This window comes from Pseudomonas oryziphila (assembly GCF_003940825.1).
Lineage (GTDB): Bacteria > Pseudomonadota > Gammaproteobacteria > Pseudomonadales > Pseudomonadaceae > Aquipseudomonas > Aquipseudomonas sichuanensis.
On record NZ_CP034338.1, the window covers coordinates 5,677,931 to 5,734,368 of the forward strand.

The 56,438-nt window shown below is 65.7% G+C and carries 55 protein-coding genes (2 of these 55 running past the window's edge); 36 read left to right on the forward strand and 19 right to left on the reverse strand.

Features of this window, described 5'->3' with window-relative positions:
* Both selO and trxC read left to right on the forward strand, forming a co-directional pair.
* Positions 1–374, forward strand: the 3' portion of a protein-coding gene (gene selO, locus EJA05_RS26365; RefSeq protein WP_125860835.1) for a protein adenylyltransferase SelO. 1,087 nt of this gene lie to the left of the window's left edge; 374 of the gene's 1,461 nt are visible here — the last part of the coding sequence; its start codon lies off the left edge, out of view; it ends in the stop codon at positions 372–374.
* A 110-nt stretch (positions 375–484) separates the two neighbouring features.
* Positions 485–919: a thioredoxin TrxC gene (gene trxC, locus EJA05_RS26370; RefSeq protein ID WP_125860837.1), complete on the forward strand. Its 435-nt coding sequence runs from the start codon at positions 485–487 to the stop codon at positions 917–919.
* 347 nt (positions 920–1,266) lie between these two features.
* On the opposite strand, the gene EJA05_RS26375 is transcribed toward trxC, so the two are convergent.
* On the reverse strand, positions 1,267–2,040 hold the full coding sequence (locus tag EJA05_RS26375) for a ParA family protein (RefSeq protein ID WP_110995334.1): 774 nt from the start codon (positions 2,038–2,040) through the stop codon (positions 1,267–1,269).
* A 314-nt stretch (positions 2,041–2,354) separates the two neighbouring features.
* Between EJA05_RS26375 and EJA05_RS26380 the strand changes: the two genes are divergently transcribed.
* The 19 genes from EJA05_RS26380 (at position 2,355) to EJA05_RS26470 (ending at position 18,854) form a co-directional block, all read left to right on the forward strand.
* A complete protein-coding gene (locus tag EJA05_RS26380; protein WP_125860839.1) occupies positions 2,355–3,071 on the forward strand; it encodes a beta-ketoacyl synthase chain length factor in 717 nt (238 codons plus the stop codon).
* Positions 3,047–3,865, forward strand: coding sequence for a lysophospholipid acyltransferase family protein (locus EJA05_RS26385; protein ID WP_125860841.1), 819 nt, complete (start codon positions 3,047–3,049; stop codon positions 3,863–3,865). The genes EJA05_RS26380 and EJA05_RS26385 overlap by 25 nt, the downstream gene beginning before the upstream one ends.
* Positions 3,834–4,106, forward strand: a complete 273-nt coding sequence (locus EJA05_RS26390) for a phosphopantetheine-binding protein (RefSeq protein ID WP_125860843.1) — start codon at positions 3,834–3,836, stop codon at positions 4,104–4,106. Before EJA05_RS26385 ends, EJA05_RS26390 begins: the two co-directional genes overlap by 32 nt.
* A 9-nt stretch (positions 4,107–4,115) precedes the next feature.
* The gene (locus EJA05_RS26395) at positions 4,116–4,370 is read left to right on the forward strand and encodes an acyl carrier protein (protein WP_110995337.1); all 255 of its coding nucleotides are present in this window, start codon (positions 4,116–4,118) and stop codon (positions 4,368–4,370) included.
* A complete protein-coding gene (locus EJA05_RS26400; protein ID WP_125860845.1) occupies positions 4,367–4,912 on the forward strand; it encodes a COG4648 family protein in 546 nt (181 codons plus the stop codon). Before EJA05_RS26395 ends, EJA05_RS26400 begins: the two co-directional genes overlap by 4 nt.
* Positions 4,909–6,588: an AMP-binding protein gene (locus EJA05_RS26405; protein ID WP_125860847.1), complete on the forward strand. Its 1,680-nt coding sequence runs from the start codon at positions 4,909–4,911 to the stop codon at positions 6,586–6,588. The genes EJA05_RS26400 and EJA05_RS26405 overlap by 4 nt, the downstream gene beginning before the upstream one ends.
* A complete protein-coding gene (locus EJA05_RS26410) occupies positions 6,581–7,315 on the forward strand; it encodes a glycosyltransferase family 2 protein (protein WP_125860849.1) in 735 nt (244 codons plus the stop codon). Before EJA05_RS26405 ends, EJA05_RS26410 begins: the two co-directional genes overlap by 8 nt.
* On the forward strand, positions 7,312–8,244 hold the full coding sequence (locus EJA05_RS26415; RefSeq protein WP_125860851.1) for an LpxL/LpxP family acyltransferase: 933 nt from the start codon (positions 7,312–7,314) through the stop codon (positions 8,242–8,244). The genes EJA05_RS26410 and EJA05_RS26415 overlap by 4 nt, the downstream gene beginning before the upstream one ends.
* On the forward strand, positions 8,225–9,769 hold the full coding sequence (locus EJA05_RS26420) for an HAL/PAL/TAL family ammonia-lyase (protein ID WP_125860853.1): 1,545 nt from the start codon (positions 8,225–8,227) through the stop codon (positions 9,767–9,769). The genes EJA05_RS26415 and EJA05_RS26420 overlap by 20 nt, the downstream gene beginning before the upstream one ends.
* Positions 9,762–10,187, forward strand: a complete 426-nt coding sequence (locus EJA05_RS26425; protein WP_125860855.1) for an acyl-CoA thioesterase — start codon at positions 9,762–9,764, stop codon at positions 10,185–10,187. The genes EJA05_RS26420 and EJA05_RS26425 overlap by 8 nt, the downstream gene beginning before the upstream one ends.
* Before the next feature lie 98 nt (positions 10,188–10,285).
* Entirely contained in the window at positions 10,286–10,891 is a 606-nt protein-coding gene (locus tag EJA05_RS26430; protein ID WP_125860857.1) for an outer membrane lipoprotein carrier protein LolA, read from the forward strand.
* Positions 10,881–13,202, forward strand: a complete 2,322-nt coding sequence (locus EJA05_RS26435) for an MMPL family transporter (protein WP_190306023.1) — start codon at positions 10,881–10,883, stop codon at positions 13,200–13,202. Before EJA05_RS26430 ends, EJA05_RS26435 begins: the two co-directional genes overlap by 11 nt.
* Positions 13,199–13,939, forward strand: a complete 741-nt coding sequence (locus EJA05_RS26440) for a class I SAM-dependent methyltransferase (RefSeq protein ID WP_125860859.1) — start codon at positions 13,199–13,201, stop codon at positions 13,937–13,939. Before EJA05_RS26435 ends, EJA05_RS26440 begins: the two co-directional genes overlap by 4 nt.
* The gene (locus tag EJA05_RS26445; protein WP_125860861.1) at positions 13,936–14,421 is read left to right on the forward strand and encodes a DUF3261 domain-containing protein; all 486 of its coding nucleotides are present in this window, start codon (positions 13,936–13,938) and stop codon (positions 14,419–14,421) included. Before EJA05_RS26440 ends, EJA05_RS26445 begins: the two co-directional genes overlap by 4 nt.
* On the forward strand, positions 14,418–15,611 hold the full coding sequence (locus EJA05_RS26450; RefSeq protein ID WP_125860863.1) for a beta-ketoacyl-[acyl-carrier-protein] synthase family protein: 1,194 nt from the start codon (positions 14,418–14,420) through the stop codon (positions 15,609–15,611). The genes EJA05_RS26445 and EJA05_RS26450 overlap by 4 nt, the downstream gene beginning before the upstream one ends.
* The gene (locus EJA05_RS26455; RefSeq protein WP_125465900.1) at positions 15,608–16,078 is read left to right on the forward strand and encodes a hotdog family protein; all 471 of its coding nucleotides are present in this window, start codon (positions 15,608–15,610) and stop codon (positions 16,076–16,078) included. The genes EJA05_RS26450 and EJA05_RS26455 overlap by 4 nt, the downstream gene beginning before the upstream one ends.
* Positions 16,071–16,799 carry a 3-oxoacyl-ACP reductase FabG gene (gene fabG / locus EJA05_RS26460; RefSeq protein WP_110995349.1) on the forward strand — a complete coding sequence of 243 codons (729 nt, stop codon included), beginning with the start codon at positions 16,071–16,073 and terminating at the stop codon, positions 16,797–16,799. The genes EJA05_RS26455 and fabG overlap by 8 nt, the downstream gene beginning before the upstream one ends.
* On the forward strand, positions 16,799–18,025 hold the full coding sequence (locus EJA05_RS26465; protein WP_125860865.1) for a beta-ketoacyl-ACP synthase: 1,227 nt from the start codon (positions 16,799–16,801) through the stop codon (positions 18,023–18,025). Before fabG ends, EJA05_RS26465 begins: the two co-directional genes overlap by 1 nt.
* A 25-nt stretch (positions 18,026–18,050) precedes the next feature.
* Positions 18,051–18,854 carry a hypothetical protein gene (locus EJA05_RS26470; RefSeq protein WP_125860867.1) on the forward strand — a complete coding sequence of 268 codons (804 nt, stop codon included), beginning with the start codon at positions 18,051–18,053 and terminating at the stop codon, positions 18,852–18,854.
* 5 nt (positions 18,855–18,859) lie between these two features.
* Here the strand turns inward: EJA05_RS26470 and EJA05_RS26475 are convergent, their stop codons facing one another.
* Positions 18,860–19,762, reverse strand: coding sequence for a LysR family transcriptional regulator (locus EJA05_RS26475; protein ID WP_125860869.1), 903 nt, complete (start codon positions 19,760–19,762; stop codon positions 18,860–18,862).
* Positions 19,763–19,873: 111 nt separating this feature from the next.
* Between EJA05_RS26475 and EJA05_RS26480 the strand changes: the two genes are divergently transcribed.
* Positions 19,874–21,115: an MFS transporter gene (locus EJA05_RS26480; RefSeq protein WP_125860871.1), complete on the forward strand. Its 1,242-nt coding sequence runs from the start codon at positions 19,874–19,876 to the stop codon at positions 21,113–21,115.
* Positions 21,116–21,213: 98 nt separating this feature from the next.
* Here EJA05_RS26480 and EJA05_RS26485 read toward each other — a convergent pair whose 3' ends face one another.
* From EJA05_RS26485 to pilM, 11 genes are all read right to left on the reverse strand, one after another.
* Positions 21,214–21,561, reverse strand: coding sequence for a YgiW/YdeI family stress tolerance OB fold protein (locus EJA05_RS26485; RefSeq protein WP_110995354.1), 348 nt, complete (start codon positions 21,559–21,561; stop codon positions 21,214–21,216).
* Positions 21,562–21,710: 149 nt separating this feature from the next.
* A complete protein-coding gene (gene hemE / locus EJA05_RS26490; RefSeq protein WP_110996390.1) occupies positions 21,711–22,775 on the reverse strand; it encodes a uroporphyrinogen decarboxylase in 1,065 nt (354 codons plus the stop codon).
* A 224-nt stretch (positions 22,776–22,999) separates the two neighbouring features.
* Positions 23,000–24,418, reverse strand: coding sequence for an FAD-dependent oxidoreductase (locus tag EJA05_RS26495; RefSeq protein WP_125860873.1), 1,419 nt, complete (start codon positions 24,416–24,418; stop codon positions 23,000–23,002).
* 123 nt (positions 24,419–24,541) lie between these two features.
* Positions 24,542–28,987, reverse strand: a complete 4,446-nt coding sequence (gltB, locus tag EJA05_RS26500; protein ID WP_125860875.1) for a glutamate synthase large subunit — start codon at positions 28,985–28,987, stop codon at positions 24,542–24,544.
* Between the two features lie 377 nt (positions 28,988–29,364).
* Positions 29,365–30,969, reverse strand: a complete 1,605-nt coding sequence (locus EJA05_RS26505; protein ID WP_125465908.1) for an AAA family ATPase — start codon at positions 30,967–30,969, stop codon at positions 29,365–29,367.
* A gap of 15 nt (positions 30,970–30,984) precedes the next feature.
* The gene (aroB, locus tag EJA05_RS26510; RefSeq protein WP_125465909.1) at positions 30,985–32,082 is read right to left on the reverse strand and encodes a 3-dehydroquinate synthase; all 1,098 of its coding nucleotides are present in this window, start codon (positions 32,080–32,082) and stop codon (positions 30,985–30,987) included.
* 98 nt (positions 32,083–32,180) lie between these two features.
* Positions 32,181–32,699, reverse strand: coding sequence for a shikimate kinase AroK (aroK, locus tag EJA05_RS26515; RefSeq protein ID WP_110996384.1), 519 nt, complete (start codon positions 32,697–32,699; stop codon positions 32,181–32,183).
* A 4-nt stretch (positions 32,700–32,703) separates the two neighbouring features.
* On the reverse strand, positions 32,704–33,945 hold the full coding sequence (locus EJA05_RS26520; RefSeq protein WP_407692110.1) for a type IV pilus secretin PilQ: 1,242 nt from the start codon (positions 33,943–33,945) through the stop codon (positions 32,704–32,706).
* Entirely contained in the window at positions 33,902–34,912 is a 1,011-nt protein-coding gene (locus EJA05_RS26525; RefSeq protein ID WP_125860877.1) for a pilus assembly protein PilP, read from the reverse strand. Before EJA05_RS26525 ends, EJA05_RS26520 begins: the two co-directional genes overlap by 44 nt.
* Complete coding sequence (locus EJA05_RS26530) at positions 34,909–35,445, reverse strand: PilN domain-containing protein (RefSeq protein WP_125860879.1); 537 nt, start codon at positions 35,443–35,445, stop codon at positions 34,909–34,911. The genes EJA05_RS26525 and EJA05_RS26530 overlap by 4 nt, the downstream gene beginning before the upstream one ends.
* Complete coding sequence (gene pilM, locus EJA05_RS26535) at positions 35,445–36,335, reverse strand: type IV pilus biogenesis protein PilM (RefSeq protein ID WP_125860881.1); 891 nt, start codon at positions 36,333–36,335, stop codon at positions 35,445–35,447. The genes EJA05_RS26530 and pilM overlap by 1 nt, the downstream gene beginning before the upstream one ends.
* A 168-nt stretch (positions 36,336–36,503) precedes the next feature.
* On the opposite strand from pilM, the gene EJA05_RS26540 reads away from it, so the two are divergent.
* Positions 36,504–38,954 carry a penicillin-binding protein 1A gene (locus EJA05_RS26540; RefSeq protein WP_407692111.1) on the forward strand — a complete coding sequence of 817 codons (2,451 nt, stop codon included), beginning with the start codon at positions 36,504–36,506 and terminating at the stop codon, positions 38,952–38,954.
* A gap of 386 nt (positions 38,955–39,340) precedes the next feature.
* Here the strand turns inward: EJA05_RS26540 and EJA05_RS26545 are convergent, their stop codons facing one another.
* The 3 genes from EJA05_RS26545 to rpmE form a co-directional block, all read right to left on the reverse strand.
* Positions 39,341–40,609: a malic enzyme-like NAD(P)-binding protein gene (locus EJA05_RS26545; protein WP_110996568.1), complete on the reverse strand. Its 1,269-nt coding sequence runs from the start codon at positions 40,607–40,609 to the stop codon at positions 39,341–39,343.
* A gap of 179 nt (positions 40,610–40,788) precedes the next feature.
* Complete coding sequence (locus EJA05_RS26550) at positions 40,789–41,610, reverse strand: thermonuclease family protein (RefSeq protein WP_125860884.1); 822 nt, start codon at positions 41,608–41,610, stop codon at positions 40,789–40,791.
* A gap of 1 nt (position 41,611) precedes the next feature.
* Positions 41,612–41,827 carry a 50S ribosomal protein L31 gene (rpmE, locus tag EJA05_RS26555; RefSeq protein ID WP_125465915.1) on the reverse strand — a complete coding sequence of 72 codons (216 nt, stop codon included), beginning with the start codon at positions 41,825–41,827 and terminating at the stop codon, positions 41,612–41,614.
* A 169-nt stretch (positions 41,828–41,996) separates the two neighbouring features.
* Here rpmE and EJA05_RS26560 point away from each other — a divergent pair, with 169 nt between their 5' ends.
* From EJA05_RS26560 to EJA05_RS26570, 3 genes are all read left to right on the forward strand, one after another.
* Positions 41,997–44,216, forward strand: a complete 2,220-nt coding sequence (locus EJA05_RS26560) for a primosomal protein N' (protein WP_125860886.1) — start codon at positions 41,997–41,999, stop codon at positions 44,214–44,216.
* 192 nt (positions 44,217–44,408) lie between these two features.
* Positions 44,409–46,145 (forward strand): arginine--tRNA ligase, encoded by a 1,737-nt coding sequence (gene argS, locus EJA05_RS26565; RefSeq protein WP_125860888.1) that lies wholly within the window; start codon positions 44,409–44,411, stop codon positions 46,143–46,145.
* Between the two features lies 1 nt (position 46,146).
* The gene (locus EJA05_RS26570; RefSeq protein ID WP_125465918.1) at positions 46,147–46,842 is read left to right on the forward strand and encodes an SPOR domain-containing protein; all 696 of its coding nucleotides are present in this window, start codon (positions 46,147–46,149) and stop codon (positions 46,840–46,842) included.
* A gap of 39 nt (positions 46,843–46,881) precedes the next feature.
* On the opposite strand, the gene EJA05_RS26575 is transcribed toward EJA05_RS26570, so the two are convergent.
* A complete protein-coding gene (locus EJA05_RS26575) occupies positions 46,882–47,307 on the reverse strand; it encodes an NINE protein (protein ID WP_110996002.1) in 426 nt (141 codons plus the stop codon).
* A gap of 158 nt (positions 47,308–47,465) precedes the next feature.
* Here EJA05_RS26575 and EJA05_RS26580 point away from each other — a divergent pair, with 158 nt between their 5' ends.
* Positions 47,466–48,107 (forward strand): C40 family peptidase, encoded by a 642-nt coding sequence (locus EJA05_RS26580; RefSeq protein ID WP_125465920.1) that lies wholly within the window; start codon positions 47,466–47,468, stop codon positions 48,105–48,107.
* Between the two features lie 244 nt (positions 48,108–48,351).
* Here EJA05_RS26580 and EJA05_RS26590 read toward each other — a convergent pair whose 3' ends face one another.
* The gene (locus tag EJA05_RS26590; protein ID WP_125860890.1) at positions 48,352–49,344 is read right to left on the reverse strand and encodes a type IV pilus twitching motility protein PilT; all 993 of its coding nucleotides are present in this window, start codon (positions 49,342–49,344) and stop codon (positions 48,352–48,354) included.
* 65 nt (positions 49,345–49,409) lie between these two features.
* On the opposite strand from EJA05_RS26590, the gene EJA05_RS26595 reads away from it, so the two are divergent.
* From EJA05_RS26595 to EJA05_RS26635, 9 genes are all read left to right on the forward strand, one after another.
* The gene (locus EJA05_RS26595) at positions 49,410–50,096 is read left to right on the forward strand and encodes a YggS family pyridoxal phosphate-dependent enzyme (RefSeq protein WP_125860892.1); all 687 of its coding nucleotides are present in this window, start codon (positions 49,410–49,412) and stop codon (positions 50,094–50,096) included.
* A 39-nt stretch (positions 50,097–50,135) separates the two neighbouring features.
* Positions 50,136–50,954, forward strand: coding sequence for a pyrroline-5-carboxylate reductase (gene proC, locus EJA05_RS26600; protein WP_125860894.1), 819 nt, complete (start codon positions 50,136–50,138; stop codon positions 50,952–50,954).
* A 13-nt stretch (positions 50,955–50,967) separates the two neighbouring features.
* Complete coding sequence (locus EJA05_RS26605) at positions 50,968–51,558, forward strand: YggT family protein (protein ID WP_110996007.1); 591 nt, start codon at positions 50,968–50,970, stop codon at positions 51,556–51,558.
* Positions 51,559–51,646: 88 nt separating this feature from the next.
* Positions 51,647–52,786, forward strand: coding sequence for a homoserine O-succinyltransferase MetX (gene metX / locus EJA05_RS26610; protein ID WP_110996008.1), 1,140 nt, complete (start codon positions 51,647–51,649; stop codon positions 52,784–52,786).
* Positions 52,787–52,793: 7 nt separating this feature from the next.
* Positions 52,794–53,414 carry a methionine biosynthesis protein MetW gene (gene metW, locus EJA05_RS26615; protein ID WP_125465924.1) on the forward strand — a complete coding sequence of 207 codons (621 nt, stop codon included), beginning with the start codon at positions 52,794–52,796 and terminating at the stop codon, positions 53,412–53,414.
* Between the two features lie 25 nt (positions 53,415–53,439).
* Complete coding sequence (locus tag EJA05_RS26620) at positions 53,440–53,874, forward strand: DUF4426 domain-containing protein (protein ID WP_125465925.1); 435 nt, start codon at positions 53,440–53,442, stop codon at positions 53,872–53,874.
* The gene (gene rdgB, locus EJA05_RS26625; RefSeq protein ID WP_125860896.1) at positions 53,871–54,467 is read left to right on the forward strand and encodes an RdgB/HAM1 family non-canonical purine NTP pyrophosphatase; all 597 of its coding nucleotides are present in this window, start codon (positions 53,871–53,873) and stop codon (positions 54,465–54,467) included. Before EJA05_RS26620 ends, rdgB begins: the two co-directional genes overlap by 4 nt.
* Positions 54,464–55,642: a radical SAM family heme chaperone HemW gene (gene hemW, locus EJA05_RS26630; RefSeq protein WP_125860898.1), complete on the forward strand. Its 1,179-nt coding sequence runs from the start codon at positions 54,464–54,466 to the stop codon at positions 55,640–55,642. Before rdgB ends, hemW begins: the two co-directional genes overlap by 4 nt.
* 9 nt (positions 55,643–55,651) lie before the next feature.
* Positions 55,652–55,978 (forward strand): DUF3392 family protein, encoded by a 327-nt coding sequence (locus EJA05_RS26635; RefSeq protein WP_011531731.1) that lies wholly within the window; start codon positions 55,652–55,654, stop codon positions 55,976–55,978.
* 54 nt (positions 55,979–56,032) lie between these two features.
* Here EJA05_RS26635 and EJA05_RS26640 read toward each other — a convergent pair whose 3' ends face one another.
* Positions 56,033–56,438 carry the final stretch of a hypothetical protein gene (locus EJA05_RS26640; RefSeq protein ID WP_125860900.1) on the reverse strand. It continues 986 nt past the right edge of the window, so the window shows 406 of its 1,392 coding nt (coding positions 987–1,392); the start codon falls outside the window, past its right edge; the stop codon is at positions 56,033–56,035.

The following is a 56,438-nucleotide window of genomic DNA, read 5'->3' on the forward strand; positions in this document are numbered from 1 at the left end:
GCGTGGACTACACCTTGTTCTTCCGCAAGCTCGGCGAGCGGCCTGTAGCCGAAGCCCTGCAAGTGGTACGCGACGATTTCATCGACCTGGCCGGTTTCGACGCCTGGGGCGCCGAGTACCTGGCGCGCTGCCAACGCGAGCCGGGTAACGCCGAGGGGCGGCGTGAGCGGATGCATGCGGTCAATCCGTTGTATGTGCTGCGCAATTACCTGGCGCAGAAGGCCATCGAAGCGGCTGAGGCGGGTGACTACAGTGAGGTGCGGCGGCTGCATCAGGTGTTGAGCAAGCCATTCGAGGAGCAGGCTGGAATGCAGGCTTATGCCGAGCGGCCGCCGGAGTGGGGCAAGCATCTGGAGATCAGTTGCTCATCCTGACCTGTGGGAGCGGGCTTGCCCCGCGATAGCGTCAGCCGCTACAACAACACTGCCTGATCTGACGCCATCGCGGGGCAAGCCCGCTCCCACGATGGCCAAAGGAGTTATACATGAGTGCACCCTTGGTAATCCCCTGCCCCCACTGCAACGGCCTCAACCGCATCCCCGCCGACCGCCTGGGTGACAGCCCGAAATGCGGCCGCTGCAAACAGGATGTGCTGTTGAGCACCCCGTTCGAGCTGAGCGAAAGCAATTACGCCGCCCAGATCAAGGGCGACCTGCCGCTGCTGCTGGATGTCTGGGCCGACTGGTGTGGCCCGTGCAAGAGCTTCGCCCCCACCTTCGAACAGGCCGCCCGCCAGCTGGCTGGCCGTTGCCGCCTGGCCAAGCTCGACAGCGAAGCCAACCGTAACCTCGCCGGGCAACTGGGTATCCGGTCGATTCCCAGTTTGATTCTGTTCAGGAATGGGCGCGAAGTGGCGCGCCAGGCTGGGGCGTTTCCGTTGCAGTCGCTGCTGGAATGGTTGCGCGGGCAAGGGGTTTGAGGGGATTGCGTCAGGGCTGACAGGGGTTCGACGAAAGATTTGCAGCGCCTATGAGATCGAGCGCCGCCCGCGCGGCGCTTCGCGGGTAAACCCGCTCCCACAGTTTGTTTCGGGCCAGTCTCTCCTGTGCCATCACCTGGTCCGCCTTGTTGGCACGACGCGGTTTCAGTGTGGGCGTTGCCGCCGCCCCACATGGCTCAAGACATGCACCAAGGCAGGCGCCGATACTTTCACAGGAATAATTGGCCCGAAACAAACTGTGGGAGCGGGTTTACCCGCGAAGCGCCGCGCGGGCGGCGCTCGATCTCATAGGCGCTGAAGAACTATCGGCGAACCCCTGTAAGCCCTCACGCACTCCGCTCCAGCAAATCATGCAACTCAACAAACTGCTGAGTCAGCTTGTGCCGTGGCTCCAGGTGAATCAGCGGCAAACTGGCATGGTGGGACTCACGCATCTTCACCGAGCTGCTCAAATACACCGGCAGCACCGGCAGCCCCTCGGCCAGCAGTTCGTCGAGCATCTGCTGCGGCAGGCTGGCGCGTGACTGGAACTGGTTGACCACGATGCCTTCGACCACCAGCTCGTCGTTGTGGTCTTCCTTCAAGTCGTCGATCTCGGCCAGCAGGCCATACAGGGCCTGGCGCGAGAAGCTGTCGCAGTCAAAGGGGATCAATACGCGATCAGCGGCGATCAGCGCGGAAACAGCGTAAAAATTGAGGGCCGGCGGGGTATCGATGTAAATACGCTCGTAGTCCTCGTCCAGCTCTTCGAGCAGTTTGCGCAGCTTGTTGATCTTGTGCTTGGCCTCGAGCTTGGGCTGCAGGTCGGCCAGCTCTGCCGTGGCGGTGACCACATGCAGGTTGTCGAACGGTGTTTCGTAGATATCGACCTTGTTCTTCTTGGCGAACGGGCCGCTGGACAGCGACTGCTTGAAGAAGTCGGCGATGCCCATGGGGATGTCGTCGCCGGTCAGGCCGGTCAGGTACTGGGTCGAGTTGGCCTGGGCATCCAGGTCGATCAGCAGGGTCCGGTAGCCTTCGCTGGCACTCACGGCCGCGAGATTGCAGGCAATGCTCGATTTGCCCACGCCACCTTTCTGATTGAACACCACGCGCCGCATGTCAGACCTCCGTGTATCAACGAATGCCCGAGTATGTGGCGACACTGCGCCATTGGCCAGCGTTGTTCGCTCAAGTTGACGGCAAGCAGCCCGACAACCTGCGAGTAACCGATTGTCGGAAACTGTGCCGCCGCGCAAGAGGACATGACGCATATGCGTGTGGATGTTGTCCGATAGCCATCATGTGGATTGATACAGGCCCCGTGCACCGGGATAATGCGCGCCACCTTCCCGTGCGCCAAGCCCGCACGGCGCGTGCTCCGAGTCATTCCCACGGACAGGAACTCCCTCAGGGCGGTAACGTCACACTCATCATGATCACCTTCGATATCAGCCAATGGCGTGCCTGGGCCCCGGGCCTGCAGAGCCCTGCCGACTGGCAGGCCTGGGCGGACGGCGCCGAACACGAGCCCTGTGCCGAGCAGGCGCCGGACGTGGCGTTCCTGCCGGCGTTGCAGCGCCGCCGCCTGAGCCATATGGCACGCATGGCCTTTGCCGTCGGCTGGCCGCTGGCCGAAGGTCACGCCAACCTGCCACTGGTGTTCGTCTCGCGACATGGTGAAACTCCACGCACCTTCTCGATTCTCAGCGAACTGGCCAGCCAGCAGCCCTTGTCGCCCACCCAGTTCAGCCTGTCGGTGCACAACGCGATGATCGGCCTGTGGTCGATCATGCGCGGGCAAACCTGCGAGATGACCGCCCTGGCCGCCGCCGGCGACGGCTTCGAGCAAGGCGCCGTGGAAGCCGCTGCGCTGCTCGCCGAAGGCGCACCGGCGGTGCTGCTGATCGTCACCGAAGAACAACCCCCGGCCGCCTACGCGCCCTGCATCAGCGATGTGCCGTTCGCCTACGCCGTGGCGCTGCTGCTCACCCCCGGCCAGCAATGGCAGTTGTCCCTTGGGCCGGCACAAACGGCGCCAGCCCCCAAGCTGCCCCATGCCCTGGCCTGGCTGCACGCCTCGCTCAACGGCCAGAACGCCTTTTCCCACACCTGGAGCCGTCGCACATGGAACTGGCAACGTCAGCCATGAACCGCCCCCGCGACGCCTACCTGTGGCGCCTGGCGGCCACCGCCCTGAGCTTCCTGCTGTTCGGCCTGGGCGGGCTGTGCCTGCGCCTGCTGGTGTTCCCGCTGCTGGCCTGCCTGCCGGGCAGTGGCGAACAGCATCGCCAACGCGCCCGGCGCACCATCGGCTGGCTGTTCTGGCGGTTCATCCTGATCATGCGCGGCCTCGGTGTGCTCACCTTCGAGATCAGCGGCGCCGAACGCTTGGGCCGGCGCGGGCAGATGATCATCGCCAACCACCCTTCATTGATCGACGTGGTGTTCCTGCTCGGGCGGGTGCGCGACGCCAACTGCGTGGTCAAGCACAGCCTGTTCGGCAACCCCTTCACCCGTGGGCCGGTGCGCGAGGCGCAGTACATCGGCAACGACGGTAGCCTGGACATGCTCGACAGCGCCGCCGCCTCGCTGCAGCAAGGCCAGCCGCTGGTGATCTTCCCCGAAGGCACCCGCACCCCGCCCGGCCAGGCCCCGGCCTTCCATCGTGGCGCCGCCGCGATCGCCCTGCGCGGTGCGAAAATCATCACACCGGTGATCATCCAGGTCAGCCCCACCACCCTGACCAAGCACGAGCCCTGGTACCGCATCCCCCGACGGCGCGTGCACTTCAGCCTGCGCGTCGGCGCCGACATCGACCCCCAGGCCTTCGCCAGCCTTGGCCCGGCGCCCCTGGCGTCGCGCAAACTCAATGATTACCTGCACCAGTACTACAACAAGGAGCTCGCCACCGATGAGCGATGCACAACACGACCTGAACCGTGACATCAAGCAACTGATCATCGACGCCCTGGGCCTGGAAGACATCAGCGTGCAGGACATCGACGACGCGCAGACACTGTTCGGCGAAGGCCTGGGCCTGGACTCGGTGGACGCCCTCGAACTGGGCCTGGCGATCCAGAAGCGCTACGGCATCAAGATCGACGCCGATGCCAAGGACACCCGCAACCATTTCACCAACGTCGCCACCCTCGCGGCGTTCATCACCGCCCGCCAGGCCGCCTGAGACCGCACCATGCAAACCCGCGAAGACATCTTCAACACCCTCCGTGACGCCCTGGTCGAGCTGTTCGAGCTCGAGCCCGAGCGCATCAGCCTGCAATCGCACCTGTACCAGGACCTGGAAATCGACAGCATCGACGCCATCGACCTGCTCGACCACATCAAGCGCAAGACCGGCAAGAAGATCAGCGCCGAGGACTTCAAGTCGGTACGCACCGTCAACGATGTGGTCGAAGCGGTTCATCGCCTGGTAAACAGCGCGGCATGAAACGCCTGGTCGGCCTCGGCCTGCTGCTGGCCGGCGTGCTGTATCCGTTTGCCGTGCACTACGGCCTGGGCCACTTCGCCCCGTGGCAGTTCGCCCTGCTGCTCGGCGGCCTGTGGCTGGCCCGCGCACTGAGCGCGCCACAACGCCCCGGTGGCCTGTGGATGGCCCTGGCGGCGCTGGGCTTCTGCGCGCTGCTGGCGCTGTCCGACAGCGCGCAACTGCTGCGCTGGTACCCGGTGCTGATCAGCAGCTTCATGCTCGCCCTGTTCGGCGCCAGCCTGCTGCAGGGCATGCCGATGGCCGAGCGCCTGGCCCGGCTGCGCGAACCCGAACTGCCACCGGCAGCGGTGCGCTACACACGGCGGGTGACCCAGGCCTGGTGCCTGTTCTTCCTGGTCAACGGCCTGATCGCCGCCGGCCTGACCCTGTGGGCGCCACTGGCCTGGTGGACCCTGTACAACGGCCTGATCGCCTACGCCGCGATGGGCCTGCTGTTCGCCGTGGAATGGCTGATACGTCAACGTGTGCGAGGACGCTCATGAACTGGATCAACCTCGAACACCTGCTGCGCCCGCTGGCCACTCCGCGCCCGGTGACCGAAGCGCCGGCCCTGGACCACGCCGCGCTATGCTTGCAAGCCCTGCGTCTGGCCGGCGGCCTGCAAGCCCGCGGCGTGCGCCGCCTGGCGGTACATGTGGACGACGCCGCGACGCTGGCCATCGCCCTGCTCGGCGCCTGGCGCGCCGGGGCGCAGGTGCTGTTGACCGCCGACCTGCAAGCGCAGACCCGCGCCCGCTGGCAGGCCCAGGTCGACCTGTGGCTCAGCGACCAGCCGGGCGACCCACAGCTCGACGACCTGCTGGGCGAGCCACTGGCCAGCGCCGACCTCGACCCCGAGCAGTGCCGCATCAGCCTGTGCACCTCGGGCTCCAGCGGCGAGCCCAAGCGCATCGACAAATGCCTGCGCCAACTGGGCAACGAAGTCATCGCCCTGGAGCAGTTGTGGGGCGCATCCTTGGGCGATGCGCACATCCTCGGCAGCGTCGCCACCCAGCACATCTACGGCCTGCTGTTCCGTGTGCTGTGGCCGCTGTGCGCCGGGCGCGGCTTCGCCCGCAGGGCCCAGCCGTTCCCCGAAGACCTGCAACGCGCCAGCCGCGAACACCCGGCGTTCGCCTGGGTGGCCAGCCCGGCGCTGCTCAAGCGCATGGGCGACAACCTCGACTGGCCTGGGCTGAGCGCAGTGCGGCGGGTATTCTCCTCGGGCGGCGAACTGCCCGCCGAAGCCGCCGAACGCCTGCACCAGCGCCTCGGCCAGTGGCCGACGGAAATCCTCGGCAGCTCCGAAACCGGTGGCATCGCCTGGCGCCAGGGTGAAGCCCTGTGGCAGCCGTTCGCCGACGTGGTACTCAGCCAGGATGCCGACGGCGCCCTGCGCATCGCCTCGCCCTACCTGCCCGCCGGCCACGTCGAGCAAAGCGCCGATGCCGCCGAGTTCGCCAGCGACGGGCGCTTCCGCCTGCTCGGCCGCCTCGACCGCACCGTCAAGCTGGAAGAAAAACGCATTTCCCTACCCATGCTCGAACAGGCCCTGTGCACCCACGCCTGGGTCGCCGAGGCGCGCCTGGGGGTGATCGAAGAAGGCCGCGCCTTCCTCGGTGCCCTGCTGGTGCCAAGCGCCGAAGGCCTGCATGTGCTGCGCAACCAGGGGCGCCGCGCACTGCTGGAGGGCCTGCGTGCGCACCTGGCCGAACACTGCGAGGCCATCGCCCTGCCCCGGCGCTGGCGCCTGCTGCGCCAGCTGCCATGCAACGCCCAGGGCAAGCTGCCCCAGGCCGAGGTCTCGGCGTTGCTGCTGGCCGCTCGCAGCCAGGCCCCCGAGGTGCTGGAACAGGCCCGTGAAGACAACCAGCTGCAACTGCGCCTGGCCGTGCCACTGGACTTGCCCTGCTTCACCGGGCATTTCCCGCAGACCCCGGTATTGCCCGGCGTGGTCCAGCTCGACTGGGCCATCGCCCTCGCTGCACCACTGCTGGCCGCCAACCTGCGCTTCGCCGGCATGGAAGTGCTGAAGTTCCAGCAACTGGTGCGCCCCGGCGACGCGCTGCAGCTGGACCTGCGCTTCGAGCCGGAGCGCGGCAAGCTGTACTTCAGCTACAGCCGCGCCGGCCAAGCCTGCGCCAGCGGCCGCATCCTGCTGGAGGCCGTCGGTGCATAAGCCCTGCGCGGTGATCCCGGTGTACAACCACGAACAGGCCGTGCCCAAGGTGGTCGACGACCTGCTGCGCGCCGGCCTGCCCTGTGTGCTGGTGGATGACGCCAGCCATGCCCCGTGCGCCGAGGTGCTGCGCCAGCTGGCCGAGCGCGCGGATGTGCACCTGGTGCAACTGGCGGTCAACCAGGGCAAGGGCGGCGCGGTGATGGCCGGCCTGCGCGAGGCCGCGCGGCTGGGCTTCAGCCACGCCCTGCAGGTGGACGCCGACGGCCAGCACGACCTGGCCGATGTCGACCATTTCCTGGCCCAGTCGCAGGTTTATCCACAGGCGCTGGTGTGCGGTTATCCCCAGTACGACGACAGCGTGCCCAAGGGGCGCCTGTATGCCCGCTACCTCACCCACGTGTGGGTGTGGATCAACAGCCTGTCACTGGCCATCCCCGACTCCATGTGCGGTTTTCGTGTCTACCCGCTGCCGCCCACCCTGGCGCTGATCGACAGCGTCAAGCTGGGCCGGCGCATGGACTTCGACCCCGAGATCCTGGTGCGCCTGGCTTGGCGCAACCAGCCGATGCGCTGGCTGCCGACCCGGGTGCACTACCCGCAGGACGGCCTGTCGCACTTTCGCCTGGTGCACGACAACGCGCTGATCTCGAAGATGCACGCCAAGCTGTTCTTCGGCATGCTCCTGCGCAGCCCACTGATTCTCTGGCGGCGGTGGCGGCGATGAGCGAGCAGCACTGGGCCGCGCAACGCGAGCGCGGCAGCTTTCGGCTGATGCAGCTGACCGCGCTGCTGGCACGCCTGCTCGGGCGCCGGCTGCTCAGCCCGCTGATCCATGTGATCGTCGCCTACTTCTTCCTGTTTGGCCGGCGCGCCCGGCGCAGCGCCTGGCAGTACCAGCAGCGCCTGCACCAGTGGAGCGCCGGGCAGACGCCAGCGCCCAGCCAGTGGCAGGTGTTTCGCCAGTTCATGGCCTTCGCCGACGCCCTGCTGGACAAGCTCGACGTATGGAACGGCCGCCTGCGCCTTGAAGACATCGATATCGTCGACCCGGCCGGATTGCGCGGGCAACTGCGCGGCGAGCGCGGGCAACTGCTGGTGGGCGCCCACCTGGGCAACCTTGAGGTATGCCGGGCATTGGCCGAACTGGGCGAGCAGGTGACCATGAACGTGCTGGTGCACACCCGCCATGCCGAGCAGTTCAACCGCCTGCTCGGCGAGGCCGGGGCCAACCACCTGCGGCTGATCCAGGTCAGCGAGCTGGACCCGGCGATCATGCTGCAGCTCTCGCAACGCCTGGAGCGCGGCGAGTGGCTGGCGATCGCCGGCGACCGCGTGCCGCTGCATGGCGCGCGCACCGCCACCGTGGACTTTCTCGGCCAGCCGGCCGCGTTCCCGCAAGGCCCGTGGCTGCTGGCCGGGCTGCTCGGCTGCCCGGTCAACCTGCTGTTCTGCCTCAAGCTGAACGGCCGCTACCAGATCACCCTGGAACCCTTCGCCGCACAGCTGCAATGGCGGCGTGCCGAGCGCGACCAGGTGATCCAGCAATGGACGGCCCGCTACGCCGAGCGCCTGGCCCATTACTGCCGCCAGGCGCCCCTGCAGTGGTTCAATTTCTACCCTTTCTGGAAGAGCGATGACGATGCAACCCCATGAGCCTGTCACCTTCGGCGAAGCGCCGCTGGCCATCGAGGACGTGCTGGCAGTGGCCGAGCGCCGTGCCGCTACCCGCCTGCAGGACGACGCCGAGTACCGCGAACGCATCGCCCGTGGCGCGCGCTTTCTCGACACCCTGCTCGACCAGCAAGGGGTGATCTACGGGGTCACCACCGGTTACGGCGACTCCTGCGTGGTGGCCGTGCCGCTGGAGCATGTCGAAAGCCTGCCGCGTCACCTGTACACCTTCCACGGCTGCGGCCTGGGCCGCCTGCTCGATGCAGCGGCCACCCGCGCGGTGCTGGCGGCGCGCCTGCGCTCGCTGAGCCACGGCGTGTCGGGGGTGCGCATGGAGCTGCTGGAGCGCCTGCAACTGTTCCTCGAACACGACATCCTGCCGCTGATCCCCGAAGAGGGCTCGGTGGGCGCCAGCGGCGACCTGACCCCGCTGTCCTACGTGGCCGCGACCCTCTCCGGCGAGCGCGAGGTGCTGTACCAAGGCGAGCGCCGCAGCAGTGCCGAGGTGCACCGCGAGCTGGGCTGGCAGCCGCTGGTGCTGCGCCCCAAGGAAGCGCTGGCGCTGATGAACGGCACCGCGGTGATGACCGGCCTGGCCTGCCTGGCCTTCGCCCGCGCCGACTACCTGCTGCAACTGGCCACGCGCATCACCGCGCTCAACGTGATTGCCCTGCAGGGCAACCCGGAGCACTTCGACGAGCGCCTGTTCGCCGCCAAGCCGCACCCGGGCCAGACCCAGGTGGCCGCCTGGCTGCGCCAGGACCTGGCCATCGATGCGCCGCTGCCGTCGCTGCACCGCCTGCAGGACCGCTACTCGCTGCGCTGCGCGCCCCATGTGCTCGGCGTGTTGGCCGACAGCCTGGGCTGGCTGCGGGGTTTCATCGAAACCGAGCTCAACAGCGCCAACGACAACCCGATCATCGACGGCGACGCCGAGCGCGTGCTGCACGGCGGGCACTTCTACGGCGGGCATATCGCCTTCGCCATGGACAGCCTGAAAACCCTGGTGGCCAACGTCGCCGACCTGCTCGACCGCCAGCTCGCGCTGCTGGTGGACGTGCGCTACAACCACGGCCTGCCGAGCAACCTGTCCGGCGCCGAGGCCGAGCGGGCCATGCTCAACCACGGTTTCAAGGCCGTGCAGATCGGCGCCAGCGCCTGGACCGCCGAAGCCCTCAAGCAGACCATGCCGGCCAGCGTGTTCTCGCGCTCCACCGAATGCCACAACCAGGACAAGGTGAGCATGGGCACCATTGCCGCCCGCGATGCCCTGCGGGTGCTGGAGCTGACCGAACAGGTCGCCGCCGCCACCTTGCTGGCGGCCAACCAGGGCGTCTGGCTGCGGGCCCGTCAGGCCGACGCCCGGCCTTTGCCGCCAGCGCTGGAACAGATGCACCAGCTGCTGCTGGCCGACTTCGCCCCGGTCATCGAGGACCGCGCCCTGGAACACGACCTGCGCCTGTGCCTGACCCGTATCGGCCAGCGCCACTGGAGGCTGCATGCGTAACCCTGGGGTGTTTCACGTCGACAGCGAAATCGTCGTGCCGTTTTTCGATGTGGACAGCATGCACATCGTCTGGCACGGGCATTACGTCAAGTACCTGGAAGTCGCCCGCTGCGCCTTGCTCGAGCGCCTGCAGCACGATTACCGAGGCATGCAGGCCTCCGGTTACCACTGGCCGGTGATCGACCTGCAACTGCGCTACATCCGCGGTGCCACCTTCGGCCAACGCCTGACCGTACGCGCAAGCCTGGTGGAGTGGGAGAACCGCTTGAAGATCCATTACCTGATCAGCGATGCCGAAACCGGCGAGCGCATGACCCGTGCCAGCACCGTGCAGGTAGCCGTGCATATCGACAGCGGCGAGATGCAACTGGCCTCGCCGCAGGTGATGCTCGATGCGGTTGCCAAGGTGTTGCCATGAGTCGCCTGTTCCGGCCTCATCGCTGCGGTTCGTCGCCACGACAAGCCAGCTCCCACAGGGGTAGGCGTCTGGATCCTGTGGGAGCCGGCTTGCCGGCGATGGGCCGCAACGCGGCCCGCCTGCTCATCACGCTCGGCCTGCTGCTCACCAGCCCCCTGACCCTGGCCTTCAGCCTCGACGACCTGCAAAAGCAGCTCAGCCAGCCCGCCGTGGTCAAGGGCCCGTTCATCCAGGAAAAACACCTGCGCGCCCTGCCCCAGCCGCTGCTGAGCAAGGGCCGCTTCGTCCTCGCCCGTGACCACGGTCTGCTGTGGCTGCTGGACACCCCGCTGCGCCAGGATTACCGCATCGACGCCCAAGGCATCGCCCGACGCGACCCGAACGGTTGGCAAACCCTGCCCAGCCGCAGCGCCGGGGCCGAGCAGAACCGCCTGTTCTTCGCCGTGCTGCAAGGCGACAGCAGTGGCCTGCAACGTGATTTCGAACTGGCCCTGTCCGGCGACGCCGGGCACTGGCAACTGCGCCTGACGCCGCGCTCGCTGCTGCTCAAGCAGGTATTCACGCGCATCGATATCGCCGGCGGCCAGTACGTGGAGCGCATCGAGCTGAGCGAAACCCAGGGCGACAGCACCGTGCTGCGCATGCCGGCCAGCACGGCGGCAGCGGCCCTGAGCGACACGGAGCGCAGCGATTTTGCCGACTGAACGCCTGCTGCCGCGCCTGTTCCTCGGGCTGTTGCTGGTGATGCTGGCCATCGCCGGCTGGCAGTGGCACCGCGGCGCGCCGCTGTCGGCCGACTTGATGACCCTGGTGCCCGGCGCCACTCAGGACCCGCAGGTCTTGCGGGCCGAACAGCGCATGCAGGAGCCGCTCAACCGCGAAATGCTGGTGCTGGTCGGCCACCCCGAGCGTGAACAGGCACTGGCCCTGGCCGAGCGCCTGGCCACGCAATGGCAAGGCAGCGGCCTGTTCGAAAAGGTCCAGTGGAGCCTGCAGACCGACCTGTCGGCGTTGCGCGCGCAACTGCTGCAAGGGCGCCTGGCGCTGCTCTCGGCGAACGACCGCGAACAGTTGATCACCCAGCCGCAGGCCTTCATCGAACAGCGCGTGCAAAGCCTGTTCGACCCCTTCGCCGGTTTCAGCCTGGTGCCCAGCCAGGACGACTGGCTGGGCCTGACCGGGCGCATCCAGAACAGCCAGCCGATGCCGGTCAACGTGCACCTGGACACCGCCAGCGGTGCGCTGGTCGCCGAGGCCGACGGCCAGCAGTGGGTGCTGCTGCGGGCCCACACCCAGGGCAACGCCTTCGACATGCAGCTGCCGTTGCAGGTGGCCGAGCTGCTCGCCGCCAGCCGCCTCGACGCCGACCAGCACGGCGCCCGGCTGCTGGCGGCCAGCGGCCTGCTGTACGCCGCCGCCGGCCAGCAGCAGGCCAGCCGCGAGATCACCTGGGTCGGCGGTGGCGCCACGCTGGGCATCCTGCTGCTGTTGCTGTTGGCCTTCCGCCGCTGGCGCGTGCTGCTGGCCTTCGTGCCGGTGCTGGTGGGCATGCTGTTCGGCGCGGTGGTGTGCGTGGCGCTGTTCGGGCAGATGCACGTGATGACCCTGGTACTGGGTTCGAGCCTGATCGGCGTGGCGGTGGACTACCCGCTGCACTACCTGTCCAAGAGCTGGAGCCTCAAGCCCTGGCACAGCTGGCCGGCCCTGCGCCTGACCCTGCCGGGGCTGAGCCTGAGCCTGGCGACCAGCGCCATCGGCTACCTGGCCCTGGCGTTCACGCCGTTCCCGGCGCTGACCCAGATCGCCGCGTTTTCCGCCGCCGGGCTGCTGGGCGCCTACCTCAGCGCGGTGTGCCTGCTGCCCGCGCTGCTTGCCGGCGTCGAGTTGCGCCCGGCGCAGTGGCCACTGCGCATCGCGCAAACCCTGATCACGCTGCGTGAACGCCTGCTGGCCAAGGTGCCCAGCGGGGTGCTGCTGATCCTCGTGCTGCTGTTCTGCGCCGCCGGCCTGTGGCGCCTGGACAGCCGCAACGACATCCGCCAGTGGGTCGGCAGCCCGCCGCAGTTGCTGCAAGAAGCCCAGGCCGTGGCGCGCATTACCGGCTACCAGCCCACCAGCCAGTTCTACCTGGTGCGCGGCAACGACCCGCAGCAACTGCTCGAACGCCTGCAGGCGCTGAGCGGCAAGCTGGGCGAACTGGTCGAGCTGGGCAAGCTCAAGGGCTACATGAGCCTCAGTCAGCTGATCGCCAGCCCTGCGCAACAGGCCCAACTGCAACAGGCCCTCGGTCAGTTGCCAGCCCATTGGCAACCCTTGCTGGCACTGGGCGTGCCTCAGGCCGCCCTGGCAAGCGAGCTCAAGCACCTGCAACAACTGCCGCCACAAAGCATCGACGAAATGCTGGCCGGGCCACTGGGCGAAGCCTGGCGGCCCTTGTGGCTGGGCCCGGACGGCGACGGCGTGGCGGCCATCGTCAGCCTGCAAGGCCTGGGCGACACCGCCTTGCTACGCCTGCAGACCGATGACCTGCCCGGCGTGCAACTGGTCGACCGCCTCGGCGAGCTGAACCAGTTGTTCGCCGCCACCCAACTCAGCGCCGCCGAACTCAAGCTGCTGTCGTGCCTGCTGATCGTGGTGCTGCTGGTGCTGCCGTTCGGCCTGCGCGGCGCCCTGCGCATCGTCGCCCTGCCGCTGCTGGCGGCGCTGTGCAGCCTGGCCAGCCTCGGCTGGCTGGGCCAGCCGCTGACCCTGTTCAGCCTGTTCGGCCTGCTGCTGGTGACGGCCATCAGCGTCGACTACGCCATCCTCATGCACGAGCGCATCGGCGGCGCCGCCGTGAGCCTGCTGGGCACCCTGCTGGCGGCAGTGACCACCTGGCTGTCCTTCGGCCTGCTGGCGTTGTCGAGCACCCCGGCAGTCAGCAACTTTGGCCTGGCAGTAAGCCTGGGCCTGGCTTTCAGTTTCCTGCTGGCCCCTTGGGCCGCCACCCGCGAAGGAGCGCATCCACCGTCATGAACAGCAGCACGTCCAAGGCCTTTTTCAGCGACACCTATGTCGAGGAAACCCGTTTCGGGTTCTGGTTCCTGCGCAGCCACACCTGGCAGCACCATGTGCTGCGGGTGGCGATCAACGACCTGCGCCGGCTGTTCGACGGCAACCCGCCGGCCGCGCCGGTGCTGCTGGATGTCGGCTGCGGCCAGGGCAAGTCGTTCCGCCACCTGCACCAGGTGTTCGCCCCTTCGCGCCTGCTGGGCACCGACGCCGACCCGCACAGCCTGGCGCTCAGCGCCGCCGAGGCCGAACGCCTGGGCATCACGGTGGAACTGCATGGCAGCGACTGCGCCGCGCTGCCCTACGCCGACGCCAGCGTCGATATCCTGTTCTGCCACCAGACCTTCCACCACCTGGTGGAGCAGGAAAAAGCCCTGGCCGAATTCCACCGGGTGCTCAAGCCGGGCGGCTACCTGCTGTTCGCCGAGTCCACCGAGGCGTATATCGATACCTGGGTGATCCGCTGGCTGTTCCGCCACCCGATGCACGTGCAGAAGAGTGCCGAGGGCTACCTGCAGATGCTCAGCGCCCAAGGCTTCGAGTTCGCGCCACGGCATGTCTCGTACCCGTACCTGTGGTGGAGCCGCGCCAAGGACTTCGGCCTGCTCGAACGCTTGGGGCTGCGTAACCCGCCGCCGGTCGGGCAACGCGAAGAGACCTTGCTTAACGTGGTCGCGCGCAAAGCGCTGGAGACCCCATGAAAGCCTTGCTGGCCATGCTCTGCTGCCTGCTGCTCGGCGCCTGCGCCGCGCAGCCGCCATTGCCTGAGCAAGCGCCCGCGCTGGAACTGCCACGCCAGTTGCACGTCGAACGGGAGCAGGCCGGGCAACGCCAGGACTGGCTGCTGGTGATCCAGCGCGAAGACACCCGCCTGCGCTGGTCACTGCTCGATCTGCTGGGCATCCCCCAGGCCCGCCAGTTACTCGATGGCCAGCAGTGGCAGGCCGACGGGCTGCTGCCGCCGAACCCGGCGGCGCGCGAACTGTTCGCCGCCGTGCTATTCGCCCTGACCCCGGCGCAGCAGCTGCCACGGGCTTACCCTCAGGCCCGCCAGCAGGATGACCGACGCTGGCTTGGCGAGCGCTGGCGGGTGCGCTATCAGGGCGCCGATACCTTTACCTTGAACCTGGGCCAAGGGCTGCGTTATCACGTCAGCCCCTTGCCCGACGAGAACACTCCATGAGCGCCTATCTCAATGCCCTGGGCCTGGTCTGTGCCCTCGGCCACGGCCAGGCCGACATCGCCCGCCGGCTGTTTGCCGGCGACTGTTCGGGCATGCTGGCGCAAGCGGGCTGGGTGCCCGAGCGCAGCCTGCCGGTGGGCGCCGTCAGCAGCCCGCTGCCCAAGCTGCCGCTGCCCGAGCACCACAGCCGCAACAACCAGCTGCTGTACAGCGCCGCGCTGCAGATCGAGCCGGCCATCCGTGAAGCGATCGATCGCCACGGCGCCCATCGGCTCGGCGTGGTGCTGGGCACCAGCACCTCGGGGATCGCCGAGGCCAGCGACGGCATCGCCCACTACCTGCGCGAGCAGCGCTTTCCCGAGGGCTACCAGTACGCCCAGCAAGAGCTCAGTGCCCCGGCCAACTTCCTCGCCGACTGGCTGCAACTGAGCGGCCCGGCCTATGTGATTTCCACCGCCTGCACCTCCAGCGCCCGGGCGCTGATGAGCGCGCGCCGCCTGCTCGACCTGGGGCTGTGCGACGCCGTGCTGTGCGGTGGCGTCGATAGCCTGTGCGGCCTGACCCTCAACGGTTTCAGTGCCCTGGAGGCGGTCAGCGACGCCCGCTGCAACCCGTTCTCGCGCAACCGCGCCGGGATCAACATCGGCGAAGGCGCGGCGTTGCTGCTGATGACCCGCGAGGCCAACCTGCAAGGCCCGCGCATCGCCCTGCTGGGCGCTGGCGCCAGCTCCGACGCCCACCATATCTCGGCCCCGGAGCCCACCGGCAAAGGCGCCTTGCAGGCCATGGGCAAAGCCTTGGACAATGCTGGCCTCGCGCCCGCGCAGATCGGCTACCTGAACCTGCACGGCACCGCCACCGTGCACAACGACGCCATGGAAGCCCTGGCCGTGCACAGCCTGTTCGGCGCCGGCCTGCCCTGCTCGTCGAGCAAGCCCATGACCGGCCACACCCTGGGTGCCGCCGGCGCGCTGGAAGCGGCGTTCTGCTGGCTGGCCCTGAGCGGGCACAACCCGCAGGGCCTGCTGCCGCCACATGCCTGGGATGGCCAGCAGGACCCGGCATTGCCGGCCCTGGCGTTGGTCGATGGCAGCCAGCGGCTGACCGCGCAACGCCCGCGCTACCTGATGAGCAACTCGTTCGCCTTTGGCGGCAACAATGTCAGCCTGATTCTCGGAGACGCCCCATGATCCCCTGGCCCCTGGCCGAGCTGCTGCCCCATGCCGGTGACATGATCCTCATCGAGCAGATCGACAGCTGCGACGACGAGCAGATCCACACCCGCACCACGGTGCGCCCGGGCGGCCTGTTCAACCGCGCCGACGGCAGCCTGCCGGCCTGGCTGGGCCTGGAGCTGATGGCCCAGAGCGTGGCCGCCTACGCCGGCTGCCGCGCCCGTCGCCAGGGCCTGCCGGTGGAGCTGGGCTTTCTGCTGGGCACGCGCAAGTTCGAATGCGCCGTCGAGCACTTCCCCGCCGGCGCCGAACTGTTGATCCACGCGCAGCGCTCGCTGGAAGACGACAACGGCATGGGCGTGTTCGAATGCCACCTGCGTGGCCCGGGCATCCATGCCACAGCCCGCCTGAATGTGTACCGCCCGCCACAGCCCGACCGCTACCTGGCCGAAGCCGGCCCAGAGGAACCCCAGCATGACTGACAGCATTCTCGTTACCGGCTCCAGCCGTGGCATCGGTCGGGCCGTTGCCCTGCGCCTGGCACAGGCCGGCTTCGACCTGGTGCTGCACTGCCGCAGCGGCCGTGCCGAGGCCGATGCCGTGGCCGCCGAAGTGCGCGCACTCGGCCAGCAGGCCCGGGTGCTGCAGTTCGACGTGGCCGACCGCGCCAGCTGCAAGGCGGTGCTGGAAGCCGATGTCGAAGCCCATGGCGCCTACTACGGCGTGGTGTGCAATGCCGGGCTGACCCGCGACGGCGCCTTCCCGGCGCTGAGCGACGACGACTGGGACCAGGTGATGCGCACCAACCTCGATGGCTTCTACAACGTCCTGCACCCGCTGACGATGCCGATGATCCGCCGCCGCGCGCCGGGGCGCATCGTCTGCATCACCTCGGTGTCGGGGCTGATCGGCAACCGTGGCCAGGTCAACTACAGCGCCTCCAAGGCCGGCCTGATCGGTGCCGCGAAGGCCCTGGCGATCGAGCTGGGCAAGCGCCGCATCACGGTCAACTGCGTGGCCCCTGGCCTGATCGACACGGCCATGCTCGACGAAAACGTGCCGGTCGATGAACTGCTGAAGATGATCCCGGCCGGGCGCATGGGCACCCCGGAAGAAGTGGCCGGCGCGGTGAATTTCCTGATGTCGCCCGAGGCGGCCTATATCACCCGCCAGGTGCTGGCGGTCAACGGAGGGCTGTGCTGATGCGCCGCGTCGTGGTCACCGGCATGGCCGGCATTACCGCCCTGGGCAACGACTGGGCCAGCATCGCCGCGCACTTCGCCGCCGGGCGCAGCGGCATCCGGCGCATGGACGAATGGGACCGCTACAGCGAACTCAACACCCGCCTGGGCGGCCCCATCGATGACTTCCAGGTGCCCGCGCACTGGACCCGCAAGCAGTTGCGCAGCATGGGCCGGGTGTCGCGCCTGGCGGTGGCCGCCGCCGAGCGGGCACTGGCCGACGCCGGGCTGCTCGACGACCCGAGCATCCGTGATGGGCGCATGGGCGTGGCCTGCGGTTCGTCCACCGGCAGCACCGACGAGATCAAGACCTTCGGCAACATGCTGCTCAACTCCACCTCGGAGGGCCTCAACGCCAACTCCTACGTGCGCATGATGCCGCACACCACGGCGGCCAACATCAGCATCTACTTCGGCCTGACCGGGCGCCTGATCCCCACGTCCAGTGCCTGCACCAGCGGCAGCCAGGGCGTCGGCTACGCCTATGAAGCGATCAAGTTCGGGCGCCTGCCGCTGATGCTCGCCGGTGGCGCCGAAGAGCTGTGCCCCACCGAGGCCATGGTGTTCGACGCGCTCTATGCCACCAGCCTGAAGAACGACACCCCGCACCTGAGCCCACGCCCCTACGACCTGGACCGCGACGGCCTGGTGATCGGCGAGGGCGGCGGCATGCTGGTGCTCGAAGAGCTGGAACATGCCCTGGCCCGTGGCGCGCGGATCCACGCCGAAGTGGTGGGCTTTGGCAGCAACGCCGACGGCCAGCACATCACCCGGCCAGAGCAAGTGACCATGCGCCGGGCCATGGAGCTGGCGCTGGAGGACGCGGGCCTGGCGCCCGAGGCGATCGGTTATGTGAATGGCCATGGCACCGCCACCGAGCAAGGCGATATCGCCGAGACCCTGGCCACCAGCGGCCTGTTCGGCCCGCATATGCCGATCAGCTCGCAGAAGAGCTACCTGGGCCACACCCTGGGTGCCTGTGGCGCCCTGGAATCGTGGTTCAGCATCGAGATGATGAACCGCGAACAGTACGCCCCCACGCTCAACCTCGACAATGTCGACCCGCAGTGCGGCGAACTCGACTACCTGCAGGGCGCCTTCCGCGCCATGAGCCACGAATACGTGATGAACAACAACTTCGCCTTCGGCGGGGTCAACACCTCGTTGATCTTCCGCCGCTGGCCCTGACACGCAAAACCACGGAGTGAAAGGAATGACTCGGATCCACCGCACCCTCGCCTTGCTGGCCATGGCCCTGGTCTTCAGCGGGTGCACCAGCAAGCCGGTGTACAACGCCAAGGAAGACTTCGCCAGCAGCCTGAATTTCAGCGACGACCAGATGAAACGGGCGATCGTCACCGCGCTCAACGACCGCCAGTGGATCGTCCAGTCGGTGCGCCCGGGCATGGTCAAGGCGGCCATCACCGTGCGCGGCCGCCACCACGCCGAGGTCGACATCCCCTACAGCCCCACCGAGTTCCAGATCGTCTACCGCAGCAGCTGGGGCCTGGACTACAAGAACGGCAAGATCCACGGCAACTACAACCGCTGGATCAACCGCCTGCGCGACAACGTGCTCAAGGAGCTGTCGTTCAACCCTGACATCGAGGCGGTCAACGCGCTGGGCATCGTCAACCAGGGCGTCGACGGGCCGACCTACCTGAGCTTTCGCGAGGGTGTGAAACGCGCCACCGAAGCCGGGCTGCTCGATGGCAGCGTGAAGTTCTACCTGGCCGGCGAAGCACTGCCGACCTCGGTGCGCACCCTGCGCACGGTAAGCAGCAGCCGCAAGACCAACGGCAGCAACAAGAGCGACAGCGAGGCCTGCTTCTGGGCCCTGCAATCGGCGCTGGCCACCCTGCAGCGTGCCGCCCAGGAGGCTGACGCCAACGCCGTGGTGAACATCGCCAGCGTCGACCAGCGCGACCTGTACAAGGACCCGGAGAAGTTCCAGTGCCGCGCCGGCATGCTGGTCAGCGCGGTGGCCCTGCGCGGCGAGCTGGCCCATATCGACTGACCGGCTCAGGCGGGCGGCGTGATCCGCTGCCCGCCCAGCAGCTCGGCAAAGGCGCGCGCCATCGCCGAGCCTTCGCCGACACGCCGCACCAGCCACACGGCGGTGTCGGCGCCCTCATCCAGCAAGGTCCTGTAGACCACCCCGTCGATGCGCATGCGCTGGAACGACGCTGGCAGCACCGACACCCCCAACCCCGCCGACACCAGGCCGATGATGGTCATCGCCTCGCCCGCTTCCTGGGCGAAGTGCGGGCTGAAGCCGGCCTGGCGCGCCAGGCTCAGCAGTTGGGCGTGCAGGCCGCTACCGTAGCTGCGCGGGAAGAATACGAACGGCTGGTCGGCCAGCGCCTGCATGTACAGGCCCTGCTCGCTGCCTGCGGCCAGCGGGTGCGAGGCATTGATCACCGCCACCAACGGCTCGCGCAGCAATTCGTTGACCTCCAGCCCCGGGGGCAAGGGCATCGGCCGCATCAGGCCGACTTCGATGGACTCATCGAGCACCGCTTCGGCGACATCGCGGCTGCTCATTTCCTTGAGGTTCAGGTGCACTGCCGGGAACTGCTGGCGGAACGCGTGCAACGCCTTTGGCAGCTTCGAGGTGAAGGGCGCCGAGGAGGTGAAGCCGATCTTCAGCTCCCCCAGTTCCCCTAACTGCGCACGCCGGGCCACGTCGGCGGCCTTTTCCACCTGGGCCAGCACCTGGCGGGCTTCGTCGAGGAACAGCCGCCCGGCCTCGCTAAGCTCGACCCGACGGTTGGTGCGTTCGAACAGCCGTGCGCCCAGCTCCTGCTCCAGGGCCTGGATCTGCTGACTCAGCGGAGGTTGCGAGATGCCCAGTTGCTGGGCGGCGCGGCCGAAGTGCAGCTCTTCGGCCACGGCAATGAAATAACGCAGGTGACGCAGCTCCATGATCGGCTCCGAACAGGTCGTTAAACGTCTTAAACAGGTCGAACAATATATTGGATGTAATCATTAGCCAGCTATATGATTTTTCCATCGCAACGCCCCGAGGTACCTTCCGTGAGATCCGCCGTCGCCCCCCTGCCCGTCGAACCCGAACCTGCCTGCAACGACATCTGGATCGAGAAAGGCACGCCCGCCTTCATGAAAACCGTGCTGGCACTGTTCAGCGGCGGCTTCGCCACCTTTGCCCTGCTGTATTGCGTGCAGCCGATGATGCCGCTGCTGTCCCAGGAGTTCGCCATCAACGCGGCGCAGAGCAGCCTGGTGCTGTCGGTGTCCACCGCCATGCTGGCCGTCGGGCTGCTGGTGACCGGGCCGATTTCCGACCGTTTCGGGCGCAAGCCGGTGATGGTCTGCGCACTGCTCTGCGCGGCCCTGGCGACCCTCGCCAGCGCGGTGATGCCGAGCTGGGAGCTGGTGCTGGCCAGCCGCGCGCTGGTGGGCCTGGCGCTGAGTGGCCTGGCGGCGGTGGCGATGACCTACCTGAGCGAGGAGATCCACCCCCAGCACATCGGCCTGGCCATGGGCCTGTACATCGGCGGCAACGCCATCGGCGGCATGAGCGGGCGGCTGATCACCGGGGTGCTGATCGACTTCGTCAGCTGGCACACGGCGATGCTGGTGATCGGTGGCCTGGCATTGGCGGCGGCGGTGGTGTTCTGGAAGGTGCTGCCCGAGTCGCGCAACTTCCGCCCCCAAACCATGAACCCGCGCAGCCTGCTGGACGGCTTCGTCATGCATTTCAAGGACGCCGGGCTGCCCTGGCTGTTCCTCGAAGCTTTCCTGCTGATGGGCGCCTTCGTCACCCTGTTCAACTACATCGGCTACCGCCTGCTGGCCGGCCCTTATCACATGAACCAGGCGCTGGTCGGCTTGCTCTCGGTGGTCTACCTGTCGGGGATCTACAGCTCGGCGCAGGTCGGCGCACTGGCCGACAAACTGGGCCGGCGCAAAGTGTTCTGGGCCAGCATCCTGGTGATGGCCGGCGGCCTGCTGCTGACCCTGGCCAGCCCGTTGGCGCTGATCATCGTCGGCATGCTGGTGTTCACTTTCGGTTTCTTCGGCGCGCATTCGGTGGCCAGCAGCTGGATTGGCCGGCGGGCGCTGAAGGCCAAGGGGCAGGCGTCGTCGCTGTACCTGTTCTGCTATTACGCAGGGTCGAGCGTGGCGGGGACGGCGGGCGGGGTGTTCTGGCACCAGTGGGGCTGGAATGGGATCGGGCTGTTCATCGGCAGCCTGCTGGCGGTGGCGTTGCTGGTGGCGGTGCATTTGAGCAAGTTGGCGCCGAAATCAGTGTGAAGCCTTCGCGGGTAAACCCGCTCCCACAGGTGCGGCGCCGACCTCGGGTGAGGCGCGATCCCTGTGGGAGCGGGTTTACCCGCGAAAAGGCCAACAGATCAGTTGATGATCTCGACGATATCCACATCCACTTCACGGCTCATCAGGTGCTTCTCCACCTCACCGGTCAGCTTGACCTTGGTCTTGTCGTTGAACGGCGTCGGCGGCAGGTCTTCGTCGTCGATCTCGACGGTGATGGTGCCGGTGTTGTCCTTGAACTCGTAGCGGTCGTCGTTGTTGATCTTCTTGGTCACGAAGCCTTGCAGCACAACCGGGGTGTCGTCGGCGGCTTCTTTGGCTGCGGCGACGGTGGTCACGGCCTGGGCGCCGGGGCCGGTGTAGCTGGTGGCCAGGGCAGCGGTGCTGAACAGCGGGGCGAGGATCAGGGGCAGGTAACGGGCTTTCATGATGATCGGGTCCTGTTTGCGTTTTGATGGCACCAGATTACCGACGATCGCTGAATTGAAACTTAATGCAAAAAATCGCGGGGCAAGCCCGCTCCCACAGGCTCAGTGAACACTGTGGGAGCGGGCTTGCCCCGCGATGATGTGATGCCTTACTGGTGGTACTGCGCCGACAGCTCGTGCACGGCGTTGATGAACACGCCAGCATGCTCCGGGTCCACTTCCGGGGTGATGCCGTGGCCCAGGTTGAACACGTGGCCAGTGCCCTTGCCATAGCTGGCGAGGATGCGCGCCACTTCGTTGCGGATGGCTTCGGGCTTGGCGTAAAGCACGGTCGGGTCCATGTTGCCCTGCAGGGCCACCTTGTCACCGACGCGGCGGCGGGCGTCGCCGATCTCGCAGGTCCAGTCCAGGCCCAGTGCGTCGGCACCGGCCTCGGCGATGCTTTCCAGCCACAGGCCGCCGTTCTTGGTGAAGAGAATCACCGGCACCTTGCGCCCTTCGTGCTCACGGATCAGGCCGCTGACGATCTTGCGCATATAGGCCAGGGAGAACTCCTGGTAGGCCGCCGCCGACAGGTTGCCGCCCCAGGTGTCGAAGATCTGCACGGCCTGGGCACCGGCGAGGATCTGGCCGTTGAGGTAGCTGGTGACCGACTGGGCCAGCTTGTCCAGCAGCAGGTGCAGGGCTTGCGGGTTGTCATAGGCCATGGCCTTGGTCTTGCGGAAGTCTTTCGACGAACCGCCTTCGACCATGTAGGTGGCCAGGGTCCAGGGGCTGCCGGAGAAGCCGATCAGCGGCACACGGCCGTTAAGCTCGCGACGGATGGTGCTGACCGCGTCCATCACGTAGCCCAGGTCTTTCTGCGGGTCGGGGATCGGCAGCGCCTCGATATCGGCCGGGGTGCTGATGACCTTCTTGAAACGCGGGCCTTCGCCGGTTTCGAAGTACAGGCCCAGGCCCATGGCATCGGGGATGGTGAGGATGTCCGAGAACAGGATCGCCGCGTCCAGCGGGTAGCGGTCCAGCGGCTGCAGAGTGACCTCGCAGGCGAACTGCGGGTTCATGCACAGGCTCATGAAGTCGCCGGCCTTGGCGCGGCTGGCGCGGTACTCCGGCAGGTAGCGGCCGGCCTGGCGCATCATCCACACCGGGGTGACGTCTACGGGTTGCTTGAGCAGTGCACGCAGGAAACGATCGTTCTTCAGGGCAGTCATGTCGGCATCCGGAAAAAAAGTGCGGGCATTTTCTCAGACGCGGGCGCAAAAGGCACGGGCATGGCCATGCGTTTTGTCTATTGGGTGCCATGGATCAAGCATTTTTGTATACAAAAAGCATCGCGGGGCAAGTCGGATCGCCGCACCGCCGCTCCCACAGGTCGTACGCATGACCTGTGGGAGCGGCGGTGCGGCGATCCGACTTGCCCCGCGAATGGGCCGGATCAGACTTCGAGGTAGTCCAGGATCCCTTCAGCAGCCGTGCGGCCTTCGAAGATCGCCGTCACCACCAGGTCCGAACCGCGCACCATATCGCCACCGGCGAACACTTTCGGGTTGCTGGTCTGGTGCTTGAACTTGCCTTTCTCCGGGGCCACCACGCGGCCTTGGCTATCCATCTGGATGCCATGCTGCTCGAACCACGGCGCCGGGCTCGGGCGGAAGCCGAAGGCGATCACCACGGCGTCGGCCGGGAGGATCTCCTCGGAGCCGGGGATCGGCTCGGGGCTGCGGCGGCCACGGGCGTCCGGCTCGCCGAGACGGGTCTCGACCACCTTCACACCTTCGACCTTGTCTTCGCCGACGATGGCGATGGGCTGGCGGTTGTAGAGGAACTTCACGCCTTCTTCCTTGGCGTTCTTCACCTCTTTGCGCGAACCCGGCATGTTGGCTTCGTCACGGCGATAAGCGCAGGTCACTGCCTTGGCGCCCTGGCGGATCGAGGTGCGGTTGCAGTCCATCGCGGTGTCGCCACCGCCGAGCACCACGACCTTCTTGCCCTGCATGTCGACGAAATCTTCCGGCGACTTTTCAAAGCCCAGGTTGCGGTTGACGTTGGCGATCAGGAAGTCCAGGGCGTCATGCACGCCTGGCAGGTCTTCGCCGGGGAAGCCGCCCTTCATGTAGGTGTAGGTGCCCATGCCCATGAATACGGCGTCGTACTCGGCGAGCAGCTGCTCCATGGTGACGTCCTTGCCCACCTCGGTGTTCAGGCGGAACTCGATGCCCATGCCGGTGAAGACTTCGCGGCGATTGCTCAGCACGGTCTTTTCCAGCTTGAACTCGGGGATGCCGAAGGTCAGCAGGCCACCGATCTCGGGGTTCTTGTCGAACACCACCGGGGTCACGCCAGCGCGCACCAGCACGTCGGCACAGCCCAGGCCAGCGGGGCCGGCGCCGATGATGGCGACGCGCTTGCCGGTGGGTTTGACCTTGGACATGTCCGGGCGCCAGCCCATGGCGAAGGCGGTGTCGGTGATGTACTTCTCCACCGAGCCGATGGTCACCGCGCCGAAGCCGTCGTTGAGGGTGCAGGCACCTTCGCACAGACGGTCCTGCGGGCACACGCGACCGCACACTTCCGGCAGGGTGTTGGTCTGGTGAGACAGTTCAGCGGCGGCGAGGATGTTGCCTTCGGCGACCAGCTTCAACCAGTTGGGGATGAAGTTGTGGACCGGGCACTTCCACTCGCAATACGGGTTGCCGCAGCCCAGGCAACGGTGTGCCTGTTCCACGGACTGCGCGGGCTTGAAGGGTTCGTAGATTTCGACGAACTCCTTCTTGCGCTGGCGCAGCAGTTTCTTCTTCGGGTCCTTGCGGCCCACTTCGATGAACTGGAAGTCGTTGTTCAGACGTTCAGCCATTTTTCAAAACCTCTTAACAGCAGCTGCAAGCTACAAGCTGCAAGCCGCAAGACGATCACTTAAGCCGGGCAAACCTCTAGCTGCCTTTACTTGCAACTTGAGGCTTGCCACTTGCAGCTGCTTTTACTGCGGGTTGGCGCGGGTGCTGGACAGCAGTTGCTTGAGCGTGGCCGCCTTCGGCTTGACCAGCCAGAAGCGACGCACGTAGTCGTCCAGGTTCTCCGAGAGCTCACGCCCCCACTCGCTGCCGGTCTCTTCCACGTACTCGCCCAGGACCCGCGCCAGGTGGCTGCGGTAGGCCTCCATCGCCTCACCACTGATGCGCTGGATTTCCACCAGCTCGTGGTTGAGTTTGTCGACGAAGGTGTTGTCCATGTCGAGCACGTAGGCGAAGCCGCCGGTCATGCCAGAGCCGAAGTTGTAACCGGTCTTGCCCAGAACGCAGACAAAGCCGCCGGTCATGTATTCACAGCAGTGATCGCCGGTGCCCTCGACCACAGCGTGGGCGCCGGAGTTACGCACAGCGAAGCGCTCGCCCGCGGTGCCGGCGGCGAACAGCTTGCCGCCCGTGGCGCCGTACAGGCAGGTGTTGCCGACAATGGCGCTGTGCTGGGTTTCGAACGGGCTGCCGGCCGGTGGCACGATGGTCACCTTGCCGCCGGTCATGCCCTTGCCGACGTAATCGTTGGCGTCGCCTTCCAGGTGCAGGTTAAGGCCACCGGCGTTCCACACGCCGAAGCTCTGGCCCGCGGTGCCCTTGAAGCGGAAGGTGATCGGCGCGCCAGCCATGCCCTGGTTGCCGTGCAGCTTGGCGATTTCGCCGGAGATGCGCGCACCGATGGAGCGGTCGCAGTTGCAGATGTCGAGGCTGAACTCGCCACCGGCCAGGTCGCGAATCGCCGGCAAGGCCATGGCCACCATCTTCTCGGCCAGCTCGCCCTGGTCGAACGGCGGGTTCTTGTCGACTTCGCAGAACTGCGGCTTGTCGGCCGGGATGTGCGAGCTGCCCAGCAGCGGCGTCAGGTCGAGGTGGCCCTGGCGCTCGGTGTCGCCCGGCAGCACGTCGAGCAGGTCGGTACGGCCGATCAGCTCGCCGAGGCTGCGCACGCCCAGCTTGGCCAGCCATTCACGGGTCTCTTCGGCGACGAAGGTGAAGAAGTTGATCACCATGTCGACGGTGCCGATGTAGTGGTCCTTGCGCAGCTTGTCGTTCTGCGTGGCCACGCCGGTGGCGCAGTTGTTCAGGTGGCAGATGCGCAGGTACTTGCAGCCCAGGGCGATCATCGGCGCGGTGCCGAAGCCAAAGCTCTCGGCGCCGAGGATCGCGGCCTTGATCACGTCCAGGCCGGTTTTCAGGCCGCCGTCGGTCTGTACCCGCACCTTGCCGCGCAGGTCGTTGCCGCGCAGGGTCTGGTGGGTTTCGGCCAGGCCCAGCTCCCATGGGGCGCCGGCGTACTTGATCGAGGTCAGCGGCGAAGCGCCGGTACCACCGTCATAGCCTGAGATGGTGATCAGGTCGGCATAGGCCTTGGCCACGCCGGCGGCGATGGTGCCCACACCGGCTTCGGCAACCAGCTTGACCGAGACCAGGGCCTGCGGGTTGACCTGCTTGAGGTCGTAGATCAGCTGGGCCAGGTCTTCGATCGAGTAGATATCGTGGTGCGGTGGCGGCGAGATCAAGGTCACGCCCGGTACCGCATAGCGCAGCTTGGCGATCAGGCCGTTGACCTTGCCGCCAGGCAGCTGGCCGCCCTCGCCAGGCTTGGCGCCCTGGGCCACCTTGATCTGCAGCACTTCGGCGTTGACCAGGTATTCCGGGGTCACGCCAAAGCGGCCGGTGGCCACCTGCTTGATCTTCGAGCTCTTGATGGTGCCGTAGCGGGCCGGGTCTTCGCCGCCCTCACCGGAGTTGGAGCGCGCGCCCAGGCGGTTCATGGCCTCGGCCAGGGCTTCGTGAGCCTCTGGCGACAGCGCGCCCAGGGAGATACCGGCGGAGTCGAAGCGCTTGAGGATGGCCTCCAGCGGCTCGACTTCATCCAGTGCCAGGGCTTGGTCGGCCACCTTCACTTTCAGCAGGTCGCGGATCATCGACACCGGGCGCTGGTCGACCAGCGTGGTGTATTCCTTGAACTTGGCATAGTCGCCCTGCTGCACGGCGGCCTGCAGGGTGTTGACCACGTCCGGGTTGTAGGCGTGGTACTCGCCACCGTGGACGAACTTCAGCAGGCCACCTTGCTGGATCGGCTTGCGCGCGCTCCAGGCTTCGGCGGCGAGCAGCTTCTGGTCGCTCTCCAGGTCTTCGAAACGCGCACCCTTGATGCGGCTCGACACGCCCTTGAAGCTCAGGCCGACCACTTCCTCGGACAGGCCGATGGCTTCGAACAGCTGTGCGCCACGGTACGAGGTGATGGTCGAGATACCCATCTTCGACAGGATCTTCAGCAGGCCCTTGGAGATGCCTTTGCGGTAGTACTTGAACACTTCGTCCAGATCGCCCAGCACTTCGCCGGTGCGGATCAGGTCGGCCAGCACTTCGTAGGCCAGGTACGGGTACACGGCCGAGGCACCGAAGCCCAGCAGCACGGCGAAGTGGTGCGGGTCGCGGGCGGTGGCGGTCTCGACCAGGATGTTGCTGTCGCAACGCAGGCCCTGTTCGGTCAGGCGGTGGTGCACCGCACCGACGGCCAGCGAGGCGTGCACCGGCAGCTTGCCCGGGGCGATGTAGCGGTCGCTGAGCACCAGCTGGGTCTTGCCGCTGCGCACCGCTTCCTCGGCCTGGTCGGCGATGTTGCGGATGGCCGCTTCCAGGCCGACGCTCTCTGCATAGTTGAGGTCGATCAGCTGGCGATCGAAGCCTTCGCGCTCCAGGTTCATCAGCGAGCGCCACTTGGCGGGCGAGATGACTGGCGAACTGAGGATCACCCGCGAGGCGTGCTCGGGGGACTCCTGGAAGATGTTGCGCTCGGCACCCAGGCAGATTTCCAGGGACATGACGATCGCTTCGCGCAGCGGGTCGATCGGCGGGTTGGTGACCTGGGCGAACTGCTGGCGGAAGAAGTCGTACGGCGAACGCACGCGCTGGGACAGCACGGCCATCGGCGTGTCGTCGCCCATCGAGCCGACCGCTTCCTGGCCCTGCTCGCCGAGCGGGCGCAGCACCTGGTCACGCTCCTCGAAGGTGACCTGGAACATCTTCATGTATTGCTTGAGCTGGTCAGCGTCGTAGCTGGCCGCGCCCTGGTCGTCGGTCAGCGTCGCCTGGATGCGCGTGGCGTGCTGACGCAGCCAGCGCTTGTACGGGTGGCGCGACTTCAGGCGGTTGTCGATGGCGTCGGTGTCGAGGATCTGGCCGGTTTCGGTGTCGACGGCCAGGATCTGGCCCGGGCCGACACGGCCCTTGGCCAGGACTTCCTCAGGCTGGTAGCCCCATACGCCGATTTCCGAGGCGATGGTGATGTAGCCATTGGTGGTGGTCACCCAGCGCGCCGGGCGCAAGCCGTTGCGGTCGAGCAGGCACACCGCGTGGCGGCCTTCGGTCATGACGATACCGGCCGGGCCATCCCACGGCTCCATGTGCATGGAGTTGTATTCGTAGAAGGCGCGCAGGTCGGCGTCCATGGTCTCGACGTTCTGCCAGGCTGGCGGTACCAGCATGCGCACGCCGCGGAACAGGTCGATGCCGCCAGTGACCATCAGCTCGAGCATGTTGTCCATGCTCGAAGAGTCGGAACCGACGCGGTTGACCAGCGGGCCGAGCTCTTCGAGGTCGGGGATCAGGTCGTTGGCGAACTTGGTGCGACGGGCCATGGCCCAGTTGCGGTTGCCGGTGATGGTGTTGATCTCGCCGTTGTGGGCGAGGAAGCGGAAGGGCTGCGCCAGCGGCCACTTCGGCAGGGTGTTGGTGGAGAAGCGCTGGTGGAACACGCAGATCGCGGTTTGCAGGCGCTCGTCACCCAGGTCTGGATAGAACGCCGCGAGATCGCGCGGCATCATCAGGCCTTTGTAGATGATGGTCTTGTGCGAAAAGCTGCAGATGTAGTGGTCGGCGTCGTGGGCGTTGGCCACGGACGAACGGCGACGGGCACTGAACAGCTTGATGGCGAATTCCTGATCGCTCAGGCCTTCACCGCCGATGAACACCTGTTCGATCTGCGGCAGGCGCTCCAGGGCCAGGCGGCCGAGCACGCTGGTGTCGATCGGCACTTTGCGCCAGCCGACCAGGGTGAGGCCGGCATTGACGATTTCGCGGTCCATGTTGGCGCGTGCGGCTTGGGCTTTGACCGGGTCCTGGTTGAAGAACACCATGCCGACGGCGTACTGCTTGGGCAGCTCGACGGCGAAGTGTTCCTGGGCCTTGGCGCGCAGGAATCGATCGGGCTTCTGCATGAGCAGACCGCAACCGTCACCGGTTTTGCCGTCGGCGTTGATGCCACCGCGGTGGGTCATGCAGGTCAATGCCTGCATGGCGGTTTGCAGAAGGTGGTGGCTGGGTTCGCCCGTCATATGGGCGATCAGGCCAAAACCACAGTTGTCCTTGAATTCTTCGGGATGGTACAGACCTGTTTTCATAGACACTTTCTCACCAGGTTCACCTCTCAACCGGAGGCAAATCTCTTTTTTTAACAACCACTTACCATCCACGCCGATCAAACGCCAGCTTTTTTGCGGTGGTCATGGAAAACCATTGTTGCACAGCGACAGCGATGCTCACAAATTTTCATGTCTCACCATTGAAAATTTATGTCGCAATTTTGAATGTTTTTGCGCCATGCGCCGTGATAGCGGCTTGGCTCGAGTCTGAAGCGTTTCAGCCATGACTGCAACACGGGGCTTGTGGCCGGCAGTCTGGGACAGAAAAGCCTGCCGCACTTGAAGTGCAGCAGGCTAGTCGAAAGCTAGAAGTCGCTCAGCAACTGGGCGGCGGGGGTGATGCCGCCCGGAAGGTGTCAGCGGGCCGTGGCCAGCTCTTGTTGGACGCTGCCGACGGTACGTGGCCAAGGTTTACCAGCCTGGACCTTGGCTGGCAAGTTCTTGATTGCCGCAGCGGCGGCGTCACGGCTGGCGAAGTTGCCGTAGGTGACCACGTACAGGGGTTTGCCCTGCAGGTTTTTCTTGAAGTAGCGATAGTCGCCACCCTGCTCTTTGACGAACGACTGGGCCGACGCCTCGGAGCTGGTGCCGAAGATCTGCACCACATAGTTGCCGGCTTTCTGGCCGGCATACCAGCTGCTGCCGCCGGCGCCACCGGCTGCCGGTTTCTCGACGGGCTTGGCTGCTGGCTTGGCGCTGGCGACCTGGGTTGGCGCCGGCACGGGCTTGGCAGGTGCAACCGGTTTTGGCGCCTGGGTTGCGACAGGTTTCTGCGCAGGCGCAACCGGCTGGACCGGTTGCGCAGGTGCCGGTGCCGGCCCGGCAGTAGCGCCTTGCGGCGGGGCAATGGTGGTGACAGTCGGCGGCACCGCTGCGGACGGCGCGGCAGGCTGCAGCGCGGTGTTGCCGGCAGGCCCGGCTTCTTCGCCGTCACCCATGCCGGCGGCCTGGGCCAATGGCTCGCGCATGACCGGCTGCGACTGACCGACCAGCGGCAGCGGCATTGGCTGCGAGGAGCCGGCGAATTCGATGGCCGGCGCGCCATTGCCGCCTTGCCCCAGCGGCAACTGAGCCTGGGCACTCGGCGCCTCGGTCGGGGCCTTGTCGCTCTTCTTCGGCATCAGGACCGCCGCACCAACGGCGACCACGACCACAGCGGACAGCGCAAGCACGTGTTTCTTAGGCATTTTGAACCCCATGGTTGGTCGCTTCACCGTGGTACGGCTGGCGATCATGGCTTCGATCAAGGTATCGCGGGCAACCTGGTTGATGGTCCCAGGCCACCCATCGGCATTTTCGTGGATGTCGGCGATCTGCTCGCGGGTGAACACGTCGATACCCCGCCCAGCACCGTCCAGGCGCTGCTCCAGGTATTCGCGGGTTTCTTCCTCGCTGTAGGGTGCCAGCTCGATGATGTGGAAACGCTCCTCATCGATACTGAGTTCATCCAGCCCGGCAATCAGCGACGGTTCGCCGAACAGGAATACATGCGGACGCCCTTCGGCAACACCTGCCGCCAACTCCAGCAAGGCTTGGAGTGCCGACTCGTCGAGTTGTTCCGCATCGTCCACCAGTAGATAGACTTCCTGGCCGGTCAGCGCCAGTTGCACCACCTGCGACAGGATCGCCTGCACTTCAGGCTGCGCCACGTTGAGCGACTGGGCCACCTGGCCGAGCACGCTGGCGGCGTCGGAGGCACCGCGGGCGGACACCACCACGCTTTGCACCGACTGTTTGTTGGTGCTGGCCACCAGCGCCTGACGCAGCAGGGTCTTGCCGCTGCCTACGGGGCCCGTGACCACCAGCATCAACTGGCTGTAGCGCGCCAGGTGGTGCAGTTGGCCCAGCACCGGTTTGCGCTGGGCGGGGAAGAACTTGAAACCGGGCACACGGGGTGCGAACGGATCGTGGCTCAACTGGTAATGATCGAGGAACGCCTCATCGGCATGCAGACTGGTCATTGCGTTGTCACAACCTCAAAGCTGGGCCACGATCGCGCGGTAATCCGCCGCCAGCGTGGCCTGAAGAATCTCTGTCGGATAGTCGTCGGTGACGACGGCCTCGCCCATCTGGCGCAGCAGCACCAGGCGCAGGCGCCCGTCGAGCACTTTCTTGTCGACCGCCATGTGCTCCATGAAATGCGCCGGGGTCATTTCCTGTGGTGGCACCACCGGCAATCCTGCGTCCTGCAACAGGCGAATACCGCGATCTCGCGCAGGCTGGTCGATCCAGCCAAGGCGCATGGACATCTCCAGGGCCATCACCGTACCCGCCGCCACAGCCTCGCCATGCAGCCAGACGCCGTAGCCCATGTGGGTCTCGATGGCATGGCCGAAGGTGTGGCCAAGGTTGAGCGTGGCGCGCACGCCCGACTCGCGCTCGTCGGCGCCAACCACGGCGGCCTTGGCGGCGCAGGAGCGGGCGATGGCTTCGGTCAGGGCCTTGGAATCCAGGGCGCGCAGGGCCTTGATGTTCTGTTCGAGCCAACCCAGGAAAGGTTCATCGCAGATCAGGCCGTACTTGATGACTTCGGCAAGCCCGGCGGACAGTTCGCGCGCAGGCAAGGTCTTGAGGCTGGTGGTGTCGATCAGCACCGCGTTGGGCTGATAGAACGCACCCACCATGTTCTTGCCCAGCGGGTGGTTGATGCCGGTCTTGCCGCCGACCGAAGAATCCACCTGCGACAGCAGGGTGGTAGGCACCTGGATGAAGTCGACGCCGCGCTGGTAGCAGGCTGCGGCGAAGCCGGCCATGTCGCCGATCACGCCGCCACCGAGGGCGACCACGGTGGTGCGACGGTCATGACGGGCAGTCAGCAGCGCATCGAAGATCAGTTGCAGGGTTTCCCAATTCTTGTGGGCCTCGCCATCGGGCAACACCACTGGCAGCACCTTGTAGGCACCCAGGGTCTTGCTCAGGCGTTCGAGGTACAGGGGCGCGACGGTCTCGTTGGAAACGATGGCCACCTGGCGCCCGGCAATGTGCGGCGCCAGCAGTTCGGGCTGGTCCAGCAGGCCCTCGCCAATGTAGATCGGGTAACTACGTTCGCCCAGGTCGACCTTAAGTGTCTGCATGTATCCCCACAATGTGCTTGGGCGCGGTGACGGCTGTGCGGCTCCGCGCGATGACGTTCAACCCCGCCTCGGCGTTGGTGGCCGAGGATAGTCCTGACTTATCGGGGCGGCAACTGATGCAAACGCTCGAGAATATCGAGCACCACCATGCGCGGTGGCCGTTCGTCGGTTTCCACCACGATGTCGGCAATCTCGCGATAGAGCGGGTCGCGCGCCTCCAGCAGGGCGCGCAGCGTGGCTTCCGGGTTTGCAGTGCGCAATAGCGGCCGGTTGCGGTCACGGGCGGTACGCCCAACCTGCTGCTCCACCGAGGCATGCAGGTAGATCACCCGGCCTCCGGCGTGCAGCGCGGCGCGGTTGGCATCGCGCATCACCGCGCCACCACCGGTGGCCAGGACCACGCCATCGAGCTCGCAGAGCTCGGCGATCATCGCCTGCTCACGATCACGAAAGCCCGGCTCGCCTTCTTTGTCGAAGATCCACGGGATATTGGCGCCGGTTCGCAGTTCGATTTCCTTGTCGGAATCTTTGAACAGCAGGCGCAGCTCTTTGGCCAACAGGCGCCCGATGGTGCTCTTTCCAGCGCCCATGGGCCCTACAAGTATCAAATTTCGCACAGAATCAACGACTCACAGCAATCGCCTGGTCACTCATGATACGCGGAGTCAGGAAGACCAGCAGCTCGGATTTTTTCTCTTGTAATGCATCGCGTCGAAACAGCCGCCCAACATACGGCAGATCGCCCAAAAATGGCACCTTGTCGACCACATTGTTCTGCGACGTCGAGTAGACACCGCCAATCACAATGGTCTGGCCATCGGCCACCCGCACCTTGGCATTGACCTCATTCTTGCGGATCGGCGGCACATTGTTCAGGGCATTGACGAAATCCGGCTCATCCTTGGTCACCCGCACCTCCATCACCACCTGGCCATCCGGGGTGATCTGCGGCGTTACTTCCAGCGACAGCGAGGCCTCGCGGAACGAGATCGAGGTGGCACCACTCTTGGTCGTCTCCTGGTAGGGCACCTCGGTGCCCTTGATGATGCGCGCGGTCTCTTTGTCGGCGGTGACCACCTTGGGCTGCGAGATGATCTCGCCGTTACCGCTCTTTTCCATGGCACTGAGCTCCAGGTCCAGCAGGATGTCACTGCGCAGCAGGCCCACACCCAGCCCCGACGTACCCCGCTCCACCCCCAGGTCGACGAACAGCTCGCTGCCCAACCGGCTGTTCTGCCCGTACAAAGGGCCTCCCCAACGCACACCCAGTGCCTTTTCGTAATCGACGCCGGCCTCGACGATGCGCGCCTCGATCATCACCTGGCGCACGGGCACATCGAGCTGGGCCACCAGCTTGCGCAGCTCGGCGATCCGCTCTGGCGGCTGGGCCACCACCAGGGTATTGGTCCGTGCATCCACGCTGAGGCTGCCGCGCCCGGCCAGGATGCCGTCATCGGCAAGGCTGGCCAGCAGCAACTCGGCCAGTTCCGCAGCCCGGGCGTGATGGACCGGAATCAGCTCGCGCTGCAAGGGTTCCAGTTGCGCCTCCAGCGCCTGCTCCAGGCGGGCATCGCGCGACTGCTCGGCAAGCTCGGCAACCGGCGCGACCAGCAGCACATTACCCTCCTGGCGCCGCCCCAGCCCTTTGCTGCGCAGCACCAGATCCAGCGCCTGCTGCCACGGCACATCGTCAAGGCGCAGGCTGATGCGGCCCTGGACCGTATCGCTGGCCACCAGGTTGATCCCCACGTAGTCGGCCATGACCTGCAGCACTGCGCGCACTTCCACGTCCTGGAAGTTCAGCGATATGGGCTCGTTCTCAAACGCCGGCGCCAGCGTCGGCTTCAAGCCCAGCAGGAGCATCAGAATCCCGCTCGACCACCCTTTCATCTTCATCCCTGACCTCTCCATGGGCACCCTTCCCGAGTGCCAGAAACCGGGAGCGCTCCTGCCAGCCACCGGCAATGTACAGCCGTTCGTGCACCTCGACCTGATGCGCATCGATCCGCACCACGACCCCTTCATCACGCCCCAGCCGATCACCCACTGCGACCCGGTACAGATGACCTGCCGAACGCAACAGCGCATGGCGCTGCCCCGCCCGTGAAAGGCTACCGACCATCTCGAGTTGCTCCAGCGGAACGCGGCCAATGCCTCGGGGCGCAACCTGGGATGTCCACGCCAGGAACGGATCGAAGTGGCGAGTGGATACCGCCTGCCGGGCGGGCTCATCTGCCAGTGAAATCGGCACCGCCAGGCTCTGCGCGGCGGCGTACGCATGCACTTGCAGCTTCGCCCTGACCAACCCGGAACGCTCATCCACCGCGAGCAGCTCCAACCGAGCCACATTCAACAGGCGCACCTGCTGCAGCCACTGCTCCAGCCACGCTCGCAACGCCGGATAACGGCCCACCACGCTGATGTCCAGAGGCATTACGCGATACCCGGCTTGCTGACGCTCTTCCAGCACATCGAGGCGCTCGACCAGCAAGCCGTGCTGGTGCCCCGAAACCGCCAACTGGTCGAGCAACTCGCTCACCCCCTCTCCTGCCGCCAGCCGCCAGCGCTCCCGGAACAAGCGCTGCTGGTCGTCGTGGAGCGCCTGGCGCTCCGGATCAAGCTCGCCAGCCTGCCCCTCCTTCGCCACAAGCGTCGCCTGGAGCTCCTGTCCAAGCAGGGTGTACGCCTGATGATGTTCATACAGCTCGCGCAGGCGCACCTGATAGCCCACGGCCACCACTGTCGCCGCCAGTGCAAAAACCAGCACAGCCCTGAGCACTGCCGAGCGCTGCAGCATCGCCTGCCAGTCAGCGAGAGCAGCGCGCCTCATGAGCCGTGCACCGCCAGGCGCGCCGTCAAGACAAATTCATCGCCCGCTTCGAGATTGCGCAGATGAACCAGTTGCAGGTCCTGTAGCCCCTGCGCTGCCTGCAGATCACGCATGAGCCGGGCGACGACTGCAGGCGAGGCCGCCTGGCCGGTCAGCCGCAACTGCCCGTCCAGCGCCTTGAGCTCAGTTAGCCTGACGCCCTCTGGCAAGGCACGCTCCAAATCGAGAAAAAAGCCGGGCAGAGACGCCTGGCGAGCCCGCAACTCAAGCAACTGCGCCTGCTCTGCCAACAGGGCAACGCGCGCCTCACGCAACTGCTCGACCTGCGCCACGATGGCATCAATACGCTGCACTTCGGTTTGTTGCGCGGTGACGGCGTCGATCTGCCGTGCCAGGCGCGACCGCGCCAGGTGATCGAGCAGTATCACACCCAGTAAAGCCAGTACCAGGCCGGCGATCACCAGCACCCGAAAGCAATACGCGTCCCGTGCCCTGCGCCGCTCACGCCACGGCATCAGGTTCAAGCGCAACATCAATGCAACCCACCGAGCGCCAGCCCATACGCCAGGGCCATCGAAGCGTCGAGCGCCTTGGCCTCACGCCCCTTGGCCAAGCCCGAAAAGTCCGAGCCGACGGCCATTCTGCATGCCACCTTCAGGCGCTCAGTCAGTGCTGAAGCCCGCTGGTCATCGGCTGCCCCGCCTACCAACACCACCTCACCGACACCGCCTTGCGTGCAAAGGCGCTCGACAGGTTCGAGCCACCCTTCAGGCGATGCCAGCAAGACCTGCTGGCGGTGTGGGAGCACAGCGTCATGCAGCAGATGCAGCACCGCCTCGTTCCTCTCCAGTTGCAACAAGGCGGTCGTGCGCACCGGCAACGATGGCATGGCCCGGCGCAGGGCGATGCTGTCGACTTCCATGGCCTGCACCTGCAGGCCTGCCTGGGCAAACAGTTGCTCAAGGGGGTCGATCTGGCTTTGCCTGCAAGCGGCGACCAGCACATCGGCGTGCCCTGGGTGCTCGGCGGACAGCCCCAGCACCTGAAAGTCCAGGGCCAGGTCATCCAGCGGGAAGGGGAAAAGCTGATCGGCCTGGTCAAGCAATTGCGCCTCGGCATCGGGGTCAGATACGCCAACCGGCAAGCGAAGGACCTTGCAGATCACCTGCGAGGCCGGCAACGCCAGCGCAACCTGGCGCTGGCGTGTGGCACAGCGGCCATGGGCCTGGCGCAAGGCATTCAGCAAACGCTCGCTTTCATCGAGCAGGTGAGGGCCACGCAACGGAGGGACGATGGTCTCCCGCACCCAGCCAACCACCTGGCAACGGCCCCGATGACGGCGTACTTGCAGCATTCGTATGGAATCGACGGCGATTTCCACCCCCAGCAGTGAACCTGCGCCCTTGCCAAAGCGTCCAAGCATGGCTGTTCCTTCCCTGTCATCAAAGCCTGCGCCATTGCAGCGCAGGCGGTCATCGCAGTACCCCGGCCGGTCACCCGAAGGGGCGAAAAATGCTTATAATGCCCAGCGTTTTTCCTGTCCGCCGGCCCCGCGCCCTCCACTCCTCAACCTGGACACCCAAAAGCCTTGATACGCCTGCTGAAGTTCTTCTGGTGGTCTTTCGTCGCAGTCATCTGCGCGCTCGTGCTCGGTGTGAGCGGTGCGTTTCTGTATCTTAGCCCCAGCCTGCCGTCGGTCGATTCGCTGCGAAGCGTCCAGTTGCAAATCCCCCTGAGGGTGTACAGCAGCGATGAAAAGCTGATTGCCGAGTTCGGCGAGATGCGCCGCTCGCCAATCAAGTTCCAGGAAATCCCCCCACAGTTCATTCAGGCATTGCTGTCGGCCGAGGACGATAATTTCCTCAATCACTATGGCGTCGACCCCAGCAGCCTGATGCGCGCGGCCACGCAGCTGGTCAAATCCGGGCACATCCAGAGTGGTGGCAGCACCATCACCATGCAGGTGGCGAAGAACTTCTTCCTCAGCAGCGAACGCAGCTTCTCGCGCAAGACCAACGAAATCCTGCTGGCCCTGCAGATCGAACGCGAACTGACCAAGGACGAAATCCTCGAGCTGTACGTCAACAAGATCTACCTGGGCAACCGCGCCTACGGCATCGATGCCGCCGCGCAGGTGTACTACGGCAAGTCGATCCGCGACGTCAGCCTGGCGCAGATGGCCATGATCGCCGGCCTGCCCAAGGCGCCGTCACGCTTCAACCCGCTGGCCAACCCGGTGCGCGCCAAGGAACGCCGCGACTGGATCCTCGGGCGCATGTACAAGCTTGGCAAGATCGACGACGCCAGCTACCAGGCCGCCCTGGCCGAGCCCCTCAACGCCAGCTACCACGTGCCGACGCCGGAAGTGAATGCCCCGTACGTCGCCGAAATGGCCCGTGCCGAAATGGTCGGCCGCTACGGCAGCGATGCCTACACGGAAGGCTTCCGCGTCTACACCACCGTCCCCAGCGACATGCAGCAGATGGCCAACAGCGCTGTGCTCAACGGCCTCTCCGAGTACGACGAACGCCACGGCTATCGCGGCCCAGAAGCGCGCTTCCCGGGCAAGACCCGCGCCGCCTGGCTGCAGGAGCTCGGCAAACAGCGCACGCTTGGCGGCCTGGAGCCGGCCATCGTCACCCAGGTCGAGAAGAGCGGCCTGAAGGTGATGACCCGCAGCGGCCTGGAGGAGGACGTTGCCTGGGACACCATGAAGTGGGCCCGCCCGTACCTCAACAGCAACGCCCAGGGCCGCACGCCGCAATCGCCGGCGGATGTTGCGCAGGTGGGCGACCTGGTGCGCCTGCAGCGCCTGGAACACGGCAAACTCAAGTTCAGCCAGGTGCCTGGCGCCCAGAGCGCACTGGTGACCCTCGACCCGTATAACGGCGCGATCCGCGCCCTGGTCGGCGGCTTCTCCTTCGAGCAGAGCAACTACAACCGCGCCATGCAGGCCAAGCGCCAGCCGGGCTCGAGCTTCAAGCCGTTCGTTTACAGCGCCGCGCTGGACAGTGGCTACACCGCCGCCAGCCTGGTCAACGACGCGCCTATCGTGTTCGTCGACGAATACCTGGACAAGGTCTGGCGCCCGAAGAACGACACCAACACTTTCCTCGGCCCGATCCGCATGCGCGAGGCGCTGTACAAGTCGCGCAACCTGGTATCGATCCGCCTGCTGCAGGCCATGGGCGTGGACCGCACCATCGACTACATCGCCAAGTTCGGCTTCAACAAGCAGGACCTGCCGCGCAACCTGTCGCTGGCGCTGGGCACCGCCACCCTGACCCCGATGGAGATCGCCACCGGCTGGAGCACCTTCGCCAACGGCGGCTACAAGATCAGCCCGTACCTGATCGAGCGCATCGACAGCCGCAGCGGCGAAACACTGTTCACCGCCAACCCGCCGCGCGTGCCGCAAGGCAACGAAGACCAGGCTGGCCTTGCCGCACCCGAACAGCCGATCAGCGTGACCGCCATGCCGGGCGAGGCCCCTTCCGCCTTTGGCCAGGTAGCGCCGGCACCGCAAGCCCCGGCAGTCGCCGAGCGCATCATCGATGGCCGCACCACCTACATCCTCACCAGCATGCTGCAGGACGTGATCAAGCGCGGTACCGGCCGCCGCGCCCTGGCCCTGGGCCGCAATGACCTGGCAGGCAAGACCGGCACCACCAACGAATCCAAGGACGCCTGGTTCTCGGGTTACAACGGCGACTACGTCACCACCGTGTGGGTAGGCTTCGACCAACCGGAAACCCTGGGCCGGCGCGAGTACGGCGGCACCGTGGCCTTGCCGATCTGGATGGGCTTCATGGGCCCGGCGCTCAAGGGCAAACCCGAACACACCCCGGCCGAGCCGGAAGGCATTCTCAGCCTGCGGGTTGACCCGATCAGCGGCCGCGCCGCCACCCCGAGCACGCCAAATGCCTACTTCGAGCTGTTCAAGGCCGAGGACTCGCCGCCGTCGGTGGATGAGCTGGGCAATGGTGCAGCGCCTGGCAGCCCGCTGCCAGCGGATGAAGCGGCGCCGATGGACCTGTTCTAACAAACAGCGCCAGTGTAGGTGCGGCCTTGCCGGGGCGCCGGACCGGCCGGAAAGGGCCGCCAAGCGGCCCCAGCAGTACCTACTGATGCACAACACAGGCCCTGGGGTGATGCCAGTCAGTTAAGCCAATTGGGGTCGCTCCGCGACCCTTCGCGGGTAAACCCGCTCCCACATGATTGCGCAAAATATCAAGCTAGCGCTGTACCTGTGGGAGCGGGTTTACCCGCGAAGGGCTGCAAGGCAGCCCCATTAGTGGCGATGAAGCACTAACTGACTGGCATTAGGCCCAGAGCCGCTCCTACACGGGGCCGTGCCAGCCGGACAACGTCAAACAAAAAAGCCCCGACTCTCACGAGCCGGGGCTTTTTCATGACGCTACGGCTGAATCAGCCGTTGAACACGTCATCCACGCTTTTCAGCGGGTAGTGCTTCGGATACGGCAGGGTCGCCACGCCGGACTCGATGGCGGCCTTGGCCACGGCATCGGAAACGACGGTGATCAGGCGTGCATCCAGTGGTTTCGGGATGATGTACTCACGACCGAACTCCAGTGCCTGTACGCCGTAGGCGTCGCAGACTTCCTTCGGCACCGGCAGCTTGGCCAGGTCCTTCAGGGCGACGGCGGCAGCGATCTTCATTTCTTCGTTGATGCGCTTGGCGCGAACGTCCAGGGCACCGCGGAAGATGAACGGGAAGCCCAGTACGTTGTTGACCTGGTTCGGATAGTCGGAACGACCGGTGGCCATGATCACGTCGCTGCGGGTGGCGTGAGCCAGCTCCGGGGAGATCTCTGGATCGGGGTTCGAGCAAGCGAACACGATCGGGTTGGCAGCCATCGACTTCAGGCCTTCTGCGCTCAGCAGGTTCGGGCCGGACAGGCCAACGAACACGTCGGCACCGTCCAGGGCGTCAGCCAGGGTGCGCTTGTCGGTGGCGTGGGCGAACTGCGCCTTGTACTGGTTCAGATCGTCACGGCCGGCGTGGATCACACCGCTGCGGTCGATCATGAAGATGTTCTCGACCTTGGCGCCCATGCTCACCAGCAGTTTCATGCAGGAGATGGCGGCAGCGCCGGCGCCCAGGCAGACGATCTTGGCGTCTTCGAGCTTCTTGCCGGCGATTTCCAGGGCGTTGATCATGCCGGCCGCGGTAACGATCGCGGTGCCGTGCTGGTCATCGTGGAACACCGGGATGTCGCACTGTTCGATCAGGGTGCGCTCGATCTCGAAGCACTCAGGTGCCTTGATGTCTTCGAGGTTGATGCCACCGAAGGTGATGGAGATGCGGCGAACGGTGTCGATGAAGGCTTGCGGGCTTTCCGATTCGACTTCGATGTCGAACACGTCGATACCGGCGAAACGCTTGAACAGAACACCCTTGCCTTCCATGACCGGCTTCGAGGCCAGCGGGCCCAGGTCACCCAGACCGAGGATCGCGGTACCGTCGGAAATCACCGCAACCAGGTTGCCCTTGCCGGTGTATTTGTAGGCCAGCTCTGGATCACGACCAATCTCGCGCACCGGTTCGGCGACGCCTGGGCTGTAGGCCAGGGCGAGGTCACGGGCAGTGGCGGTAGGCTTGGAGAGCTCGACGCTCAGTTTCCCCGGACGGGGCTGGGCGTGGTATTCGAGAGCGGCGGTTTTCAGGTCTGACATGATGGGCATTCCGCTATTTACTGTTCTGACGGACCGCCGAGGATACGCAAAGTGCCGGAGGGCGACAAGACTGCCCGGTCACTAGTGTCAAGGCCTTTGGCCTACGACTTTACGCTATAACCCACGGGGCTTGCGAAAGCCTAGTGTGTACAATCCAATAGCAAAATGTCTACAACTATTTAGCCAGAAGCAGGCTGCAACATACTCGGATCGGTCAATGGCACCACCCAGCGTCGCTGCCCGGGCTTGAGCGCTCCCTTGCGGGAACGGTCCAGCACCCAGCCCCGCACCTCGACCTGGCGTCCCTTGAGGTTAGCGAAGAAGCTGGCGGGGAAGTTGCGCTGCAGACGAGCGGGAATCCGCACCACCAGGTTATTGTCCAACTCCAGCCAGACACCGCCGCGATTGCGCTCGATGCCATTGATTTTGCCGCTGATCAGTGCAAAACCGGATTGCCGTACCTCCCGTGCACGCAGCACCGGCGATTGCCGCCAGAGCCCTAGTCGCGCCCTGCGCGCGACCTGTTCAGCCTGCTGCTGACACCCGGCAAGGCGTGTATTGGGCGCAAATGCGATGCGGTAGGCCAAGCCCTCGCTGAGCAGTTGTGCTTCCAGATTGTGGCCAGTACGGCTGTAGATATGCGCCAGGGTGCGCCCGTACTTGTCTTTGCTTTCAACCTCAGGCACCAGCCCGACCCGGCCATCGCTGGCCTTGATCAACGCCTGCAGGCGGCGCTTGGCCGCTTCGGCATAGGGCTCGCTGGGCCGCCCTTTACCTGCGACTTCCGGAGCATTGATGCCAATCAGGCGAACACTGCGGCCATCAACCAGGCGAACGGTATCGCCATCGACCACGTAGCGCACCGCAACCTGCTGCGGCCGGTCAGGCAACGGGCAGAAGGCCAGGGCCGGGAAATGCCAAATCGCGCCCACAAAAAAGGCGCCCACAAGGGACGCCTTCTTCTGCAACAGTGCGAACCCCGAAGGCTTCGCCATGCGCATCTTACTTCTTGGCACCGAACATGCCGAAGCGATCGGCGAACTTCTGTACGCGACCACCGGTGTCCAGGACTTTCTGCTTGCCAGTGTAGAACGGGTGGCACTGGGAGCACACGTCGATCGCCAGCGGCTTGGCCAGGGTCGAACGAGTTTCGAATTTGTTGCCGCAGCTGCAGGTGACTGCAACTACTTCGTAGTTCGGATGAATATCTGCTTTCATGGTCACTTCCTCGAGCTGCGTGCCGCCACCCAACACCTATTGTTGAATACCGCACGTAATTAGGCGGCGAATAATACCAGAGCGCGACGCCAGCGCAAGTTGTCGCTTGCACCGACCGTCGTCTGCTAGGCTCGCCTGATTTGTGAAACGCCCTCCAGAGACCTTCCGCGTGTCCGACGTCATCCTGCGCCTTGCCCTGCCCTCGCCCCTGCGTCGCCTGTTCGACTACCGGGCCACCGCAAGCATGGCGCGCCAGGCCCTGACCCCCGGCATGCGCTTTCGCGTGCCGTTCGGCCGCCGGGAAATGATCGGCGTGCTGGTGGAGGTGGCCGACAAAAGTGAAGTGCCAGCGGACAAGCTCAAGCCCGCCAGTGCCTTGCTCGACCCGGTCTCGCCACTGCCGCCGGCGCTGTTCAAGCTGTGCCTGTGGACAGCGCAGTACTACCAGCACAGCCTGGGCGACACCCTGAACTGGGCGCTACCCACCCTGTTGCGCCAGGGCGAGCCGGCCGAAGTGCGGCAGGAGCGCTTCTGGCATGTCGCCGCCGGGGCGCGCCTGGAAGACCCGCGCATTGCCCGTGCGCCGCGCCAGCGCGAGGCCCTGAAGACGCTTTCGCAGCACCCGCACGGCGTGGCCCACAGCCTGCTGAGCAAGCTCGGCCTGAACAAGGACAGCCTCGACCTGCTGCTGGCCAAGGACCTGGTCGAGGTGGAGACCCGCCGCCACCTGCCAGCCGCCCGTCACGAGCACTGGCTGGCCCAGCCGGAGCTGCCGCTCAACGAAGAACAGCGCGCCGCCTTCGAGGCCGTGCGCTCAGGCTTCGGCGCCTTCCACGCGTTCCTGCTGGCGGGCGTCACCGGCAGCGGCAAGACCGAGGTCTACCTGCAACTGATCCGCGAAACCCTGGAGGCCGGCAAACAGGCGTTGATCCTGATCCCCGAGATCAACCTCGGCCCGCAGACCTTGCAGCGCTTCGAGCAACGCTTCAATGCACGCATCGCCCTGCTGCACTCGGCCGTGGGCGACCGCGAGCGCCTGGACGCCTGGCTGGCGGCGCGCGACGGCGAGGCGGACATCATCATCGGCACCCGTTCGGCGCTGTTCACGCCGATGAAGAACCCGGGGCTGATCATCATCGACGAGGAGCACGACGGCTCCTATAAACAGCAGGAAGGCCTGCGCTACCACGCCCGCGACCTGGCGGTGGTGCGCGCGCATCAGGAGAACATCCCGATCCTGCTGGGCTCGGCCACCCCGTCGCTGGAGAGCCTGCACAACGCCCACAGCGGCCGCTACGGCCTGCTGCGCATGAACCAGCGCGCCGGCGGTGCCCGCGCACCGCGCTTCCTGCGCCTGGACGTGCGCAGCCTGCCACTGGACAGCGGCATCAGCGGCCCACTGCAGCAAGCAATTCGCCAGACCCTGGAAGCCGGCCAACAGGTGCTGGTGTTCCTCAACCGCCGCGGCTTCGCCCCAACCCTGCTGTGCCACGACTGCGGCTGGCTTTCGGAATGCCCACGGTGCGACGCGCGCATGACCGTGCACCAGCGCTCGGCCGTGCTGCGCTGCCACCACTGCGGTTACGACGAGCGCCTGCCGCTGCAGTGCCCGCAATGCGCCCACGTCGACCTGCGCCCGGTCGGTGCCGGCACCGAACGTGCCGAAGAACGCCTGAAGGTGCTGTTCCCCGACTACCCGATCCTGCGCGTGGACCGCGACAGCACCTCGCGCAAGGACGCCATGCACAACCTGTTCACCACCATCCAGCGCGGCCAGCCGAGCATCCTGGTCGGCACTCAGATGCTGGCCAAGGGGCACCACTTCCCGCGGGTGACCCTGGTGGCGATCCTCGATGCCGACGGCGGGCTGTTCTCCGGCGATTTCCGCGCCAGCGAGCGCATGGCCCAGCTGATCGTGCAGGTGGCGGGCCGCGCCGGGCGCGCCGAAGAACCGGGCAAGGTCATCGTGCAGACCCACCTGGCCGACCATCCGTTGCTGGTGCAACTGACCGAACAGGGCTACTTCGCCTTTGCCGAACAGGCCCTGAGCGAACGCCGCGCCGCCGGCCTGCCGCCGTTCGCCCACCTGGCCCTGCTGCGCGCCGATGCGCACAAGCCCGGCCAGGCCGAAGGTTTCCTCGACGAGGCCTGCGCCGCCGCCGAGCGCGTGCTGGCCGAACAGGGCCTGCATGGCATCGAGTTGCTGGGCCCGGTGCCGGCGCCCATGGAGCGACGGGCGGGGCGATTCCGTGCGCAACTGTTGCTCCAGGCCAATGCCCGGGCTCAGTTGCATCGACTGATCAGTGCCTGGTTGCTAGTGTTGGAGCAGATGCCGTCCGGGCGGCAAGTGCGCTGGTCGCTGGATGTCGACCCGGTCGACCTTTATTGAGCGACAAGCTGCAAGCCTCAAGCTGCAAGAAACAGCTGTCTTGCGCTGGGGCCTCTACTTGCAGCTTGCCGCTTGAAACTTGCAGCTCGCCGCTGAAAGGTTGGCAACCCGCCCCCGGCAACGGATAATGCCCAGTTTTTCCACCTGCGCATCGAAGCGCCCCACCGCGCTTGCGGTCGAAAAGAGATCCCCATGAAAGACACCATTCGCCAGCTGATCCAGCAAGCCCTCACCCAACTCGTCGCCGACGGTGTGCTGCCTGAAGGGCTGACGCCGGCGATCCAGGTGGAAAACGCCCGAGACAAGACCCACGGTGACTTCGCCAGCAACATCGCCATGATGCTGGCCAAGCCGGCCGGCATGAAGCCGCGCGACCTGGCTGAGAAAATCATTTCAGCCCTGCCGGCCAGCGCCGACATCAGCAAGGCCGAGATTGCCGGCCCCGGCTTCCTGAACTTCTTCCAGAACACCGAAGCCCTGGCCAACCGCCTCGACGCCGCCCTGGCCGACGACCACCTGGGCGTGCGCAAGGCCGGCCCGCTCGAGAAAGTCGTGATCGACATGTCGGCGCCGAACCTGGCCAAGGAGATGCACGTCGGCCACCTGCGCTCGACCATCATCGGCGACAGCGTCGCCCGCGTGCTGGAGTTCCTCGGCGACAACGTGATCCGCCAGAACCACGTCGGCGACTGGGGCACCCAGTTCGGCATGCTGATGGCCTACCTGCAGGAAAACCCGATCACCAGCGACGAGCTGTCGGACCTGGAGAACTTCTACCGCGCAGCGAAGAAGCGCTTCGACGAGTCCGAAGAGTTCGCCACCCGCGCCCGTGGCCTGGTGGTCAAGCTGCAGGCCGGCGACCCCGAGTGCCTGGCGCTGTGGACGCGCTTCAAGGACATCTCGCTGTCCCACTGCCAGAAGACCTACGAACTGCTCAACGTCAAGCTGACCATGGCCGACGTGATGGGCGAGAGCGCCTACAACGACGACCTGGCGAATGTGGTCGCCGACCTCAAGGCCAAGGGCCTGCTGGTGGAGAACCAGGGCGCCCAGTGCGTGTTCCTCGACGAGTTCAAGAACGCCGAGGGCGACCCGCTGCCGGTGATCGTGCAGAAGGCCGACGGCGGCTACCTGTACGCCACCACCGACCTGGCCGCCGTGCGCTACCGCAGCAACAAGCTTCAGGCTGATCGTGCCCTGTACTTCGTCGACCAGCGCCAGGCCCTGCACTTCAATCAGGTGTTCGAAGTGGCCCGCCGCGCCGGCTTCGTCGGCCACCCGATGCAGATGGAGCACATGGGCTTCGGCACCATGAACGGCGCCGACGGCCGCCCGTTCAAGACCCGCGATGGCGGCACCGTCAAGCTGATCGACCTGCTCAACGAGGCCAAGGAGCGCGCCTATGCGCTGGTCAAGGAGAAGAACCCGGGCCTGGCCGAGGACGAGCTGCGCAAGATCGGTGAAGTGGTGGGTATCGGTGCGGTGAAATACGCCGACCTGTCCAAGCACCGCACCAGCGACTACAGCTTCAACTTCGAGCTGATGCTCAACTTCGAGGGCAACACCGCGCCCTACCTGCTGTACGCCTACACCCGTGTGGCCGGCGTGTTCCGCAAGCTCGGCAAGGGCTTCGACGAGGTGGACGGCAAGATCGTGCTGCAGGCTGCCCACGAGCAGGACCTGGCCGCGCGCCTGGCGCAGTTCGGCGAAATTCTCAACAACGTCGCCGACAAAGGCACCCCGCACGTCCTGTGCAGCTACCTGTACGACCTCGCCGGCCTGTTCTCCAGCTTCTACGAGAACTGCCCGATCCTCAGCGCCGAGACCCCGGAGCAGCAGCAGAGCCGTCTGCGCCTGGCAGCCCTGACCGGCCGCACCCTCAAACAGGGCCTGGAGCTGCTCGGCCTGGAAACCCTGGAGCGTATGTAACTTGGCTGCAGCAAAGAAAAAGCCCGCGCCCAAGCGCGGCGCCAGCCGCCACCAGCCCGCCGCCAAGCAGCCGATCCCGGGCTGGGTGTGGCTGGCGGTCGGCCTGACCGTCGGCGCCTTCATCGTCTTCCTGATGAAACTCGAACCGGGTGGCGGCGACATCAAGCGCACCAAACCCGAACAGCAGAAGCCGGAGAAGGTCGCCGAGGCGAGCAAGGCCACCACTCCTACGCCGCAGCAACCGGTGAAACCGAAGTACGACTTCTACACCCTGCTGCCGGAGTCGGAAGTGATCGTGCCGCCGGAAGCGGTGCCCGAGAAGACTCCGCCGGTACCGGCCGTGCCAACCACGCCGGTCACCCCGGCGGAAGCGGCCAAGATCGACACCGCCCGCGCCCAGGCCGCACTGCTGGGGCAAACGCCACCGCCGGCACCACCGGTGATCAAGCCGGCACCGACCACCCAGTTCTTCCTGCAGGCCGGCTCGTTCCGCAAGCAGGCGGATGCCGACAAGGTTCGCGCGCAGATCATCCTGCTGGGCCAGGCGGTGAAAGTGGAATCGGGGACGGTGAAAGAAGAAACCTGGTACCGCGTGATGGTCGGGCCGTTCAGCAACCGCGAACAGCTCACCGTGGCGCAGAAGCAACTGGCCGGGGCAGGCTTCAGCAACCTGCTGTTGCAGCAACGCCGCCAGTAACGAATAAGGCCTTGCCGCGCTGCGCGACAAGGCCTTTTTTCATACCCGGCGACGCTCGGCGTTGACCTGGGAAACCTGGCTGTTGAGTGTCCAGAAGTCGTACAGCACCCCCAGCAGGAACAGGCCGCCGGTAAACAGGTAGATCAGCGCACTGATCCACTTGCCCTGATACAGACGGTGCACACCGAACACCCCGAGGAAGGTCAGGAAGATCCACGCCAGGTTGTAGTCCACGCCGCCGGACTCGAACCGCAGATCCGCCTCGCGGTCCATCGACGGGATCAGGAACAGGTCGATCAGCCAGCCAATTCCCAAAAGCCCCAGGGTGAAGAACCAGATGGTCCCGGTAATCGGCTTGCCGTAGTAGAAACGGTGCGCGCCGGTGAAGCCGAAAATCCACAACAGGTAGCCGAGGACCTTGCTGTGGGTGTCGTGCGCGGGCGCGCCCTGTTGATAACCATTCATTCGAAGCCCTCGTGGGTTAGCCGAAAATTTTCTAACGGAAAATGTGACTTTTCCGTGTTGACCCGACATATGGTACGTGGCCAATCGACCAACGGATCAGAATTTGATCAAAAAGCTGTTATAAAGTTGCGCGCCAACACCCTATAAGAGCATCAACTATGCCGCCTTTCATCAAGACATGGCTGACCCTCTGCCTTTTATTACCCCTGGCCGCCCACGCCACCAATCGTGAGCAACGTCTTCCAAGCGGTTTCACCGGTTACACGAGCAATGCCGACAGCTCGGTGAAACGCGCCCCTGTTCAGTACCGCAAGGCCACCCTCAGCGCCGCCCGCCCGAACAACGCCACCCAGCGCCAGGCGCTGCAGGCCGTGGCCATGTCGCCCAAGCAGAGCAGCGAAGTGCTCAGCCGCGCCGTGAACGTGCTCGGCACGCCGTACCGCTGGGGCGGCAGCAGCCCGAAGAAGGGTTTCGACTGCAGCGGCCTGGTCAAGTACGCCTTCAACGACGTGGCTGACGTCGACCTGCCGCGCACCTCCAACGCCATGGCCCAGGGCCAGGGTGTGAAGGTGGCCAAGAGTGACCTCAAGCCGGGCGACCTGATTTTCTTCAACATCAAGAGCCGCCGGGTCAATCACGTGGCCATCTACCTGGGTAACGACCGCTTCATCCACGCGCCGCGCACCGGCAAACGGGTGAGCATCGACAGCCTGGAGAAGCCTTACTGGCAGAAGCATTACGTCGTGGCCAAGCGCGTTTTGCCCAAGGACCAGCAGGCGCTGGCCCTGGCCAAGCGCTAAGCCGACAATCGCGCGGCAAGCCGCCGCTCCCACGACCAACAGCAAACCTGGCGTGGGAGTGACTGTCTTGCTCGCCATTCAAACAGTTGCACTCTGCCTGTGGGAGCGGGTTCACCCGCGAACACGGGCATAGCCCGTGCCAGGCACCAAGGTGCCATCTTCGCGGGTAAACCCGCTCCCACAGGTACTGTGCAATCCTGGGGAATGCACTACCCCCGCGATTTCGCTCGAACAGGCAACAGCGCTAGTCGACCAGCCCTTTGTGCTTGAGCGCCTGCAACGCCCCCTCCATCGTGCGCATCCCCAAGGCCGCCCCCGCCTGCATCAACGACTGCACCTGCGCCATACGCCCCTCGCGAATCAAGTTGCGCACCGCTGGTGTAGCCACCAACACCTCCCTTGCAGCCACCCTGCCGCCCCCCTTCCGCCTTAGCAGCACCTGAGCCACCACCAGGCGCAGCGACTCGGCAAGCATCATGCGCACCAGCGGCTTCTCCTCGGCCGCGAACACCTCCACCAGCCGGTCGATGCTGTTCACCGCCGAGCGGGTGTGCACCGTTGCCAGCACCAGATGCCCGGTTTCCGCTGCGCGCAACGCCAGGCGGATACTCTCCAGATCGCGCAGTTCGCCGACCATGATCACATCCGGGTCCTGACGCAAGGCACTGCGCAGCCCCTGGGCGAAGTCGCGGCTGTGCACACCGATCTCCCGCTGATTGACCAGGCAACCCTGGCCGCTGTGGATAAATTCGATGGGGTCTTCAAGGGTGATGACCTGCAGCGCGCGTTCACGATTGAGCTGATCAAGCAGCGCCGCCAGGGTGCTGGACTTGCCGCTACCCGTCGGCCCACCCACCAGCACCAGGCCATCCCAGCATTGCGCAACGGCTTGATACACATCGTTCAGGTCAAGTTCGTCGAGGCTGGGGACCCGCGCCGGAATCAGCCGCACGCTTGCGCCCAAGCCATTGCGCTGACGGAACAGGTTCAAGCGCAGGCGCCCCACGCCGGGCAGGCTCAGCGCCAGGTCCAGTTCATCACCGCACAGCCATTGCCGCCGCTGCCCTTCATCGAGCAGGCCGGCCATTCCCTGTTCCAGCGCCGTGCACGTCAGCACCGGCAGCGCCATGCGTTGCAACGCGCCATCCAGGCGCAACAGCGGTGGCTCGCCCGCGGCCAGGTGCAGGTCACTGGCGCCCGCAGCCACAGCCCGGGCCAGCAGGTCGGTCACATCCATGAGACTCCCCAACGGCCATCAAGCAGGTAGAATGCCGCAGACCTCACAGCCGCCGGCGACGATCCATGTCCACCCTAGCAGACAACATTTCCGCCATTGCCAGCCGTATCGACAGCGCGGCCAGGGCCGCCGGGCGCGACCCGGCCAGCGTCCAGTTGCTGGCGGTCAGCAAGACCAAGCCCGCCAGCGCCGTGCGCGAGGCCTTTGCGGCCGGGCTGCGCGATGTGGGCGAAAACTACCTTCAGGAAGCCCTGACAAAACAACAGGCGCTTTCCGACCTGCCCTTGATCTGGCACTTCATCGGCCCCATTCAGTCGAACAAGACCAAAGCCATCGCCGAGCACTTCGACTGGGTACATTCCGTGGACCGCCTGAAGATCGCCCAACGCCTGTCCGAGCAACGCCCGGGCCATCTGCCGCCGCTGAACATCTGCCTGCAGGTGAACGTCAGCGGTGAAGACAGCAAGTCCGGCTGCGCGCCCGCCGACCTGCCGGCGCTGGCCCAGGCCGTCAGCGCCCTCCCCGGCCTGCGCCTGCGCGGGCTGATGGCGATCCCGGAGCCGACCGAAGACCGTGCCCAACAAGAGGCCGCCTTCGCCACCCTGCGCCAGTTGCAAGCGCAGCTCGGCCTGGGCCTGGACACCCTGTCGATGGGCATGAGCCATGACCTTGAAGCCGCGATCGCCCAAGGTGCGACCTGGGTCCGTATCGGCACCGCCCTGTTCGGTGCGCGCGACTACGGCCAGCCCTGAATCCATGCTTAAACTCACTCTTTCCCTCAAGGACCTGACATGAGCAAGACTCGTATTGCCTTTATCGGCGCCGGCAACATGGCCGCCAGCCTGATCGGCGGCCTGCGCGCCCAGGGCCTGGACGCCTCGCAGATCCGCGCCAGCGACCCGGGTGCCGACACCCGCGCGCGCATCCAGGCCGAGCACGGCATCGAAGCATTCGCCGACAACGCCCAGGCCATCGACGGTGTGGATGTGATCGTCCTGGCGGTCAAGCCGCAGGTGATGAAAGCCGTCTGCGAAACCCTTAAGCCGAACCTCAAGCCCGGCCAGTTGGTCGTCTCCATCGCCGCCGGCATCACCTGCGCCAGCCTGCAGGCCTGGCTGGGCGCGATCCCGGTGGTGCGCTGCATGCCCAACACCCCGGCACTGCTGCGCCAGGGCGTCAGCGGCCTGTACGCCACCGAGCAAGTGTCAGCCGAACAGCGCGAGCAGGCCGAACAGTTGCTGTCCGCCGTCGGCACCGCCCTGTGGCTGGACCAGGAACAGCAACTGGATGCCGTCACTGCTGTTTCCGGCAGCGGCCCGGCGTACTTCTTCCTGCTGATCGAGGCCATGACCGCCGCTGGCGAAAAGCTCGGCCTACCGCGTGAAACCGCTTCGCAACTGACCCTGCAAACCGCCCTGGGCGCCGCACGCATGGCCGTGGCCAGCGACGTCGATGCCGCCGAGCTGCGCCGCCGGGTCACCTCGCCCGCCGGCACCACGGAAGCGGCGATCAAGTCGTTCCAGGCCAATGGCTTCGAGGCCATCGTCGAGCAGGCACTGGAAGCCGCGGCCAAGCGCTCCTCGGAACTGGCCGAACAACTGGGCAAATAAGGAGCCTTTTTCAATGAATGCACTGTCCGGCGCCGCGATCTTCGTGGTGCAAACCCTGGTCAGCCTGTACCTGGCGATCGTCCTGCTGCGCTTCGTGCTGCAACTGGTCAAGGCCGACTTCTACAACCCGCTCAGCCAGTTCGCCGTGCGCGCCACCCAGCCGCTGCTCAAGCCGCTGCGCCGGGTAATCCCGAGCATTGCCGGCCTGGATACCTCGTCGCTGCTGCTGTCGGTGCTGATCCAGGCGCTGCTGATGGCATTCGTGCTGATGGTCACCTACGGTACCTTCGGCGATGTCCTGCACCTGCTGATGTGGGCGATCATCGGCATCACTTCGCTGTTCCTGAAGATTTTCTGGGTGGCGATGATCGTCATGGTGATCGTCTCGTGGGTCGCGCCCAACAGCCACAACCCTGCTGCCGAGCTGGCCTACCAGATCAGCGAGCCGGTGCTGGCGCCGTTCCGTCGCCTGGTGCCGAACCTGGGCGGCATGGACATCTCGCCGATCTTCGCCTTCATCGCCATCCAGGTGATCCAGTCGTTCCTCATGCCCCAGCTGGCGGCCTACGCCGGCATGCCACAAGAGCTGTGGCGGATGATCTGACCCACGATGTCTCCAGCGGCAAGCCATTGCTTGCCGCTGGGGGTAGCGCTCTTTAGACTTACGCCTCCGTCAAGCGTGAGCAGGGTCGATGTCCACTGTCTTTCCCGAAGATTCCGTCGGTCTGGTAACACCGCAGATCGCCCGGTTCGATGAACCGTTGGCCCTGGCCTGTGGCCGCGCCCTGGCCTCGTACGAACTCATCTACGAAACCTATGGCGAGCTCAACAGCAACGCCAGCAACGCCGTGCTCATCTGCCACGCGTTGTCCGGCCACCACCATGCCGCCGGCTACCACGCCGCCACCGACCGCAAGCCGGGCTGGTGGGACAGCTGCATCGGCCCCGGCAAGCCGATCGACACCAACCGCTTCTTCGTGGTCAGCCTGAACAACCTCGGCGGCTGCAACGGCAGCACCGGCCCCAGCAGCCTCAACCCAGCCACCGGCAAGCCCTACGGCGCCGATTTCCCGGTGCTGACGGTGGAAGACTGGGTGCACAGCCAGGCGCGCCTGGCCGATCGCCTCGGCATCCACACCTGGGCCGCCATCGTCGGCGGCAGCCTCGGCGGCATGCAGGCGCTGCAGTGGACCATCACCTACCCGGACCGGGTACGCCATTGCGTGGACATCGCTTCGGCACCCAAGCTGTCGGCGCAGAACATCGCCTTCAACGAAGTGGCGCGCCAGGCCATCCTCACCGACCCCGAATTCCACGGCGGTTCGTTCCAGGACCAGGGCGTGATCCCCAAGCGCGGCCTGATGCTGGCGCGGATGGTCGGCCATATCACCTACCTGTCCGACGACTCGATGGGCGAAAAATTCGGCCGCGAGCTCAAGAGCGACAAGCTCAACTACGACTTCCACAGCGTCGAATTCCAGGTCGAGAGCTACCTGCGCTACCAGGGCGAGGAGTTCTCCGGGCGTTTCGACGCCAACACCTACCTGCTGATGACCAAGGCGCTGGACTACTACGACCCGGCGGCGGCCCACGACGGCGACCTGGCGGCGACCCTGGCGCATGTCACGGCTGACTTCTGCATCATGTCGTTCACCACCGACTGGCGCTTCTCCCCGGCCCGTTCGCGAGAGATCGTCGATGCCCTGATGGCCGCACGCAAGAACGTCTGCTACCTGGATATCGACTCGCCCTACGGCCACGACGCCTTCCTGATCCCCACGCCTCGCTACATGCAGGGTTTCGCCAACTACATGAACCGCATCGCCCTGTGAGGACCCCATGAGAGCCGACCTGGAAATCATCCAAGACTGGATCCCCGCCGGCAGCCGGGTACTCGACCTGGGCTGCGGCAACGGCGAGCTGCTGGCCTCGCTGCGCGAGCGCAAGAACGTCACCGGCTACGGCCTGGAGATCGACGCCGACAACATCGCCGAATGCGTGGCCAAGGGCGTCAACGTGATCGAGCAGGACCTGGACAAGGGCCTGGGCAACTTCGCCAGCAACAGCTTCGACGTGGTGGTCATGACCCAGGCCCTGCAGGCCGTGGAGTACCCCGACCGGATTCTCGATGAAATGCTGCGGGTGGGCCGCCAGTGCATCATCACCTTCCCCAACTTCGGCCACTGGCGTTGCCGCTGGTACCTGGCGACCAAAGGCCGCATGCCGGTGTCGGACTTCATGCCGTACACCTGGTACAACACGCCGAACATTCACTTCTGCACGTTCGAAGACTTCGAGAACCTGTGCCGCGAACGCCACGCCAAGGTACTCGACCGCCTGGCGGTCGACCACTTGCACCGTAATGGGTTGGGCGGCCGGCTTTGGCCTAATCTTCTAGGTGAAATCGGTATTTATCGCGTCAGCAGCCCGGGCCTGCAGGAGCACCAGCTCGCCGTCTGACGCTCGCGAACGGAGGAATGGGATCATGCGTCGACTAGCACTGTTTCTGATCAGCCTGTGCCTGGCCCTGCCGGTACTGGCTGCCGATGCCGCCAAGCCCGAGCGCAAGGAAGTGTTCGGCGACGTGACGGTCCACTACAGCGCCTTCACCTCGAGCATGCTGCAGCCGGACATCGCCGCCGCCACCGGCCTAACCCGCAGCAAGAACCAGGGCGTGCTCAATATCGCCGTGCTCAAGAGTGGCAAGCCGGCCACCTCGGTGGTCAGCGGCACGGTCAAGGACCTGACGGGGCGCAGCAGCCCGCTGTCGTTCAAGCAGATCACCGACCAGGGCGCGGTGTACTACATCGCCCAGTTCAAGATCGACCAGGCTGAAACCCTGACCTTCGACCTGAATGTCGAAACCGGTGGCGTCAGCAATCAACTCAGCTTCAACCAGGAAGTGTTCCCAGGCGAATGATGAATTTCCAGCAACTCGTATTGGCCAGCCATAACGCCGGCAAGCTCAAGGAACTGCAGGCCATGCTCGGCGACTCCGTGCATCTGCGTTCGATCGGTGAATTCAGCCAGGTAGAGCCGGAAGAAACCGGCCTGTCGTTCGTCGAGAACGCCATCCTCAAGGCGCGCAACGCCGCACGTATTTCCGGCCTGCCGGCCCTGGCCGACGACTCGGGCCTGGCGGTGGACTTCCTCGGCGGCGCGCCGGGCATCTATTCGGCACGCTACGCCGATGGCAAGGGCGACGCGGCCAACAACGCCAAGCTGCTTGAAGCGCTGAAGGATGTGCCCAAGGAACAGCGTGGCGCGCAGTTCGTCTGCGTACTGGCGCTGGTGCGCCATGCCGACGACCCGCTGCCTATTCTCTGCGAAGGCCTGTGGCATGGCAGCATCCTGTTCGAGGCCAGCGGTGAGCATGGTTTCGGCTACGACCCGCTGTTCTGGGTCCCGGAGCGCAAGTGCTCCAGTGCCGACCTGGCGCCCATCGACAAGAACCAGCTCAGCCACCGCGCCCGCGCCATGGCCTTGCTGCGTCAGCGTCTGGGCCTGGCATGAGCGAAAAGCTGTTGGTACAGCCGGCGGGCCTGATCCTCCCCGAACTTCCGCCGCTGTCGCTGTACATCCACATCCCCTGGTGCGTGCGCAAATGCCCTTATTGCGACTTCAACTCGCACCAGGCCGGGCCCACATTGCCCGAAGACGAATATATCGATGCCCTGCTGGCCGACCTCGACCAGGAGATGCATGCCGTTCAGGGCCGGCCTATCAGCACCATCTTCTTCGGCGGCGGCACCCCCAGCCTGTTCAGCGCGGCTGCGCTTGGCCGCCTGTTGCGTGGTGTCGAGCAGCGCATCCCGTTTGCCGCCGACATCGAGATCACCCTCGAAGCCAACCCAGGCACGTTCGAGCAGGAAAAGTTCAAGGCCTATCGGCAGACCGGCATCAACCGGCTGTCCATCGGCGTGCAGAGCTTCCAGCCAGCCAAGCTTGAGAAGCTCGGGCGCATCCACAACGGCGCTGAAGCGGTGCGCGCCGCCGACATGGCTCGCGCGGCCGGCTTCGACAACTTCAACATGGACCTGATGCACGGCCTGCCGGACCAGTCGCTGGACGACGCGCTTGGCGACCTGCGCCAGGCCATCGAACTGGCGCCGACGCACCTGTCCTGGTATCAGCTGACGGTCGAGCCCAACACCGTGTTCTGGAACCAGCCGCCCGAGCTGCCCGAGGACGATATCCTCTGGGATATCCAGGAAGCCGGCCAGGCGCTGATGGCCGAGCACGGCTACCAGCAATACGAAGTGTCGGCCTACGCCCAGCCAGGGCGCGCCGCACGGCACAACCTCAATTACTGGCGCTTTGGCGACTTCATCGGCATCGGTGCCGGTGCCCACGGCAAGCTGTCGTTCCCCGATGGGCGCATCCTGCGCACCTGGAAGACCCGCCTGCCCAAGGACTACCTGAACCCGGCCAAGCCCTTCAAGGCAGGCGAGAAGTTGCTGCCGGTCGATGAGCTACCCTTCGAGTTCCTGATGAACGCGCTGCGCCTGACCCAGGGGGTGGAAGCCGAGCTGTTCACGCAACGCACGGGGCTGCCCCTGGCGCAACTCGCGCAAGCCCGCCGCGCCGCCGAACAAAAGGGCCTTTTGCAGGTCGAAGCGGATCGACTGGCGGCCACGCCGCGCGGCCAGCTGTTCCTCAATGACCTGCTGCAGTACTTCTTGAATTAAGGATGACCCATGGACCTGGTACTTGACCTGCTCTCGACCGTCTCCCGCTGGAGCCGCAGCAACCTGTCGGAGATCTCGCTGGCCCTGGTGGGCTGCCTGCTGGTGCTGTTCGGCACCGATATCAAGGGCTGGGTCGAGGGGCGCCTGGGCGGCCTGGCCGGCGCCCTGCGCGTGCCGTTCATGGCGCTGCTGGTGATGATCGGCAGCGGCGCGGCGCTGATCTATGCCACGCCGTGGATCGTCAAGGGGCTGGGGCAGTTCAACAACTATGCGCTGGCACCGGTGTTGCTGGTGGTGCTGGTGTTGATTGGCGTGGTGGCTGACCGGCGCGGGTGACGCCAAATCAAAACCGCCTTTGGCAGGGCGGTTTTGATTCGTTGCAGATTTGCGTCACGGCAACAATTTAGTTTCCAGCGGTTGCGAACGTTGCCCCGCGTAATCGACGCCGACCGCGCATAGCCGGGTATCTTCCGTCACCGCCTCCTTTCGTGTGCCAGCCAATGCCTGGTAACCCGACTCATCGGCACAGTCAGTGGTATCCCAGGGGCCACTCTTGAGCTCGACCCGCCGGAGCAGGATCTGCTCAGGCTCGACAGACACAAGATAGGCATTGCGGCCCTTCCTATCCTTGTATGGCGGGTCGATTTCCAACTCGGGTTGGCTGGCCGGGCCTGCAGGGTGCACCACCACAGGCAACGCCAGGGCATTGCGGTTCGCCGGCTCCGGCCCGGCTGCTTCGCGCCCCCAGACACATAACGCCAGCACTGTCGGATTCTCGGGCGCCAGGGTGAAGCCC

Bases quoted from the DNA above. Each gene is read 5' to 3' on its own strand.
- EJA05_RS26375 (WP_110995334.1), bottom strand. From the start codon at position 2,040: ATGCGGCGCGTGGTGTTCAATCAGAAAGGTGGCGTGGGCAAATCGAGC.
- proC (WP_125860894.1), top strand. From the start codon at position 50,136: ATGAGCAAGACTCGTATTGCCTTTATCGGCGCCGGCAACATGGCCGCC.
- pilM (WP_125860881.1), bottom strand. From the start codon at position 36,335: ATGCTTGGACGCTTTGGCAAGGGCGCAGGTTCACTGCTGGGGGTGGAA.
- EJA05_RS26455 (WP_125465900.1), top strand. From the start codon at position 15,608: ATGATCCCCTGGCCCCTGGCCGAGCTGCTGCCCCATGCCGGTGACATG.
- EJA05_RS26420 (WP_125860853.1), top strand. From the start codon at position 8,225: ATGACGATGCAACCCCATGAGCCTGTCACCTTCGGCGAAGCGCCGCTG.
- EJA05_RS26575 (WP_110996002.1), bottom strand. From the start codon at position 47,307: ATGAATGGTTATCAACAGGGCGCGCCCGCGCACGACACCCACAGCAAG.
- hemE (WP_110996390.1), bottom strand. From the start codon at position 22,775: ATGACTGCCCTGAAGAACGATCGTTTCCTGCGTGCACTGCTCAAGCAA.
- EJA05_RS26475 (WP_125860869.1), bottom strand. From the start codon at position 19,762: ATGGAGCTGCGTCACCTGCGTTATTTCATTGCCGTGGCCGAAGAGCTG.
- hemW (WP_125860898.1), top strand. From the start codon at position 54,464: ATGAGCGAAAAGCTGTTGGTACAGCCGGCGGGCCTGATCCTCCCCGAA.
- EJA05_RS26635 (WP_011531731.1), top strand. From the start codon at position 55,652: ATGGACCTGGTACTTGACCTGCTCTCGACCGTCTCCCGCTGGAGCCGC.
- argS (WP_125860888.1), top strand. From the start codon at position 44,409: ATGAAAGACACCATTCGCCAGCTGATCCAGCAAGCCCTCACCCAACTC.
- EJA05_RS26395 (WP_110995337.1), top strand. From the start codon at position 4,116: ATGCAAACCCGCGAAGACATCTTCAACACCCTCCGTGACGCCCTGGTC.
- EJA05_RS26485 (WP_110995354.1), bottom strand. From the start codon at position 21,561: ATGAAAGCCCGTTACCTGCCCCTGATCCTCGCCCCGCTGTTCAGCACC.
- fabG (WP_110995349.1), top strand. From the start codon at position 16,071: ATGACTGACAGCATTCTCGTTACCGGCTCCAGCCGTGGCATCGGTCGG.
- EJA05_RS26620 (WP_125465925.1), top strand. From the start codon at position 53,440: ATGCGTCGACTAGCACTGTTTCTGATCAGCCTGTGCCTGGCCCTGCCG.
- rpmE (WP_125465915.1), bottom strand. From the start codon at position 41,827: ATGAAAGCAGATATTCATCCGAACTACGAAGTAGTTGCAGTCACCTGC.
- EJA05_RS26425 (WP_125860855.1), top strand. From the start codon at position 9,762: ATGCGTAACCCTGGGGTGTTTCACGTCGACAGCGAAATCGTCGTGCCG.
- EJA05_RS26400 (WP_125860845.1), top strand. From the start codon at position 4,367: ATGAAACGCCTGGTCGGCCTCGGCCTGCTGCTGGCCGGCGTGCTGTAT.
- EJA05_RS26470 (WP_125860867.1), top strand. From the start codon at position 18,051: ATGACTCGGATCCACCGCACCCTCGCCTTGCTGGCCATGGCCCTGGTC.
- EJA05_RS26380 (WP_125860839.1), top strand. From the start codon at position 2,355: ATGATCACCTTCGATATCAGCCAATGGCGTGCCTGGGCCCCGGGCCTG.
- EJA05_RS26385 (WP_125860841.1), top strand. From the start codon at position 3,047: ATGGAACTGGCAACGTCAGCCATGAACCGCCCCCGCGACGCCTACCTG.
- EJA05_RS26445 (WP_125860861.1), top strand. From the start codon at position 13,936: ATGAAAGCCTTGCTGGCCATGCTCTGCTGCCTGCTGCTCGGCGCCTGC.
- rdgB (WP_125860896.1), top strand. From the start codon at position 53,871: ATGATGAATTTCCAGCAACTCGTATTGGCCAGCCATAACGCCGGCAAG.
- EJA05_RS26590 (WP_125860890.1), bottom strand. From the start codon at position 49,344: ATGGATGTGACCGACCTGCTGGCCCGGGCTGTGGCTGCGGGCGCCAGT.
- EJA05_RS26390 (WP_125860843.1), top strand. From the start codon at position 3,834: ATGAGCGATGCACAACACGACCTGAACCGTGACATCAAGCAACTGATC.
- EJA05_RS26605 (WP_110996007.1), top strand. From the start codon at position 50,968: ATGAATGCACTGTCCGGCGCCGCGATCTTCGTGGTGCAAACCCTGGTC.
- metW (WP_125465924.1), top strand. From the start codon at position 52,794: ATGAGAGCCGACCTGGAAATCATCCAAGACTGGATCCCCGCCGGCAGC.
- EJA05_RS26545 (WP_110996568.1), bottom strand. From the start codon at position 40,609: ATGTCAGACCTGAAAACCGCCGCTCTCGAATACCACGCCCAGCCCCGT.
- EJA05_RS26430 (WP_125860857.1), top strand. From the start codon at position 10,286: ATGGGCCGCAACGCGGCCCGCCTGCTCATCACGCTCGGCCTGCTGCTC.
- aroB (WP_125465909.1), bottom strand. From the start codon at position 32,082: ATGCAGACACTTAAGGTCGACCTGGGCGAACGTAGTTACCCGATCTAC.
- EJA05_RS26450 (WP_125860863.1), top strand. From the start codon at position 14,418: ATGAGCGCCTATCTCAATGCCCTGGGCCTGGTCTGTGCCCTCGGCCAC.
- EJA05_RS26530 (WP_125860879.1), bottom strand. From the start codon at position 35,445: ATGTTGCGCTTGAACCTGATGCCGTGGCGTGAGCGGCGCAGGGCACGG.
- EJA05_RS26520 (WP_407692110.1), bottom strand. From the start codon at position 33,945: ATGCTCCTGCTGGGCTTGAAGCCGACGCTGGCGCCGGCGTTTGAGAAC.
- EJA05_RS26440 (WP_125860859.1), top strand. From the start codon at position 13,199: ATGAACAGCAGCACGTCCAAGGCCTTTTTCAGCGACACCTATGTCGAG.
- EJA05_RS26505 (WP_125465908.1), bottom strand. From the start codon at position 30,969: ATGACCAGTCTGCATGCCGATGAGGCGTTCCTCGATCATTACCAGTTG.
- EJA05_RS26405 (WP_125860847.1), top strand. From the start codon at position 4,909: ATGAACTGGATCAACCTCGAACACCTGCTGCGCCCGCTGGCCACTCCG.
- EJA05_RS26415 (WP_125860851.1), top strand. From the start codon at position 7,312: ATGAGCGAGCAGCACTGGGCCGCGCAACGCGAGCGCGGCAGCTTTCGG.
- EJA05_RS26525 (WP_125860877.1), bottom strand. From the start codon at position 34,912: ATGAGGCGCGCTGCTCTCGCTGACTGGCAGGCGATGCTGCAGCGCTCG.
- EJA05_RS26595 (WP_125860892.1), top strand. From the start codon at position 49,410: ATGTCCACCCTAGCAGACAACATTTCCGCCATTGCCAGCCGTATCGAC.
- EJA05_RS26465 (WP_125860865.1), top strand. From the start codon at position 16,799: ATGCGCCGCGTCGTGGTCACCGGCATGGCCGGCATTACCGCCCTGGGC.
- EJA05_RS26495 (WP_125860873.1), bottom strand. From the start codon at position 24,418: ATGGCTGAACGTCTGAACAACGACTTCCAGTTCATCGAAGTGGGCCGC.
- trxC (WP_125860837.1), top strand. From the start codon at position 485: ATGAGTGCACCCTTGGTAATCCCCTGCCCCCACTGCAACGGCCTCAAC.
- EJA05_RS26550 (WP_125860884.1), bottom strand. From the start codon at position 41,610: ATGCGCATGGCGAAGCCTTCGGGGTTCGCACTGTTGCAGAAGAAGGCG.
- EJA05_RS26580 (WP_125465920.1), top strand. From the start codon at position 47,466: ATGCCGCCTTTCATCAAGACATGGCTGACCCTCTGCCTTTTATTACCC.
- gltB (WP_125860875.1), bottom strand. From the start codon at position 28,987: ATGAAAACAGGTCTGTACCATCCCGAAGAATTCAAGGACAACTGTGGT.
- metX (WP_110996008.1), top strand. From the start codon at position 51,647: ATGTCCACTGTCTTTCCCGAAGATTCCGTCGGTCTGGTAACACCGCAG.